50 protein-coding genes, 1 tRNA gene, 1 pseudogene and 1 riboswitch (2 of these 53 running past the window's edge) are annotated in these 57,671 nt (G+C 70.5%); of the genes and pseudogenes, 15 read left to right on the forward strand and 37 right to left on the reverse strand.

The features are described 5' to 3' along the window. Together C8D81_RS07640 and C8D81_RS07645 are read right to left on the reverse strand one after the other, a co-directional pair. Positions 1–933: the 5' portion of a branched-chain amino acid ABC transporter substrate-binding protein gene (locus C8D81_RS07640; RefSeq protein WP_208109141.1), read on the reverse strand. The gene continues 285 nt to the left of window position 1, outside the view; the window shows 933 of its 1,218 coding nt (coding positions 1–933); it begins with the start codon at positions 931–933; its stop codon lies beyond the left edge, outside the window. 232 nt (positions 934–1,165) lie between these two features. Beyond that, complete coding sequence (locus tag C8D81_RS07645; protein WP_229117837.1) at positions 1,166–1,735, reverse strand: ANTAR domain-containing response regulator; 570 nt, start codon at positions 1,733–1,735, stop codon at positions 1,166–1,168. A 182-nt stretch (positions 1,736–1,917) separates the two neighbouring features. Between C8D81_RS07645 and C8D81_RS07650 the strand changes: the two genes are divergently transcribed. Then, positions 1,918–2,002: transfer RNA gene (locus C8D81_RS07650), tRNA-Leu, on the forward strand. 57 nt (positions 2,003–2,059) lie between these two features. Here the strand turns inward: C8D81_RS07650 and pyk are convergent. From pyk to mraZ, 22 genes are all read right to left on the reverse strand, one after another. After that, on the reverse strand, positions 2,060–3,511 hold the full coding sequence (gene pyk, locus C8D81_RS07655; RefSeq protein ID WP_094433116.1) for a pyruvate kinase: 1,452 nt from the start codon (positions 3,509–3,511) through the stop codon (positions 2,060–2,062). A 57-nt stretch (positions 3,512–3,568) separates the two neighbouring features. Next, entirely contained in the window at positions 3,569–4,498 is a 930-nt protein-coding gene (locus C8D81_RS07660; RefSeq protein ID WP_094433118.1) for an RluA family pseudouridine synthase, read from the reverse strand. Next, positions 4,495–5,115: a signal peptidase II gene (gene lspA, locus C8D81_RS07665; protein ID WP_094433120.1), complete on the reverse strand. Its 621-nt coding sequence runs from the start codon at positions 5,113–5,115 to the stop codon at positions 4,495–4,497. The genes C8D81_RS07660 and lspA overlap by 4 nt, the downstream gene beginning before the upstream one ends. Continuing rightward, the gene (locus C8D81_RS21845; protein ID WP_094405390.1) at positions 5,112–5,852 is read right to left on the reverse strand and encodes a TraR/DksA family transcriptional regulator; all 741 of its coding nucleotides are present in this window, start codon (positions 5,850–5,852) and stop codon (positions 5,112–5,114) included. The genes lspA and C8D81_RS21845 overlap by 4 nt, the downstream gene beginning before the upstream one ends. Positions 5,853–5,960: 108 nt before the next feature. Next, positions 5,961–7,034 (reverse strand): DivIVA domain-containing protein, encoded by a 1,074-nt coding sequence (locus C8D81_RS07675; RefSeq protein ID WP_133625804.1) that lies wholly within the window; start codon positions 7,032–7,034, stop codon positions 5,961–5,963. A gap of 213 nt (positions 7,035–7,247) precedes the next feature. Continuing rightward, complete coding sequence (locus C8D81_RS07680; RefSeq protein WP_094361035.1) at positions 7,248–7,541, reverse strand: YggT family protein; 294 nt, start codon at positions 7,539–7,541, stop codon at positions 7,248–7,250. A 30-nt stretch (positions 7,542–7,571) separates the two neighbouring features. Then, positions 7,572–8,093 (reverse strand): cell division protein SepF, encoded by a 522-nt coding sequence (locus C8D81_RS07685; RefSeq protein WP_094361037.1) that lies wholly within the window; start codon positions 8,091–8,093, stop codon positions 7,572–7,574. A 259-nt stretch (positions 8,094–8,352) separates the two neighbouring features. Further along, positions 8,353–9,123, reverse strand: a complete 771-nt coding sequence (locus C8D81_RS07690) for a polyphenol oxidase family protein (protein WP_094405391.1) — start codon at positions 9,121–9,123, stop codon at positions 8,353–8,355. A 4-nt stretch (positions 9,124–9,127) separates the two neighbouring features. Beyond that, positions 9,128–10,486, reverse strand: coding sequence for a cell division protein FtsZ (ftsZ, locus tag C8D81_RS07695; RefSeq protein ID WP_094425950.1), 1,359 nt, complete (start codon positions 10,484–10,486; stop codon positions 9,128–9,130). Positions 10,487–10,658: 172 nt separating this feature from the next. Continuing rightward, complete coding sequence (locus C8D81_RS07700) at positions 10,659–11,975, reverse strand: cation:proton antiporter (protein ID WP_094433124.1); 1,317 nt, start codon at positions 11,973–11,975, stop codon at positions 10,659–10,661. Positions 11,976–12,039: 64 nt separating this feature from the next. After that, positions 12,040–12,759: a cell division protein FtsQ/DivIB gene (locus tag C8D81_RS07705; protein WP_094433126.1), complete on the reverse strand. Its 720-nt coding sequence runs from the start codon at positions 12,757–12,759 to the stop codon at positions 12,040–12,042. Next, complete coding sequence (murC, locus tag C8D81_RS07710) at positions 12,743–14,164, reverse strand: UDP-N-acetylmuramate--L-alanine ligase (RefSeq protein WP_094405393.1); 1,422 nt, start codon at positions 14,162–14,164, stop codon at positions 12,743–12,745. Before murC ends, C8D81_RS07705 begins: the two co-directional genes overlap by 17 nt. Positions 14,165–14,176: 12 nt before the next feature. After that, complete coding sequence (gene murG / locus C8D81_RS07715; RefSeq protein ID WP_094361049.1) at positions 14,177–15,277, reverse strand: undecaprenyldiphospho-muramoylpentapeptide beta-N-acetylglucosaminyltransferase; 1,101 nt, start codon at positions 15,275–15,277, stop codon at positions 14,177–14,179. Between the two features lie 45 nt (positions 15,278–15,322). After that, entirely contained in the window at positions 15,323–16,654 is a 1,332-nt protein-coding gene (gene ftsW, locus C8D81_RS07720; protein ID WP_229117810.1) for a putative lipid II flippase FtsW, read from the reverse strand. An 11-nt stretch (positions 16,655–16,665) separates the two neighbouring features. After that, positions 16,666–18,189, reverse strand: a complete 1,524-nt coding sequence (gene murD / locus C8D81_RS07725) for a UDP-N-acetylmuramoyl-L-alanine--D-glutamate ligase (protein WP_094405394.1) — start codon at positions 18,187–18,189, stop codon at positions 16,666–16,668. Then, positions 18,171–19,241 carry a phospho-N-acetylmuramoyl-pentapeptide-transferase gene (gene mraY, locus C8D81_RS07730; RefSeq protein ID WP_094361053.1) on the reverse strand — a complete coding sequence of 357 codons (1,071 nt, stop codon included), beginning with the start codon at positions 19,239–19,241 and terminating at the stop codon, positions 18,171–18,173. The genes murD and mraY overlap by 19 nt, the downstream gene beginning before the upstream one ends. Further along, positions 19,238–20,737: a UDP-N-acetylmuramoyl-tripeptide--D-alanyl-D-alanine ligase gene (locus C8D81_RS07735; RefSeq protein ID WP_133625805.1), complete on the reverse strand. Its 1,500-nt coding sequence runs from the start codon at positions 20,735–20,737 to the stop codon at positions 19,238–19,240. The genes mraY and C8D81_RS07735 overlap by 4 nt, the downstream gene beginning before the upstream one ends. Then, a complete protein-coding gene (locus C8D81_RS07740) occupies positions 20,737–22,407 on the reverse strand; it encodes a UDP-N-acetylmuramoyl-L-alanyl-D-glutamate--2,6-diaminopimelate ligase (protein ID WP_133625806.1) in 1,671 nt (556 codons plus the stop codon). Before C8D81_RS07740 ends, C8D81_RS07735 begins: the two co-directional genes overlap by 1 nt. Before the next feature lie 45 nt (positions 22,408–22,452). Next, on the reverse strand, positions 22,453–24,441 hold the full coding sequence (locus tag C8D81_RS07745; protein ID WP_133625807.1) for a peptidoglycan D,D-transpeptidase FtsI family protein: 1,989 nt from the start codon (positions 24,439–24,441) through the stop codon (positions 22,453–22,455). Then, entirely contained in the window at positions 24,442–25,107 is a 666-nt protein-coding gene (locus C8D81_RS07750) for a hypothetical protein (protein ID WP_133625808.1), read from the reverse strand. Next, the gene (gene rsmH / locus C8D81_RS07755) at positions 25,104–26,069 is read right to left on the reverse strand and encodes a 16S rRNA (cytosine(1402)-N(4))-methyltransferase RsmH (protein WP_094425939.1); all 966 of its coding nucleotides are present in this window, start codon (positions 26,067–26,069) and stop codon (positions 25,104–25,106) included. Before rsmH ends, C8D81_RS07750 begins: the two co-directional genes overlap by 4 nt. Positions 26,070–26,278: 209 nt before the next feature. Beyond that, entirely contained in the window at positions 26,279–26,713 is a 435-nt protein-coding gene (gene mraZ, locus C8D81_RS07760) for a division/cell wall cluster transcriptional repressor MraZ (RefSeq protein ID WP_094361063.1), read from the reverse strand. 362 nt (positions 26,714–27,075) lie between these two features. Here mraZ and C8D81_RS07765 point away from each other — a divergent pair, with 362 nt between their 5' ends. From C8D81_RS07765 to C8D81_RS07780, 4 genes are all read left to right on the forward strand, one after another. Continuing rightward, on the forward strand, positions 27,076–27,441 hold the full coding sequence (locus C8D81_RS07765) for a VOC family protein (RefSeq protein WP_094425987.1): 366 nt from the start codon (positions 27,076–27,078) through the stop codon (positions 27,439–27,441). A 206-nt stretch (positions 27,442–27,647) separates the two neighbouring features. After that, positions 27,648–28,646: an AAA family ATPase gene (locus C8D81_RS07770; protein ID WP_094361209.1), complete on the forward strand. Its 999-nt coding sequence runs from the start codon at positions 27,648–27,650 to the stop codon at positions 28,644–28,646. Between the two features lie 19 nt (positions 28,647–28,665). Beyond that, positions 28,666–29,934 carry a DUF58 domain-containing protein gene (locus tag C8D81_RS07775; RefSeq protein WP_166646709.1) on the forward strand — a complete coding sequence of 423 codons (1,269 nt, stop codon included), beginning with the start codon at positions 28,666–28,668 and terminating at the stop codon, positions 29,932–29,934. Beyond that, positions 29,934–32,192: a transglutaminase family protein gene (locus C8D81_RS07780; protein ID WP_094425936.1), complete on the forward strand. Its 2,259-nt coding sequence runs from the start codon at positions 29,934–29,936 to the stop codon at positions 32,190–32,192. Before C8D81_RS07775 ends, C8D81_RS07780 begins: the two co-directional genes overlap by 1 nt. Before the next feature lie 147 nt (positions 32,193–32,339). On the opposite strand, the gene C8D81_RS07785 is transcribed toward C8D81_RS07780, so the two are convergent. From C8D81_RS07785 to C8D81_RS07795, 3 genes are all read right to left on the reverse strand, one after another. Beyond that, positions 32,340–32,723 carry a DUF3040 domain-containing protein gene (locus C8D81_RS07785; RefSeq protein WP_094361069.1) on the reverse strand — a complete coding sequence of 128 codons (384 nt, stop codon included), beginning with the start codon at positions 32,721–32,723 and terminating at the stop codon, positions 32,340–32,342. A 107-nt stretch (positions 32,724–32,830) separates the two neighbouring features. Next, positions 32,831–34,033 carry a DNA polymerase IV gene (gene dinB, locus C8D81_RS07790; RefSeq protein ID WP_094433141.1) on the reverse strand — a complete coding sequence of 401 codons (1,203 nt, stop codon included), beginning with the start codon at positions 34,031–34,033 and terminating at the stop codon, positions 32,831–32,833. 19 nt (positions 34,034–34,052) lie between these two features. Next, a complete protein-coding gene (locus C8D81_RS07795) occupies positions 34,053–34,790 on the reverse strand; it encodes a methyltransferase domain-containing protein (RefSeq protein ID WP_094361073.1) in 738 nt (245 codons plus the stop codon). A 115-nt stretch (positions 34,791–34,905) separates the two neighbouring features. Here C8D81_RS07795 and C8D81_RS20870 point away from each other — a divergent pair, with 115 nt between their 5' ends. Beyond that, positions 34,906–35,556 (forward strand): hypothetical protein, encoded by a 651-nt coding sequence (locus C8D81_RS20870; protein WP_166646710.1) that lies wholly within the window; start codon positions 34,906–34,908, stop codon positions 35,554–35,556. Between the two features lie 19 nt (positions 35,557–35,575). Here C8D81_RS20870 and C8D81_RS07810 read toward each other — a convergent pair whose 3' ends face one another. Genes C8D81_RS07810 through C8D81_RS07820 form a run of 3 tightly spaced genes read right to left on the reverse strand, consistent with a single transcriptional unit; the run spans position 35,576 to position 40,023 of the window. Then, positions 35,576–39,277: a DNA polymerase III subunit alpha gene (locus C8D81_RS07810; protein ID WP_094430142.1), complete on the reverse strand. Its 3,702-nt coding sequence runs from the start codon at positions 39,275–39,277 to the stop codon at positions 35,576–35,578. Continuing rightward, positions 39,270–39,671, reverse strand: a complete 402-nt coding sequence (locus C8D81_RS07815; protein WP_094430140.1) for an SAV_6107 family HEPN domain-containing protein — start codon at positions 39,669–39,671, stop codon at positions 39,270–39,272. The genes C8D81_RS07810 and C8D81_RS07815 overlap by 8 nt, the downstream gene beginning before the upstream one ends. A 10-nt stretch (positions 39,672–39,681) precedes the next feature. Then, positions 39,682–40,023: a DUF6504 family protein gene (locus C8D81_RS07820; RefSeq protein ID WP_094430138.1), complete on the reverse strand. Its 342-nt coding sequence runs from the start codon at positions 40,021–40,023 to the stop codon at positions 39,682–39,684. A 293-nt stretch (positions 40,024–40,316) separates the two neighbouring features. Here C8D81_RS07820 and C8D81_RS07825 point away from each other — a divergent pair, with 293 nt between their 5' ends. Together C8D81_RS07825 and C8D81_RS07830 are read left to right on the forward strand one after the other, a co-directional pair. Next, positions 40,317–42,104 carry an outer membrane protein assembly factor BamB family protein gene (locus C8D81_RS07825; protein WP_094430136.1) on the forward strand — a complete coding sequence of 596 codons (1,788 nt, stop codon included), beginning with the start codon at positions 40,317–40,319 and terminating at the stop codon, positions 42,102–42,104. Further along, positions 42,101–43,876, forward strand: a complete 1,776-nt coding sequence (locus C8D81_RS07830) for a hypothetical protein (protein ID WP_094430133.1) — start codon at positions 42,101–42,103, stop codon at positions 43,874–43,876. Before C8D81_RS07825 ends, C8D81_RS07830 begins: the two co-directional genes overlap by 4 nt. A 7-nt stretch (positions 43,877–43,883) precedes the next feature. Here the strand turns inward: C8D81_RS07830 and aceB are convergent, their stop codons facing one another. Continuing rightward, positions 43,884–45,494: a malate synthase A gene (aceB, locus tag C8D81_RS07835; protein WP_133625811.1), complete on the reverse strand. Its 1,611-nt coding sequence runs from the start codon at positions 45,492–45,494 to the stop codon at positions 43,884–43,886. 146 nt (positions 45,495–45,640) lie between these two features. After that, positions 45,641–46,930, reverse strand: a complete 1,290-nt coding sequence (aceA, locus tag C8D81_RS07840; protein ID WP_094361093.1) for an isocitrate lyase — start codon at positions 46,928–46,930, stop codon at positions 45,641–45,643. Between the two features lie 135 nt (positions 46,931–47,065). Here aceA and C8D81_RS07845 point away from each other — a divergent pair, with 135 nt between their 5' ends. After that, positions 47,066–48,526 (forward strand): helix-turn-helix domain-containing protein, encoded by a 1,461-nt coding sequence (locus tag C8D81_RS07845; protein WP_208109142.1) that lies wholly within the window; start codon positions 47,066–47,068, stop codon positions 48,524–48,526. A gap of 197 nt (positions 48,527–48,723) precedes the next feature. Here C8D81_RS07845 and ribH read toward each other — a convergent pair whose 3' ends face one another. The 5 genes and pseudogenes from ribH to C8D81_RS07865 form a co-directional block, all read right to left on the reverse strand. Then, the gene (gene ribH, locus C8D81_RS07850) at positions 48,724–49,200 is read right to left on the reverse strand and encodes a 6,7-dimethyl-8-ribityllumazine synthase (protein ID WP_094430126.1); all 477 of its coding nucleotides are present in this window, start codon (positions 49,198–49,200) and stop codon (positions 48,724–48,726) included. After that, positions 49,197–50,423, reverse strand: a complete 1,227-nt coding sequence (gene ribB / locus C8D81_RS20875; protein ID WP_229119495.1) for a 3,4-dihydroxy-2-butanone-4-phosphate synthase — start codon at positions 50,421–50,423, stop codon at positions 49,197–49,199. Before ribB ends, ribH begins: the two co-directional genes overlap by 4 nt. Before the next feature lie 51 nt (positions 50,424–50,474). Then, a pseudogene (ribD, locus tag C8D81_RS21535) lies at positions 50,475–51,458 on the reverse strand (bifunctional diaminohydroxyphosphoribosylaminopyrimidine deaminase/5-amino-6-(5-phosphoribosylamino)uracil reductase RibD); the annotation flags it as partial. A gap of 78 nt (positions 51,459–51,536) precedes the next feature. Then, a riboswitch (FMN riboswitch) is annotated at positions 51,537–51,667 on the reverse strand. A 43-nt stretch (positions 51,668–51,710) separates the two neighbouring features. Beyond that, a complete protein-coding gene (locus C8D81_RS07860) occupies positions 51,711–52,307 on the reverse strand; it encodes a riboflavin synthase (RefSeq protein WP_094430123.1) in 597 nt (198 codons plus the stop codon). Between the two features lie 24 nt (positions 52,308–52,331). Further along, positions 52,332–53,333: an alpha/beta fold hydrolase gene (locus C8D81_RS07865; RefSeq protein ID WP_166646711.1), complete on the reverse strand. Its 1,002-nt coding sequence runs from the start codon at positions 53,331–53,333 to the stop codon at positions 52,332–52,334. 79 nt (positions 53,334–53,412) lie between these two features. Here C8D81_RS07865 and C8D81_RS07870 point away from each other — a divergent pair, with 79 nt between their 5' ends. The 6 genes from C8D81_RS07870 to C8D81_RS07895 all read left to right on the forward strand — a co-directional run. Continuing rightward, the gene (locus C8D81_RS07870; RefSeq protein WP_094430121.1) at positions 53,413–53,973 is read left to right on the forward strand and encodes a TetR/AcrR family transcriptional regulator; all 561 of its coding nucleotides are present in this window, start codon (positions 53,413–53,415) and stop codon (positions 53,971–53,973) included. 94 nt (positions 53,974–54,067) lie between these two features. Then, the gene (locus tag C8D81_RS07875; RefSeq protein WP_133625812.1) at positions 54,068–54,718 is read left to right on the forward strand and encodes a hypothetical protein; all 651 of its coding nucleotides are present in this window, start codon (positions 54,068–54,070) and stop codon (positions 54,716–54,718) included. Between the two features lie 67 nt (positions 54,719–54,785). Then, entirely contained in the window at positions 54,786–55,724 is a 939-nt protein-coding gene (locus C8D81_RS07880; protein WP_094405410.1) for a hypothetical protein, read from the forward strand. Positions 55,725–55,888: 164 nt separating this feature from the next. Next, positions 55,889–56,296, forward strand: a complete 408-nt coding sequence (locus tag C8D81_RS07885) for a hypothetical protein (RefSeq protein WP_133625813.1) — start codon at positions 55,889–55,891, stop codon at positions 56,294–56,296. Between the two features lie 17 nt (positions 56,297–56,313). Next, a complete protein-coding gene (locus tag C8D81_RS07890; RefSeq protein ID WP_094403448.1) occupies positions 56,314–56,715 on the forward strand; it encodes a hypothetical protein in 402 nt (133 codons plus the stop codon). A 73-nt stretch (positions 56,716–56,788) separates the two neighbouring features. Then, a protein-coding gene (locus C8D81_RS07895) for a HelD family protein (RefSeq protein ID WP_133625814.1) crosses the window boundary here: on the forward strand, positions 56,789–57,671 show its beginning. Its footprint extends 1,352 nt past the window's final position; only the first 883 of its 2,235 coding nucleotides appear in the window; it begins with the start codon at positions 56,789–56,791; the stop codon falls past the right edge of the window.

The raw sequence follows: 57,671 nt of genomic DNA on the forward strand, positions 1-57,671 counted from the left end.
GTCGACGAACTTCTTCGCCGACTCCAGCTTCTCGGTCGGCGCACCGACCGAGGTGGCCAGGTCACCGTTGGAGTTCGGGCCGGCGAGCTGGATGTACTTCGGGTCGTAGATGCCGTCGCCACCCATCAGCGGCACGTTCAGCCCGGCGCCCTTCATCTGCTGCGACAGGGGCCCGGCCTGCGGGTACTCGCCGCCGTAGTAGACGGCCTTCGGGTTGGAGGCCTTCACCTTGGAGATGACCGCGGAGAAGTCCTTGTCGTCGGGGTTGATCGTCTCGGCGGTGGTGACCTTGCCGCCCCCGGCGGTGAACGCCTCGCTGAAGGCGGAGACCAGGCCCTGGCCGTACGCCTTCTTGTCGTGGATGGTGGCGACTTCCTTGATGCCGGAATCCAGCAGGTACTTGGCCGCGAACGGGCCCTGGATGGCGTCGGTGGTGCAGGTGCGGAAGTAGTTGTCGTAGGTCCGCTTCGGGTTGGCCAGGTCGGCGCCCTTGGTGAGCGTCGGGTTGGTGTTCGCCGGCGAGATCAGGGTGACGTTGGCCGACTGGAAGATCGGCTGCACCGCCTGACCGACCGAGGAGTTCAGCGGGCCGACCGCGCCGACGACCTCGTCGTCGCTGGTCAGCTTGGTGGCGGCGTTCTTGCCGGTGTCCGGCTTGCCCTCGTCGTCCTCGGCGACCAGCTCGAGCTTCCAGCCCGGGATGGTGTTGTTGGCGTTGGCCTCCTTGATCGCGAGGTCCACCGAGTTCCTGATGCCGATGCCCAGCGGGGACAGGTCACCCGAGAGCGGAGCCACCACACCGATCTTGGCGGTCTTGGTGCCACCGCCACCCGACCCGCCGCCGCTGCCGCTCTCGGCGCGGCTGCCGCACGCGGTGACGGCCAGCGAGGCCGCGAGCAGGGATGCCCCTGCGATCATCATCCGACGGTTCACGTCTGTCCTCCTGGATCTCGCACCCCGCGACCGTGCGGGGGCATCTCTGTCGAGCCGTGAGAAACAGTAGGTCCCATTTGCGGCCGTCATGCGAGTGACAGCACCTTGTTGATACGAGTTCGTTACCAACAGGTACTGATTGTCACAAACGGTGACCCAAACCGATGCGGAATCGTGTCCGTGGCGGGCTTGGCTGACGGCCGGAGGCCTAGTAGTCCCCGGCCGTCGACGATCAGCGCTTCTTGTTCTTCTTGGCCAGGTCGATGACGCCCTCGGCGACCTCGCGCATCGACTTGCGCATGTCCATCGCGCTCTTCTGGATCCAGCGGAAGGCCTCGGGTTCGCTCATCTTGAACTGCTGCTGCAGCAGGCCCTTGGCCTGGTCGACCGCCTTGCGGGACTCGAGCCGCTCCTCCAGATCGGTGACCTCGTCCTCGACCGCCCGGATCTCGGCGTACCGGGCCATCGCGATCTCGATCGCGGGCACCACGTCGGAGGCGTCGAACGGCTTCACCACATAGGCCATCGCGCCGGCCTCGCGGGCCCGCTCGACGAGTTCGCGCTGGCTGAACGCGGTCAGCATCACCACCGGGGCGATCCGCTCCTCGGCGATCGTCGAGGCCGCGGTGATGCCGTCCTGCTTGGGCATCTTGACGTCCATCACGACCAGGTCGGGATCGAGCTCGCGGGCCATCTCGACCGCGGCCTCACCGTCGGCGGCCTCGCCGACGACCTCGTAACCCTGCTCGGTGAGCAGTTCGACGAGGTCGAGCCGGATCAGGGCCTCGTCCTCGGCGACCAGGACCCGGGGCTTCGCCTTCCCGGTGGGCGTGTCACCGGCCTTGGCGTCGGTGGCCTGGCTGGGGGTGTCTGGGGTGCTGGTCTTTTCGGTCACCAGACGATTCTCCCTCGCGGGTTCAAGGTTGCGCAAAATATCCGCGTGTGCGCGCCCCGAGTCGAGCCGCTAGAGTGGATCAGCACCTTGCCGGGGTGGCGGAACGGTATACGCGGACGGCTCAAACCCGTCTGGCCTTGATCGGCCTTAGGGGTTCGAATCCCCTCCTCGGTACGACGAAAGGAACAGGCGTACGCCCAGCTGGGCGTACGCCTGTTGTCGTCCGGTCGCTCAGATCTCCCCGTCCCAGTCGGACCGGGTCGTCTCCGACAGCGGCGGCTGGATCCGGTGCACCCGCAGCGCATTGGTCTTGCCCGGGATGCCGACCGGGGAGCCGGCCACGATCACCACCCGGTCACCGACCGAGATCCGTGCCGACTCGATCAGCGCCTTGTCCACCAGTTGGACCATTTCATCGGTCGTGTCGACCTCGGGGATGTGGAAGGACTGCACGCCCCAGACCAGGGTCAGCACCTGCCGGGTCTTGTCCTCGGGGGTGAACACCAGGATCGGGATCGAGGCGCGCAGCCGGGCCAGCCGACGGGCGGTGTCACCGGACTTGGTGAAGGCGACCAGATATTTCACACCCAGCCGCTCCCCCACCTCGACCGCCGCCTTGGCGATCACACCGCCGGTGGTGTGCGGATCCCAGTCGATGCTGGCGATCCGGTCGGTGCCGGCGGCCTCGGTCTTGGTCACGATCCGTGCCATGGTCTGGACCGCGACGACCGGATAGGTGCCCACCGAGGTCTCCCCCGACAGCATCACCGCATCGGCACCGTCGAGCACCGCATTCGCGACATCGGAGGCCTCGGCGCGGGTCGGCCGCGGCGCGCTGATCATCGACTCCAGCATCTGGGTGGCGACGATCACCGGCTTGGCCATCCGACGGCAGGTGGTGATGATCGTCTTCTGCGCCAGCGGCACATCCTCCAGCGGCAGCTCGACGCCCAGGTCACCGCGGGCCACCATGATCGCGTCGAAGGCATCGACGATCTCGTCGATGGCGGCCACCGCCTGCGGCTTCTCCACCTTGGCGATCACCGGTACCCGGCGGCCCTCCTCGCGCATCACCTGATGCACGATTTTCACGTCCTCGGCCGACCGGACGAACGACAGCGCCACCATGTCGAACTCGTTGCGCAGCGCCCAGCGCAGGTCCTCGATGTCCTTCTCGGTCATCGCCGGCACGTTCACCGCGACCCCGGGCAGGTTGATGCCCTTGTTGTTGCTGACCGGGCCGCCGACGGTGACCCGGGTGATCACATCGGTAGCGGTCACGCTCTCCGCGCGCAGCTGGATCCGGCCGTCGTCGATCAGGATCACATCGCCGGGGCTGACGTCACCGGGCAACCCCTTGAAGGTGGTCGAGCAGCGCGTCGCGTCACCGGGGATGTCGTCGGTGGTGATGGTGAACCGGTCGCCGTAGGTGAGGGTGACCTGGCCCTCGGCGAACCGGCCCAGCCGGATCTTCGGCCCCTGCAGGTCGGCCAGGATGCCGACCGGCCGGCCGACGTGACTGGCCGCCCGGCGCAGGTCGGCCAGATTCCGGGCATGCTCGGAATGGTCGCCGTGGCTCATGTTGAAACGGGCCACGTTCATGCCCGCCTCGACGAGTTCTGTCAGTCGCTCCACGCCCGAAGTGGCCGGGCCGAGCGTGCACACAATTTTCGCTCTCCGCACACCTTCGACCCTATCAACGCGGTGACCTGTCGGTCAGCCCGCCGACAGGCCCTTGGATCAACTCGCGCGCAGCTGTTCCAACGCGTGGGAAAGATCGTCGGGATAGTCCGACTCGAAGCTCACGTACTCCCCGGTGCCGGGATGGATGAAGCCGAGGCGTACCGCATGCAACCACTGCCGTTCCAGCCCGAGCCGGGCCGCCAGCTTCGGGTCACCGCCATAGGTCGGGTCGCCGACGCAGGGATGCTTGATGGCGGCCATGTGCACCCGGATCTGATGGGTACGCCCGGTCTCCAGATGGATCTCCAGCAGGGTCGCCGCGACCATCGCCTCGAGCGTCTCGTAGTGGGTCACCGAGTGTCGGCCGGTGGCGGTGATCGCCATCTTCCAGTCCGCCCCGGGATGCCGCCCGATCGGTGCCTCGATGGTGCCGTCGAAGGGGTCCGGGTGCCCCTGCACGACCGCGTGATAGGTCTTGTCGACGGTGCGGTCCCGGAAGGCCTGTTTGAGCACCGTGTACGCCTGCTCGCTCTTGGCCAGCACCATCAGCCCGGAGGTGCCGACGTCCAGCCGCTGCACCACGCCCTGGCGTTCCGGCGCGCCGGAGGTGGAGATCCGGAACCCGGCCCCGGCCAGGTGCTCGGTGACCGACGGGCCGTCCCAGCCCAGCGAGGGATGCGCGGCGACGCCGACAGGTTTGTCGACCACGACGATGTCGCGGTCGTCGTGCACGATCCGGACGCCCTCGACGACCTCGGGGGTGACCGGTACGCCGGCGGTCACCTCCGGCAGCAGCACCTCCAGCATCGCCCCGGAGCGCACCCGGTCGGACTTGCCGACCGGCGTACCGTCCAGGCTGACCTGGCCCTCGCCGGCCAGCTCGGCGACCCGGCTGCGGGACAGGCCGAGCATCCGGGCCGCGGCCGCGTCGACCCGCTCACCGTCCAGCCCGTCGGGGACCAGCAGGATCCGGGACTGCCCGCTCATCGGACCGGGTCACCCGGCTCGGGATCGGCGCCGGCGGCGCTGGTCTCGGTCTTGTCGGTCTTGTCGGTCTTGCCGCTCTTGTCTTCGCGGCCCGGTTCCGGCGTACCGTCCATGGCGATCCCGCGGACCACCCAGATCAGCATGATCAGGATCGCCCCGGAGACCACGCAGACGTCGGCCAGGTTGAAGATCGGCCAGCGCGGCAGCATCAGCATGTCGACCACGTGACCGCGGCCGAAACCGGGTGGGCGGAAGAGTCGGTCGATCAGGTTGCCGGTGATCCCGGCCACCACCAGACCCAGCCCGATCGCCCAGCCCCGGTGGCGCACCTTCGGCACCACGAACCAGAGCAGACCGACCAGCACCAGGAAGGCGAGCACGGTGAAGACCGGGGTGAAGCCGGCACCGATGGAGAACGCCGCCCCGGGGTTGCGGATCAGATAGAGCTGCAGCACCCACCCCAGCAGCGGTTTCGGATCGGCCGGGGCGAGGTACTGGATCGCCAGGATCTTGGTCACCACATCGGCGGCGATCCCGATCAGGGCCGCGGTGGTGAAGGTGGCCACCGCGGCGCGGCGGCTGATCACCCGGGCGCGCGGGGCGCTGGATCCGCTCATCGCCTCTCGTGCCGCTGCTTGCAGACCACACACATGGTGGCGCGCGGGTAGACCTGCAACCGGCCCTTGCCGATCGGTTCCCCGCAGCTCTCGCACCAGCCGTAGAGCCCCTGGTCGATCAACCGCAGGGCGTGCTCGGTCTGGGTGAGCATCTCCCGGGCGGCCGCGGCCAGCGACATCTCCTGGTCCCGCTCGAAGTTGGCCGAGCCGACATCGGCGGCGTCCCGGCCGGCGCCGTCGGCACCGTCGGCGAGCAGCTCCTGCAGCTCGGCCTCGGCGAGCTCGATCGAGCGGCGGTGCTTGACCACCTCGGCCTCGAGATCGTTGCGGACCTCATCCAGCTCGGCCCGGGTCCACTTGTCCTCACCCTGGCGTACCGGGAACTCCGACGGCTTGCTGGCCGGCTTGCGGTTCGGGTCGAGCCCGCGGGGTGCGGTGTCGGCGGCGGCCTGCTTCGCCGGTGCCTGCTTGGCCGGGGCCTTCTTGGTCGCCGGCTTCTCGTCCGAGGTCGGCTGCTTGGCCGGCGCCTTCTTGGTCGCGGTCTGCTTGGCCGGGGTCGCCTGTTTCGTCGCGCTGGCCTGCTTCGCCGGGGCCGCCTTGCTCGCGGGGGCCTTCTTGGCGGTGGTCTTCTTGGCCGCGGACGACTTCTTGGCCGGGCTCGTCGCCTTCGCCGGGGCCTTCTTGGCCGCCGGCTTCTTGGCCGCGGAGGCCTTCTCGGCCTTCTTGGCAGTGGGCATCAACGGGCTCCTTCTCGGGGCTTCAGGCGCTCAGTGTCCGCTGAAGCGTACACGAAGGGGCCCCGCTCGGCGGGACCCCTTCGAATGATGTGCCTGCGGCAGTTGGAATCAGTTGTTGCGCTGCTGGTTGTTGTCACCCAGCAGGGCGTCCAACCGCGGGGTGCTGCTGCTGGACTGCTGACCCTGACCCTGCTGGCCCTGACCCTGCTGGGACTGGCCCTGCTGCTGGGTCTGGCCCTGCGAACCGGTCTGCCCCTGCTGCCCGGTCTGACCGCGCTGCGGCTGGGACTGCTGAGCGGCCTGGCCCTGCTGCCCCTGGCCGGAGCGGTCGTCCTCGGTGTGCCCGCGGCGGGCGGCCTGCTGCGGCGCGTCGGCCTTGTCCAGCCCGGCCGGACGGTCGGCCGGCTCGATGGTGCCGGACTCGATGGTCTGGATCTGCTGGCGCAGCTGCTGGGTGAAGGACTGCCGGTAGCGCTGCTCGAAGTCGCGCAGCTGGCTGACGGCCTGCTGGAGCTGGTTGCGCTCGGTCTCCAGACCGGCGAACAGTTCGGTACGCCGGGCGCCGACCTGACGATCGAGATCGGCGGCCTTGGCCTGCGACTCGTTGGTCATCTTCTCGGCGTTCACCCGGGCCTCGGACTCGACCCGATCGGCGCGGGTCCGCGCGTCGGTGGTCAGCTGGCGCGCCTTCTGGTTGGCGTCGTCGAGCTTCTGCTTCGCCTCCCGCTCGGCCTCGTTGACCAGGTTCTCGGCCTGCTCGGTGGCCATCTGCACCAGCCGGACGACGGCCGGGCTGGCCTCGGCGCTGGTGGTGACGACCATCTTGCCGCCGGTGGCCTGGGCCTGCTGGCCGGAAAGCTGCTGGCCGGTGCCCTGCTGCCCGGTGGTCTGCTGGCCGACGGCCTGCTGGGGCTGGGTCTGCTGCTGGAGCTGCTGGGTCTGCTGCTGCGCCTGCTGCTGGCGGCGGAGTTCCTCGTTGCTCGGCTCGCGGCGGTCCTCGCTGCGCTGCTGCGCCTGCTTGAGCGCCTCGACCTGCTGCTTGAGGGACTGGTTCTCCTCGGCGAGCTGGGCGAACGAGGCCTCGACGCGGTCGACGAAGAGATCGACCTCCGACACCTCGTATCCGGTCCGCCGGGCCATGTGGAACTTTGTCTTGCGGACTTCGTCCAGGGTCAGGGTCATCGTTCACCTCAACAAGATTCGGGAGCAGGGACATGCCGTTGCGCGGGCAGGCACCAGCGGCACACTGGCACCTCGGCCACCGAGCGTAGCACCACGGCCGGGAGACTCCGCCCCCCGGAAGCCCCCCGCACCGCATCTGAGTCCAGTTCTGATCGATCGGCCTGCTTCCGCGGATCGGGCAGTTCTCGAGCTGGAGCCCCCGGCGTACCGGCTCTAGGCGAAGAAGATGCGCGCGTTCACACTGCGCAGCACGATGATCAGCAGCCAGAGGACCATGAACCCCAGGTCCAGCATCACATTGCCCATCCGGACCGGCGGGATCACCCGGCGCAGGGCGCGCAGCGGCGGATCGGTGACGGTGTAGATCGCTTCGGCGACCACCAGCAGCGGGCCCTTGGGGCGCCAGTCCGGCGCGAACAGCGGGACCCAGCTGAGCACCATGCGGGCGAACAGCACGATGATGTAGGCCCACAGGATGAAATCGATGATCTGGCCGATCAGGACCATGAACCGCTCCTGGCTGGGTCGGGCCGGGGGTCAGCTCTGGTTGAAGAACCCGCCGGCGATGCGTTCCTTGTCCTCCGCGGTCACGTTCACGTTCTGCGGGGACAGCAGGAACACCTTGCTGGTGACACGCTCAATGGTGCCACGCAGACCAAAGATCAGCCCGGCCGCGAAGTCGACCAGTCGCTTGGCGTCGGCGTCCTCCATCTCGGAGAGGTTCATGATCACCGGGACACCGTCGCGGAAGTGCTCCCCTATGGTGCGCGCCTCGTTGTAGGTGCGCGGGTGCACGGTGATGATCCGCGAGATGTCCGCCGTCCGCGGGCGCGCCGCCGGGGCGGCGCTGCGCTGCTGCGGCTCGACCACCCGGGTCTGCGCGCTGCGGCGATGCTGCAGGTCGTGCACGCTCGCCGAGTCCTCCACCTCGTCGTCGACATCGGTATCGACGTTCTCGGTGAGCTCGACGTCGGAGTCGTAGTCATACGAGCGGTCGTACCGCTCGGACGTGGTGAGGCCGAGCCACTCGGCTGCGCCCCGCAGTCTACTTCCGGCCATCGATTCCGCCTCCCGCGATCTCGGGGAATTTCCCCGCTCGGACCTACGGAGTCGAGCCTACCCGCGCCGACTTCTCGTGTACGCCCGACACGCGCGTCTTTGTCGGCTCGCGCGCAGCGCACCATCACCCACCCCGTGCCTGAGCCACGTTCCGTGCTCGGGGCATGGGAGTTCGGTTGGGGCATGGCACACCATGCTCGGACCGAAGGACGATGCCCCGACCGGATCAGAATGGTAGGGGTTCTACTCGACGAGGGTATTACCCGAGCCAGATGAGGCCGGCGAGTCGGCCGGCGGCGGCGCCGTCGCGGCGGTGGGAGTGCAGGGAGTCGGTGGTCCGCGTGCAGGGGTCGAGTCGTTGGACGGTGCAGCCCAGGTCGACGAGTTGCTTCTCGGCCGCGCCGCCGAGGTCAAGCCCGGGGGTACCCCAGTCGGTCCGGCAGGCCGCGCCGGGCAGCACCTCGGCCACGCTCGCCTGCAGCTCGACCGGTACCTCGTAGCAGCCGCCGCAGATGTGCGGGCCGATCCAGGCGGTCAACTCCCCCGCCCCCCGCTCGCGCAGCGCGGCGACGGTGGCCGGGAGCACCCCGTCGGCCAGCCCCACCCGGCCGGCATGCGCGGCCCCGACCAGGCCCGCGACGGGATCGGCGAAGAGCACCGGTACGCAGTCGGCGACCCGGATGCAGAGCGCGACCCGGCGCTCGCTGGTCAGCTGGGCGTCGGCGGTCGGCAGCGACGGGCCCCCGGCGGAACTGCCCAGCGGGCTCGCCGGCCCCCAGTCGGCGAGCCGATCGGCGCCCACCTCGTCCACCGCGGTGCCGTGCACCTGGCTGCTGGTGACCACCGCACGCACGCCGAGCGCCCGGCGTACCCGCTCGAAGTTCTCGGTCACGTGATCGACCGCGTCGACATCGGTACGCCCGAGATTCAGCGATCCCATCGGGCCCGGGGTGACCCCGCCGAACCGGTCGGTGAATGCGACACCGACCCCGCCGGTGGCGGGGTCGGCGTGCTGCAGGTGGCTGAACACCCGGTCACTTCAGGAAGTCGGGGACATCCAGGTCGTCGCCGTCGTCCGGCTGGCCGGAGAGCGGTCCGGGCGCGGTGGTGCGCTGGCTGCCGCCGGTGCCCTGACCGGCGCCCGGCTGCGCGCCGTAACCGCCCTGGCCCTGCTGCTGGCCATAGCCACCCTGGGCCGGCTGACCCTGCTGCGGGGACTGACCCTGCTGGGACTGACCCTGCTGGGACTGGCCCTGCTGCGGCTGCGGCGCCGCCGGGGACTGGCCCTGCAGGCCCTGCCCGGCACGGTGGGTCTGGCCCTGGCTGCGGTCGCCCACCCCGAACGGCGAGTGCGAGGCCTGGGGGGCCGGCTGCCGTTCCTGCTGCTGCTCGCGGCCAGCCTGGCCCTGTCGGGAGGAGACCCCGGGCTGGCGGCGCGGCGGCTCGCCACCGGCGAACCCGGCGGCGATCACGGTGACCCGCACCTCGTCGCCGAGGGCGTCGTCGATCACGGTGCCGAAGATGATGTTGGCGTCGTCGTGGGCGGCGGTCTGGATCAGGTTGGCCGCACTGGACACCTCGAACAGGCCCATGTCCGAACCACCGGCGATCGCCAGCAGCACACCCTGGGCGCCGTCGATGGAGGCCTCCAGCAGCGGGCTGGACACCGCCATCTCGGCGGCCGCCCGGGCCCGGTCCTCACCGCGGGCGGAGCCGATACCCATCAGCGCCGACCCGGCGTTCGACATCACCGACTTCACATCGGCGAAGTCGAGGTTGATCAGGCCCGGGGTGGTGATCAGGTCGGTGATGCCGGAGACACCCTGCATCAGCACCTGGTCGGCCTGCTTGAAGGCGTCCAGGATGGCGACCTGGTGGTCGGTCATCTGCAGCAGCTTGTCGTTGGGGATCACGATCAGGGTGTCGACCTCCTCGCGGAGGGCGTTGATCCCGGTATCGGCCTGCACCGAGCGGCGCTTGCCCTCGAAGCCGAACGGCCGGGTGACCACACCGATGGTCAGCGCCCCCAGCGAGCGGGCGATCCGGGCGACGACCGGGGCGCCACCGGTACCGGTGCCACCACCCTCACCGGCGGTGACGAAGACCATGTCGGCGCCCTTGAGCACCTCCTCGATCTCCTCGGAGTGGTCCTCGGCAGCCTGCCGGCCCTTGTCCGGATCGGCGCCGGCGCCCAGCCCGCGGGTCAGGTCACGGCCGATGTCGAGCTTGACGTCGGCATCGCTCATCAGGAGGGCCTGGGCGTCGGTGTTCACCGCGATGAACTCGACCCCGCGCAGGCCGGTCTCGATCATCCGGTTGACGGCGTTGACGCCACCGCCTCCGACACCGACGACCTTGATGACCGCGAGGTAGTTCTGGGATGGATTGACCACGGAGGTTCCGCCTCTTTCTCCTGGGTTCGGACAGGTTGTGCCGAGTCCGTCGACCCGTCGATGATCCAGCGATCACTTCGGGGGATGCCACGGCTCCGACTCCGGCTCCGAGACAGGCTATGTGTCCGCTCAGAGCGGAGGCAACAAATGGGCCGGATGGGGCGTGTTGGTCTCAACTTCTACTTGAGCCTGAGGTGTCGAGCTCGGGTACGCGGGCCTCCCGGAACCGCTCCAGCCGCTTCATCACCGGTGTCGCGAAGATGCCGTGCACGACCACCGAGGTGATGATCGCGAACGCCATCGTCGACCACAGCGCACCCAGCTGCGGGAACAGGGCCTGCCCCTCGGCGTACGCCAGGTAGTAGACCGAGCCCACCCCGCGGACGCCGAAGATCGCGATCGCCCACCGTTCGGGCCCATGGATCGGTTCCCGTCCGGCGAACAGCCGCAGCGCGAGCCAGCCGGCCAGCGGGCGGATCACGAAGACCAGGGCGAGCGCCACCAGCATCCCCTGCCAGCTGAGGTTCGCCAGCAACCCGTTGGTGAGTGCGATACCGAGCAGCAGCAGCACCATCAGGGTGAAGATCTGCTCCAACCGCTCGATCATCGAGTGCATCTGCTCGTGGTAGTGGTGGCTGCGTTCCATCGAGCGCAGCGTCATCGCGGCCGCGAAGACGGCCAGGAAGCCGTAGCCCTGGGCGAGTTCGGCGGCGCCGTAGGAGGCCAGCATCAGCGCCAGTGCCAGCAGCGGTTCACCGCGCTGGGCGACCGCAAGCGACTCCCGCCGGGAGCGGAAGGCGATCTTGCCGAGCAGCCAGCCGGCCGCGACACCGATCAGTACGCCGATGACGATCTTGGCGATCACATAGAAGCCGACCCATTTCCAGGCCCACTCGGTGACCGGTCCGGACCCGGCCATCAGGATCGCGGCGTAGACGAACGGGAACGCCAGGCCGTCATTCAGCCCGGCCTCGGAGGTGAGGGCGAACCGGACGTGGTCGGATTCCTCGATCTCCTCGTTGTTCTCCCCCACCGAGGGCCCGCCGACCTGCACGTCGGAGGCGAGCACCGGGTCGGTGGGCGCCAGCGCGGCCCCGAGCAGCAGCGCCGCCGCGGGCGCCAGGCCCATCACCCACCAGCCGAGCAGCGCCACCCCGGCGATGCTCAGCGGCATCGCGATCAGCAGCAACCGCCAGGCCAGCGACCAGCCGCGCCAGGTGCTCGGCCGCAGCAGACTCAGCGGGCGGTCCAGCGCCAACCCGACGCCCATCAGCGCGACGATCACGGTGAGTTCGGTGAGGTGCTCGGTGAAGCCCTGCTGGGAGATCGGGTCGATCCCGTACTTGTCGAACGGCAGCAGGCCGATCACCGCACCGACGACCACCAGGATCAGTGGCGCCGACAGCGCGTACCGGGACAGGGCGAGTGGCAGCACCACCGCCAGCAGCAGGGCGACACCGAGGACCAGATAGACGAAATCAGCCGACACGTCGACTTATTTACCGGATCGCGGGGGGTCAACCGAAATGTGTCCAAGCACACCCCGGTACGCCTCAGCGGGTCGCCGGGTGACCGGGGGCGCTCACATCGATCCACTTCGCCTTCGTCGCCCGGACCAGGGCACCGGCGACCTGGCCCTTCAGCTCGGCGTCCGCGCCGCTGCCGTAGAAGATCTCCCGGCCACCGCGCAGCCCGACCTTGATCGAGTCCGGGCCGGGCACCTCGACCCGTTCCACCTGGCCGGCGAGATCCTCCGGCATCGCACCGGTCACCTGCGCCACCTGCCGCAGCGCCTCCGGCTGGACCAGCTCGGTCCGCACCTCGATCAGCTTCTCCGGGCGTTCGGTCAGGCTGACGAACGCGATCCCCTCCTCATCCACCAGCAGCCAGCGGCCGCCGCGGTTGATGACGAATGCCGGTTGCCGCTCGGTGACCTCGATCTTCAGGCTCGTCGGCCAGGAGCGGACCACCCGCACCTGCTGCACCTGCGGGAGGGTCGCCACCCGGTCGGCGATCGGCTGCTCGGCGACCCGGGCCAGCGGCCGGCCCATCGGCGCGGCGGCGGTCGCGGTCACCTCCTCGGCGGTGAGCAGCGAGGTGCCGCTCACCACGACCTGCTTCAACGCCAGCACCGGGGACAGCAGCACCAGCCAACCGGCGACCAGCAGCAGGAGCACCACCAGCGCCGCGATCCCCGAGACCAGCAGTCGGCGGCGCCGATCCTTCAGGCGCCGCCCCCGGCGCATCCGGTTCAGGTCACCGACGCTGCTCAACTGCGGTCACCACCTCCGGGGCGATACGGGTGACATCACCGGCACCCAGGATCAGCACCACATCGCCGGGGCGGGCCAGCTCGGCCACCGCTCCCGGCACCGCCGCCCGGTCGGTGACCAGGCGTACCGAACCACCGGCGGCGCGGGCGTGCTCGACGAGCAGCTCACTGGTCACCCCGGGAAAGTCCTCGGCCCGCTCGCGGGCCGGATAGATCTCCATCAGCACCGTCTCGTCGGCGAGCGCGAGCGCCCGGCCGAACTCCGCGGCGAAATCCCGGGTCCGGGAGAACAGGTGCGGCTGGAAGCAGGCGATCAGCCGGCCCCCGGTCCCCGCGAGGCCGGCGCGCGCCGCGGACAGGGTGGCGACCAGCTCGGTCGGATGGTGGGCGTAGTCGTCGAAGACCCGGACGCCGCCGGCCTCGCCGACCGGCGAGAACCGCCGATGGGTGCCGCGGAAGTCGCCGAGCACCGCGCAGGCACGGGCCAGATCGAAGCGCTCCCCCAGGGTGGCCCGGACCGACCAGAGTGCGGCCGCGGCATTGTGCACGTTGTGCGCCCCGGGGACCTGCAGCCGCAGCGTGGCACGGTCCTGGCCCAGCGAGATCTCGGCGGTGCTGCCGAAACCGGCGGCCGACACCGACCCGATCCGCAACCCGGCCCCCGGCGCGGCACCGAAGCCGTCGGCCCGGGCACCGAAGATCGCGATCGTACCGGGATCGTCGGCGTTCAACCCGGCCACCCGGGCCCGGCCGACGAACTCGCCGAAACCGTCGGCGTACGCCTGCGGGGTGCCCCAGTTGTCGAGATGGTCGGCCTCGATGTTGGTCACCACCGCGACCTCGGCCGGGTACTGCAGGAAGGATCCGTCGGACTCGTCGGCCTCGACCACGAACGGTGCCCCGGGCGCGCCGAGGGCGGAGGCCGGGCCGTCGGCGAGCGGGGCGCCGACCACGTATCCGGGCTGCTCGCCCAGCCCGTTGAGCAGATGCGCCACCATCGCCGAGGTGGTGGTCTTGCCGTGCGTGCCGCCGACCGCGATCCCCGGCCGGCCGAGCATCAACGCAGCGAGCGCCGCGGAGCGGTGCCAGATCCGCAGCCCGCGCTCCCGGGCGGCCGCCAGTTCCGGATTGTCCGCCGCGATCGCCGAGGAGACCACGACGGTCCCGGCATCACCCAGCTGGTCGGCGGCGTGCCCGACATGCACCCGGACCCCGCGTTCGGCGAGCATCTCCAGCGCCGGCGAGGCGGCCTGGTCCGAGCCGGAGACCGGTACGCCGAGCTCGGCGTACAGGGCCGCGATCCCGGACATCCCCGCACCGCCGATGGCGATGAAGTGCACCGGCCCGAGCCGGTCGGGGGCGACCAGTTCGACCGGTGGCACCAGGGCGCCGAAGACACTGCTCATCCGCGGACCGCCTCAGCCGCGCAGCGACGACACGGCCAGCACCCGGCTGGCGAGCACCTCGGCGGCATTGGCCGGCATCAGGTCGCGCCCGGCCCGGCTCATCCGCGCCAGCGCGTCGGAATCGTTGATCAGCTCCGGCACCACCGACAACAGCCAGTCCGGGGTGAGCGCGGAGTCCTCGAGCAGCTGGGCGGCCCCGGCGGTCACCACGGCCTCGGCGTTGCGGGCCTGTTCACCGTTGCCGTGCGGCAGCGGCACCAGGATGCTCGGCAGCCCGACGACCGCGGTCTCGACGACGGTGCCGGCGCCGGCGCGGCCCAGCATCAGGTCGGCGGCGGCGTAGGCCTGCTCCATGTGCTCGACGTAGGCGACGGGCCGGTACACCGCGCCGGTCTCCTCATCGGTGTGCGACATCATCTCGTCGGTGAAGTTCTTGCGGCCCAGCACGTGCAGCACCTGGATCCCGCGGGCGAGCAGCTTCGGGTACGCCTTCAGCACGGCCTCGTTGAGCGACTTGGCGCCCTGGGATCCACCGCTGACCAGGAACACCGGCTTGCCGGGGTCCAGGTCGAAGTGCTTGGCGGCGGCGTCGTGCTCGCCCGAACGGTCCAGCGAGGTGATCTCGGTGCGCAGCGGCAGCCCGATGAAGGTGCCATCGGCCAGACCGGTCTCCGGGTAGGCGGTGTAGACCTCGCCGGTCAGCTTGGCGGCGATCTTGTTGGCCAGCCCCGGTACCGAGTTCTGCTCGTGCACCACGATCGGCAGCTTGAGCTGCTTGGCGGCCAGGTACGCCGGCATCGCGACATAACCGCCGAAGCCGACCAGCACCTCGGCCCGCCGCCGCACCAGCACCTCCTTGGCCGCCGAGATCGCCTTGGCCAGCCGCGGCGCGACCAGCAGCAGATCGGCCGAGGGCTTGCGCGGCAGCGGCACCGGCGGGATCAGATCCAGCTCCAGCCCGGCGGCCGGCACCACCCGCGACTCCAGGCCCTTGGGCGTACCGATCGCGGACAGCCCGGCATCGGGCGCCGCGGAACGCAGCGCCTCCGCGGTGGCGATCAGCGGGCTGGTGTGGCCGGCGGTACCGCCACCGGCGAGAACGACGTTGACCATCAGGTCCTACTCTCTGCTCGGTCCTGCTCGACTTCTCGGACTGCTTCAGCCGCGGCGGCTGCCGACCACCGTTGTCATCTTCGGCTGAGGTCGCCGCCGGCGGGCCGCCAGCAGCTGTCGCGCCTCGGGCTCGTTGCGGGCACAGTTGATCAGCACCCCCAGCGCCAGCAGGTTGGCCAGCAGCGCAGACCCACCATACGAGAGCATCGGCAGCGGCACACCCAGCACCGGCAGCAGCCGCAGCACCACGCACAGGTTGACCAGGCCCTGGAACAGGAACCAGATCGTCACCCCCGAGGCCGCGATCCGATAGAAGAGGTGGTCGCTGCGCAACGCGATCCGGATCCCGGCATAGCCGAGGATCAGGAACAGCGCGAGCACGGTCAGCGCACCGAACAGCCCCAGCTCCTCGCCGATCACCGCGAAGATGTAGTCGGTGTGCGCCTCGGGCAGCGATCCCCACTTCTGCCGGGAGGCGCCCAGCCCGACCCCCCACCAGCCGCCGGTGGCGAGCGCGTACTGCCCGACCGTGGCCTGCATGTTCACCCCGTCGATGCCGTCGGTGGGGTTGAGGAAGCCGAGGAAGCGGCGCATCCGGCTCGGTTGGGTGATGGTCAGCGCGGCGACCGCGGTCACGACCAGGGCGAACATCAGCCCGAGCAGCCGCATCGGCGTACCGATGATCCACAGGATGCCGCCGATGATGCCCATCATGATCACCGCAGTGCCCATGTCGCCCTGGAAGACGACCAGCAGCACCAGCAGCATCGACGCCGGCAGGAACGGCACCAGCAGGTGCCGGGGCTGGTCCAGCAGCTTCTTCTTGCGGGCCAGCACATCCGCGCCCCACATGATCATCGCCAGCTTCGCGAACTCCGAGGGCTGCAGCTGCAGATAGCTGGAGCCGAGCCGGACCCAGTTCGCGTTGCCGTTCACGGTGACACCGAGGGGGGTGTAGGTGAGGATCAGCAGCACGAAGGCGACCCCCAGCCCGATCCAGGCGAGCAGCCGCAGGGTCCGCAGCCGGGCCCGGGCCAGCACGAAGGCGGCGATCACCCCGGCCACCAGGAAGACCGACTGGCGCTTCACGAAGTAGTAGGAGTCGCCGTTCAGGTTCATGTAGGCGTAGACGCTGGAGGCCGACAGCACCATCATCACCCCGAGCCCGATCAGCAGCCCGGCGGAGACCAGCACCAGATAGAAGCTGGCCAACGGGGTGTTCAACAGACCCTTCACCAGCGAGGAGAACGAGGTGGAGGCGGACCGGGCGCCGCGCGCGGTCGCACCGGCACGGTCCGCACCGCCGCGTTTCGAGGCGTGCTGCTTCGACGCGGTGCTGGGCCAGCGTTCGGATCCCGGGGAAGGAAGGACCGCCACCTGCTGCCTCCTCAGTGCTGGTCGGGCTCGTCGTCTTCGGTGCTGCGGTCGGGGTCGTCGCCGAGGTGGGCCCGGACCGCGTCGGCGAAGGCATCACCACGGGCCCCGTAGGAGCGGAACATGTCCAGGCTGGCGCACCCCGGTGCGAGCAGCACCGTGTCCCCCGGTCCGGCCAGCTCCGCCGCCGCAGCGACCGCCTCCGTCATCGCCCCAGTCTCGGGGTTGTCGATGACGATCACGGGGACATCGGGGGCGTGTCTGGAAAGTGCGTCGCGGACCAGTTCCCGGTCCACCCCGAGCAGCACCGCACCGCGCAACCGATCGGCCACCCGCGGCAGCAGTTCGTCGAAGGAGGTGCCCTTGGCCTGCCCGCCGGCGATCCAGACGATCGGGTCGAAGGCGAGCATCGAGGTGGCGGCGGCGGCCGGGTTGGTGGCCTTGGAGTCGTCGACCCAGGTGACCCCGTCGCCGGTGGCGACGGTCTGGATCCGGTGCCCGCCGAGTTCCAGGGCGCGCAGCCCGTCACGGACGGCGGTGGCCGGTACGCCGAAGCTGCGGGCCAGGGCGGCGGCGGCGAGCGCGTTGGCGATGTTGTGCGGCGCGTTCGGCTGCACCTCGCCGACCTCGGCCAGCTCGAGTGCGGAGGTCTTGCGCTGTTCGATGAAGGCCCGGTCCACCAGCAGGTCGTCGACGACGCCGAGCATCGACATCCCCGGGGTGCCCAGGGTGAAGCCGATCGCGCGGGCACCCTCGGTGACGTCGGCCTCCTCGACCATCCGTTCGGTGACCGGATCGTCGACGTTGTAGACGCAGGAGTGGGTGACCCGCTGGTAGATGGAGGCCTTGTCCGCGGCGTACTCCTCGAGGGAGGCATGCCATTCGAGGTGGTCGGGCGCCAGGTTCAGCACCGCCGCCGAGTGCAGTTGCAGGCTGTGGCTGTAGTGCAGCTGGAAGCTGGAGAGCTCCACCACGAAGACGTCGTAGCGGACGTCGGTGTCGAGCAGCGCCTCCATCACCGGCCGGCCGACGTTGCCGACCAGCGCGACCCGGTTCCCGGCGGCGGTCAGCATCGCCGCGCACATCTCGACGGTGGTGGTCTTGCCGTTGGTGCCGGTGACCGCCAGCCAGGGGGTCCGCTCCGGCGCCGGCAGCGGTGCGGCGGAGACCTGCCAGGCGAGTTCGATCTCCGACCAGATCGGTACGCCGGCGGCCTCGGCGGCGGCGAGCAGCGGGGTGCTCGGGCGCAGCCCCGGGGAGGCGACGACCAGCTCGATGCCCTCGGGCAGTTCGGCGGTCGAACCCGCACCGAGGCGCACCTCGGCGCCCAGGGTGCGCAGGATCTGGGCCTTCTCGCGGTTCGCCTCGGTGTCGGAGTCGTCGACGACCAGCACCCGCGCGTCGCACTCCAGCAGCCCGTCGGCCGCGGCCATCCCGGAGCGGCCGAGGCCGGCCACCAGCACCGAGCGGCCGCGGACGGCCTCGGCGTACAACCTCGGGCGCGGTGCGCCGATGTCGCTCACAGTCCGGCCACCCATTCGGTGTAGAAGATGCCCAGGCCGAGGGTGACGCAGATGCCGCAGACGATCCAGAACCGGACCACGATCGTCGACTCACCCCAGCCCATCAGCTCGAAGTGGTGCTGCAGTGGCGCCATCTTGAACAGCCGTTTTCCCTTGGTGGCCTTGAAATATCCGACCTGCAGGATCACCGAGCAGGTGATGATCACGAACAGGCCGCCGAGGATGGCCAGCAGCAGCTCGGTGCGGGTCAGGATCGCCAGCCCGGCCAGCGCGCCACCGAGCGAGAGCGAACCGGAGTCGCCCATGAAGATCTTGGCCGGTTTGGTGTTCCACCACAGGAAGCCGAAACAGGCACCGGCCAGAGCGGCGGCGACCACCGCCAGGTCGTGCGGGTCGCGGACCTCGTAGCAGCGCGGGTTCACCGTCGACAGCGAACCGCAGGACTGGTTGTACTGCCACAGGTTGATCAGCGTGTACGCCCCGAAGACCATCGTCGAGGCGCCGGTGGCGAGCCCGTCCAGGCCATCGGTCAGGTTCACCGCGTTGGAGGCGCCGGCGATCAGCAGCAGGATCCAGACGATCGCCAGCGGCAGCACCAGGGTGAGCGGCTGGATGTCGCGCAGGAAGGAGACCGCCGGACTGGCCGGGGTGACCCCGCGCTCGTTGGGGAACTGGAACGCGAGCAGCGCGAAGGTGCCGGCGACCAGGATCTGCCCGATCAGTTTGGCCTTGGCGTTCAGACCGAGGGAGCGCTGCTTGGAGATCTTGGTCCAGTCGTCGAGGAAGCCGACGACGCCGGTCCCGACGAAGAGATAGAGCAGCAGCACCGCCGACATCGTCGGGGGCCGCCAGGTGATCAGGTGGGCGAGCAGGTACGCCGCCACCACGGCGATGATGATGACGATGCCGCCCATGGTGGGCGTACCGCGCTTGGTGTGGTGACCGGTCGGGCCGTCGTCGCGGATGAACTGTCCGTAGCCGTGCTTGACCAGGATGCCGATCGCGACCCGGGTGCCGAGCAGCGTGAAGACCATGGCGGCGGTCGCCGCCAGCAGGATCGTCTTCACTCGGTCGCTCCCCTCGTGCCCGACTCATCGGTCGGATCGGCCGCGAGCAGCGCCTCGGCGACGCGCTCCAGCGCCATCAGCCGGGAGGCCTTGACCAGCACCAGGTCCCCGGGCTCGGGACGAACCCGCGCGATGGCCTCCCCAGTCTCTCCCGCAACCACGGGATCGGGACAACCCGCCACGCGGGCAGCATCCACCATCGCCTCGGCGTCGGCACCGAGCGCGACCAGATGATCGATGCCGAGCTGACCGACCGCTCGGCCGACGGCCTCGTGCTCGGCACGGGCGGTGTCACCGAGTTCGAGCATCTCGCCGAGCACCGCCCAACCGCGCGCCTGCTCGAACCCGGGCCGGTGCCGGCGCCGGCGGACCATCGCGGCCAGCGACTCCAGGGCGGCCATCATCGAATCGGGGTTGGCGTTGTAGGCGTCGTTGAGCACCACCACCCCGTCACCGCGCTCGCTGACCTCCATCCGCCAGCGGGATCGGCTGGTCGCGGCCGACAGGCCGGTCGCCACCTGGGCCGGATCGAGTCCGGCGACGATGGCGGCGGCGGCCGCGGCCACCGCATTGGCGACCTGGTGCCGCCCGACCAGGCGCAGCGCCACTGCATGCCGCTGCGCCTCGGCACCGACAGCTCGCTTGCGCTCGACAACCAGGGTGAACGAATAGCGATCCAGGTCGTCGGCATCCGGTTCGTCGGCCCAGACCAGCAGATCGGCGGGCTGGTCGGGTTGACCGGCGGCGGAGAACAGCGCCACCCGGGCGCTGGTCCGCTCGGCCATCGCGGAGACCCTCGAATCGGTGCCGTTCAGCACCGCCCAGCCGTCGCTCGGCAGTGCCTCGACCAGTTCCCCCTTGGCGACCGCGATCGCGTCCCGGCTGCCGAACTCGCCGACATGGGCCTGACCGACGTTGAGCACCACCCCGATGGTCGGCGGGGTGAGCTCGCAGAGGTAGCTGATGTGGCCGCGGCCGCGGGCACCCATCTCGCTGATCAGGAAGCGGGTCGAGGCGCCGGCGCGGGTGGCGGTCAGCGGTACGCCGATCTCGTTGTTGTAGGAGCCCTCGGGGGCCACCGTCTCGCCCGCGTCGGCGAGCAGCTGGGCCAGCAGGTCCTTGGTGGAGGTCTTGCCGGAGGAACCGGTGATGCCGATCACCGTGAGCTCGGGCAGCGCGTCGATGACCGAGCGGCCGAGCCGGCCGAGGGCGGCGACCGGGTCGTCGACCACGACGCAGGCCGCGGTGATCCGGTCGTCCAGGCCGTCGGGGATCCGCTGCACCAGGTACGCCGCGGCGCCGGCCTCGGCGGCCGCGCCCAGGTAGTCGTGGCCGTCGACGTGCTCACCGGCGAGTGCCACGAACAGCGCACCGGGGGTGACCCGGCGGGAGTCGATGACCACATCGGGCCCGACCTGCCGGTCGTCGGCGGGGTCACCGGCGGCCAGTCGGCCACCGGTGACCTCGGCGAGCCGGGTCAGGGTCAGCGGTTCCATCAGCGTCGTTCCTCCCCGGATGTCATCTGCTCCTGTTGCCCAGTGGCACCGGCCGCCAGCCCTGCCCAGGCCTCGGCCAGCACCGTGGCATCGTCGAAGGGCACCGTGGTGCCGTTGCTCTCCTGGCCCTGTTCGTGGCCCTTGCCGAGCACCGCGACGATGTCGTCGGGGCCGGCCAGCCGCAGGGCCGCGGTGATCGCCTGCCGCCGGTCGCCACCGTCGACGACCTCGGCCCGCTCCCCCGTCGCCCCCGGCTCCGCCGCGGTCTCCCCGGCGCCCGCGATCACCTCGGCACGGATCGCAGCCGGGTCCTCGGTCCGCGGGTTGTCGTCGGTGACCACCAGCACGTCGGCGGTCGCCGCGGCGATCGCACCCATCGGCCGGCGCTTGCTGGGATCGCGGTCCCCACCGGCGCCGAGCACCGCGATCACCCGGGCACCGGCCCGGCGCTCGGTGGCGAACGCGGAGAGCACCGCGTCGACGGCCTGCGGGGTGTGCGCGAAGTCGACGAAGGCCCGCGGGGCGCCCGCCCCGAGGCGTACCGGCTGCATCCGGCCGGGGACCGCCAGCTCGGCGAAGGCCTCGGCGGCGGTGGCCGCGTCCAGCCTGGCGTCGGACGAATCAAGATTGGCCAGGTCGATCATCGCCAGCGCCAGCACCGCGTTGCGGACGTTGAAGTCGCCCGGCAGCGCACACTCGAAGCGCCACTCGGCGGTCGGCGTACGGACCTCGATCCAGCTGCCGTCGACGTTGGTGACCCGATAGTCGACCGGCGGCCGGCCGCCCGGAACCGGGTGGTTGTCCCAGCTGACGGTGCGGAACGGCACGTCACCGCGCTCGGCCAGCCGGCGGGCCAGGCGTACGCCCCATTCGTCGTCGACGACGATCGCGGCCCGGGCGCAGTGCTCGGGGGTGAACAGCTGGGCCTTGGCCTCGAAGTAGTTGGCCATCGTGTGGTGGAACTCCAGATGGTCCCGACCCAGGTTGGTGAAGCCGGCCACGTCGAAGCGCACCCCGTCGGTGCGGTGCAGGGCCAGCGCGTGCGAGGACACCTCCATCGCGACCGCGTCGGCGCCGCGCTCGACCATCAGGCCGAGCAGGCCCTGCAGGTCGACCGATTCGGGGGTGGTGACGGTGGTCCGGGGCCCGACCAGCGGCTGGTCGTCGAGCCGGAAACCGATGGTGCCGATGGTGCCGACGCTCAGCCCGAGCCGGTGCAGTGCGGCGGCCAGGAAGTGGGTGGTGGTGGTCTTGCCGTTGGTACCGGTCACCGCGAACCCGCGCAGCGCCTCGGCGGGGCGGCCGTAGACCTCGGCGGCCAGCGCCGCCATCGCCTGCCGGGGGTCGTCGACGACCAGCACCGGTACGCCCGGGGGCACCGCGGCCCGTTCGGCGCCGGTGGGATCGGTGAGCACCGCGACCGCGCCGGCCGCCACCGCACCGGCGGCGAAATCGGCGCCATGCACCCGGGCCCCGGGCAGGGCCACATAGAGGTCGCCGGGGGCGACGATCCGCGAATCCAGGGTCACCCCGCTGACCTGCACCTGCTCGAGATCGGGCGCACCCGCGTCGGCGGGGACACCGGACTGGCCCGGCAGCAGCCGGGCCAGTGGGACAGGGTGCGGAGCGGGACGGAGCAGGCCTCGCGCACCACGGCTCTGATCGCTCATCGGGGAGAACCTACCCAAAAGCGCCGGTGAATCGCACAAATCGGCTCAGTCCCAGGTGAGTTGCGACTCGGTCGGCCGCTTGCCGGTGGAGGGCAGCACCCCGTACCGCGGCAGCGCCGTGCGCATCACGTCGTAGGCCACCGGGCCGGCGACGGCGCCGCCGGTGTAGCCCTTGGTCGGGTCGTTGACGACCACATAGGTGAGGATCTGCGGATCCTCGGCCGGGGCCATGCTGGCGAAGGAGGAGATGAACCCCTCGTATTTGCCCTTCTCCGCGTCGTAGACCTCCGAGGTACCGGTCTTGCCGCCGATCCGGTACTCATCCATCGCCATCGAGCCGGCGAAACCACCGGGGCCGACGACCGACTCCATCATCGAGGCGATGTTCTTCGAGGTCTGCTCCGAGACCACCCGGCGCGGTTGCTCCCGGGGCGGGGTCGGGACCTGGTTGCCGTTGGCGTCGGTGGCGCCCTTGATGATCGTCGGCGGGTTGTAGACGCCGTTGTTCAGCACCCCGGCGATCGCGGCGGCGTTCTGGATCGCGGTCACCGACAGGCCCTGGCCGAAGGCGATCTGGTCGCGGGTGTAGCCGGGCATGTCGGCCGGCGGGACGTAACCGGCGGCCTCACCGGGCAGCTCGATCCCGGTCGGCTTGCCGAGGCCCAGGCGCAGCAGCGCGTCCCGGTAGGCGGCGGTGTCCATCTTGCGGGTCATCATGATGGTGCCGATGTTGGAGGAGTAGGTGAACGCGCCGCGGGCGGTGACCTGGGCGTACCCGTGCTGCCAGACGTCCTTGACCACCCCGTCGCCGGACTTGATGCTCGGCGGCACCACCAACCGGGTGTCGGGTTCGACCAGCCCGGCATCCATCAGCGCCGACATGGTGAGGATCTTCTGCACCGAACCGGGTTCGTACGCCTGGGTGACGGCCCGGTTGAACAGGTCCTCGCTGCGTGCCCCGGCGGCGTTGTTGGCGTCGAAAGTGGGCACATTGGCCATCGCCAGCACCTCACCGGTCTTGATGTTCATGGTGATCGCGGTGCCCGACTTGGCCTTGGACTCCTCCACCGTCTGCGCCAGCTTGCGCTCGGCGATCAGCTGCAGCTCGCTGTCCAGGGTGAGCTGGTAGTTGGTGCCGTCGGTGGGCGGGGTGACCACATTGGTGCCCAGCGGGATCCGGTAGCCGCTCGGTGAGGACTCGTACATCTCCTTGCCGGGGGTGCCGGACAGCTCGGCGTTCATCGAGTACTCCAGGCCGCCCTGGCCCTTGGAGTCGCCGCCGACGAAGCCGACGACGGCGGCCGCGGTGCTCTTCTCCGGGTAGCTGCGGATCGGGTCGGACTCGCGGAAGATGCCGTAGATGCTGGCCGAGCTGAGTTCCAGCGCCAGCCGCTGGTACGCCGCAGCGGGCACCTTGCGGGCGACCACCGAATACTTGGTGTCCGGCTTGGTGAGCGCCTTGAGGTAGTCGTCGCGCTTGCCGCCGACGTATTTGACCAGCAGATCGGCGACCTGGTTGACCCGGTTGGTCTTCGGGTCGGTGGTGTTGATCAGGGTCGGGTCGGCGGTGATCATCACCGCGGCGGCGGTGTCGGCGAGCACGGCGCCGTTGCGGTCGGTGATGGTGCCGCGGACCGCGGGCATCGCCACCGTCCGGGTCATCTGCGCCGCGGCGGTGGCGGCGTAGGCATTCGAGTCGAAACCCTGCAGCTGCAGCAACCGGCCGCCGCAGATCGAGACGACGATCGCCAGCACCAGCAGGGCGACCCGCAGCCGCTTGTCGGCGGCACCCAGCGGCATCCGCAGCGGCGGGCGATGGCCGCGGGGGCGGCGGGTCGCGGGGCGACGGGTCGCCGGGCGGCGCTGACCGGAGCGGGCGGTCGCGGACTGCCGGGTGGCGGGACGCCGGCCACTGTTCGATCGGGCACTGCTCGATCGGTTACTGCTCGATCGGTTACTGCTCGATCGGGCACTGGTGGACCGCACCCCACCGGAGCGGGTGCTGGTCGGGCGGCGGCGGTTCTGGTCGGCCATCTAGCGGCTCCCCTGGGTCGGCGCGGTCGTCGGCTGCTGGTTCGGCTGGTTCTGAGCCTGGTTCTGGTTCTGCTGGGCCTGGGCGGCCTGCTGCTGGCGGGCCAGCTCGGCCTCCCGGTCGGCCTGCTGCTTGGCCTGGGCCTTCTGGATCCGGGTGCGGTTGCTCTCCAGCACCTTGCGCTCGTCGGCGGCGCGCTGCTGGGCGTCCTGGCGGGCCTTGTCGGCGCGGATCTGGGCCTGCTCCTCGGTGCTGCGGGTCACCGCACTGGGCAGGTACGCCGGGTCGGCGGCCTTCGGATCGCCGACGATCCGGCCGTCGGGCAGCACCAGGAAACCGACGAAGTAGTTGGGCCGCAGGCCCAGGTCGGAGGCCTTGCGGGTCAGCTCGGTGGTCGATCCCGCCTCCACCACGCGCTGGCTGAGCTCACCCTCGGCGTACGCCATCTCCGCGGCCTGTCGCTTCAACTGGCTGGCCTGGAAGGCCTGGTTCTGCAGGCTGGTGTTCAACAGCAGCAGGCCGACCATGCCGACGCCGAGGATCGCGGCCAGCACCACCACGAACGGGACGGTCGCCAGCTGCCGGCCGGTCGAGGGCACCGCACGGAGCCGCGGCCGGGACGGGGTGGACCCGGATTCGCGGGGCGACAGGGTGGTCTGGGCGCTCATCGGGCCTCCTCGATCCGGACGGCGGCGCGCAACCGGGCGGAGGCGGCGCGGGGGTTCTCGGCGATCTCGGTGGCCGAGGGTTTCTCGGCACCGCGGGTGAGCAGCTGCAGTTCCGGGCCCATCCCGGGCGGCACCACCGGCAGCCCGCGGGGGGCGCGGGATTCCGAGGCGGTGCGCAGCGCCTGCTTGACCGCGCGGTCCTCCAGCGAGTGGTACGCCAGCACCGCGATCCGGCCGCCCAGGGCGAGCGCGGCGATGGCCGCCGGCAGCATCCCCTCGAGCGCGGTGAGCTCGCGGTTCACCTCGATCCGCAGGGCCTGGAAGGTGCGCTTGGCGGGATGTCCGCCGCCGGCGTGCCGGGCGGCGGCCGGGATCGCGCCGGCGATCGTCTCGACCAGCCGGGCCGAGGTGTCGAAGGGTTCCCGGTCGCGCTCGCTGACGATGGCGCGGACGATCCGGTCGGCGAACCGTTCCTCGCCGTAGCCGCGCAGGATCCGGACCAGGTCACCGGGGGCGTAGGTGTTCAGCACCACGGCGGCGGTGAGCGGCTGCTGGGCGTCCATCCGCATGTCCAGCGGGGCGTCGGTGGCATAGGCGAAACCGCGTTCGGTGCGGTCGATCTGCAGCGAGGACAGCCCCAGGTCGGCGAGCACCGCCTGGACCTGCGGCGTACCCAGATCGGTGAGCACCTCGGGCAGTTCGTCGTAGACGGCCTCGACGAAGCGGACCCGGTCACCGAACGGGGCGAGCCGCTCGGCGGCGTACGCCAGGGCCTGCGGGTCGCGGTCGAGACCGATCGCACGGGCCTCGGGGCAACGGGTGAGCAGCGCCTCGGTGTGCCCGCCGAGGCCGAGGGTGCAGTCGACGAAGACCGAACCGGGCGCGGCGAGCGCGGGTGTCAGCAGATCGGTGATGCGATCACGCAGGACGGGGACGTGGCGTGCGGCCTGGACCACCTGCATCGTCCTCCCCTCACCTGCGCCTGCGGCGCGGGCTCCGCTCGACCCGGGATTCGTACCGACCGCCCGGGCGGGTGCCCGAACGGCGAACGTGTCGCCAGGTTTCGTCCCGAAAAGCGGTGGGAAAGCTGCCTGGCACCGGGGAAGGTGTGCCAGCCAGCCCGCCTCTCGGGCCGAAGCCTCACGACACGTGCGGCCCCCTCGTCCACCCCTCACTGGGTGAGGCCGGGGAAGACCTCGTCGTTCATCTCGGCAAAGACCGATTCCTGCTCGGTGGAGTAGGTCTCCCATGCCGTCGCGTCCCAGACCTCGACCCGGTCGATGGCGCCGACCACGACGATCTCCTTGTCCAGCCCCGCATATCTGCGCAGCTGGGGCGGGATCGTGACCCGGCCCTGCTTGTCCGGCACCTCGTTGCTGGCCCCGGCCGCCAGCATGCGCTGGAAGTCGCGGACCTGCTTCACGGTCGAGGGACCGGACGCCATCTGGCGGGCGATGCCTGCGAAGACCGCCTCGGGATAGATGGTCAGACAGCGGTCCTGACCACGGCTGATCACCAATCCCTCGGCCAGCTCCTCACGGAACTTCGCCGGCAGAAAGAAGCGGCCCTTTTCGTCGAGCTTCGGTTGGTGCGTCCCCAGAAACATGACTGAGGTCCACCTCCCCTGGCTCCCGAATCGTGCCGATTCGCTCCACTGCGCTCCACAGTACTCCACTTTCCCCCACTGGAGGCAAGTTTTCCCCCACTTTTCTCCCCGGTACGCCCCAGGCCAGGCCGCGGGCCCGCGCGAGTGCGCCCTGACAAGGGGTTTCACCCCGAGCGAGCGGGTCGACCCCGGCGGCGTCCGACGACACAGACCCGGTCCCCGGTAGCAGACGGCTGTGACAGAAGTGGCCTGTGCGACCTGTGAGGCGCCCGAACGGACCCTCTGGGGCGTACCGGTGGAGGGAAGTGGAGTGGATCGCGAATCCGCGGGACAGCCGGCCCGCGACCGAGCAGACTGACGGCATGACCGCACTGAAGATGATCACCCTGGATTGCGCCGAGGTGCCGCCGCTGACGAAGTTCTGGTCCGCCCTGCTCGGCTGGCAGGTGCTCGCCGAGGGCGAGGGGTACGCGATGCTCGGCGACGACTCCGGCCCGGCACTCGGCCTGGGCGCCGTACCCGGTTACCAACCCCCTGGCTGGCCGAACGAGAACGGCAGCAAACAGTTCCATCTCGACCTCGCCAGCGAGGACATCGCCGCCGACGAGCAGCGTGCACTCGCCTTGGGCGCCACCCTGGCCGATCCGCAACCCGGTGACACCTGGCGGGTGCTGCTCGATCCGGCCGGCCACCCCTTCTGCCTGACCGACGCCGCCAACTGGGGCTGACCGCGGCGTACCTCCGTTGCCGAATCGTGATCTATTGCTCGACCGCGTAAGGTGGTCCCCCGGGTGACTGTGGCCGCGTGCGCCGCGCGCTGCCTTCGGGCGGTCTCGCGGAGCTTCCGAATGCCACCGCACCCGGACACAGCAGGTGCGAAGAGCAGACGGAGGAACAGTTGAGCTCCTACTACGACGAGGATCGCGACGGCCCGATGACGGGCTCCAACCCGGTCGTCGGACGCCGTGGTGCGGGCCCCAGCCGCAACTACGGGGTCGATGACGTCCTGACCGTGGTGGGCCGGGTGCGCGAGGCCATCGAGTCGGTGATCGAGGGCAAGCGCGAGCCGATCGACACCGCCCTGGTGGTGCTGCTGGCCGAGGGTCACCTGCTGCTCGAGGACGTGCCCGGGGTCGGCAAGACCATGCTGGCCAAGGCGATCGGCCGCTCCATCGAGGGTTCGGTGCGCCGCATCCAGTTCACCCCCGACCTGCTGCCCTCCGACATCACCGGTGTCTCGGTGTTCAACCAGGAGCGGCGCGAGTTCGAGTTCAAGCCCGGCGGCATCTTCGCCAACATCGTCGTGGGCGACGAGATCAACCGCGCCTCGCCGAAGACCCAGTCGGCGCTGCTGGAGTCGATGGAGGAGCGCCAGGTGTCGGTCGACGGCACCACCTACGAACTGGAGCTGCCGTTCATGGTGGTGGCCACCCAGAACCCGATCGAGATGGAGGGCACCTATCCCCTCCCCGAGGCCCAGCGCGACCGCTTCATGGCCCGGATCCAGATGGGCTACCCGACCACGAAGTCCGAGCTCGACATGCTCGAGCACCACGGCACCCGCGACCCGCTCGATGCCCTGGAGCCGGTCACCGACGCCGCCACCGTGCTCGGCCTGATCGACGCGGTCAAGGACGTCTACGTGGCCCCCGCGGTCAAGGAATACCTGGTCGCCGTCGTCACCGCGACCCGGAACACCCCGGACCTGCGGCTCGGCGCCTCCCCGCGTGCCTCGCTGCAACTGCTCCGCGCCGTCCGGGCGTACGCCGCGATGGCCGGGCGGGACTACGTCTCCCCCGACGACGTGGCCGCGCTCGCCAACTCGGTGCTCTCACACCGGGTGCTGCCCTCCACCGATGCCCAGCTCGCCCGCCGGTCGGTCGGCGACATCATCGACGGCGTGCTGCGCTCGGTCCCGGTCCCCGACAAGTGAGCCGCGGAGCCGACCTACCTTGAAACGCAATCCCTGGAGCCTGCTCACCGCGCGCGGCAAGATGTTTCTGATCGCCGGGCTCGCGGTGGCGATCCTCGCCATCCTGTTCGGCCAGAACGACGTGCTCTGGCTGGCGCTGCTGCTGGTGCTGCTGCCCGCCATCTCGCTGCTGTTCATCGCCCGGACCCGGCTCCGGCTGTCGCTGGAGCGTGGCTTCGACCACGGTGAGATGCCGATCGGTGACACCCTGGAGGCCACCCTGCGGCTGGAGAAGCAGGGCAACCTGCCCGCCGGGTTGCTGCTGTTCGAGGAGAATGTGCCGCCGGCGCTGGGTCGCCGGCCGCGCTTCGGGGTGAACAACGTCTCCGGCAGCTGGCAGCGCGATGTCAGCTATCCGCTGGTCGGCAACCAGCGCGGTCGCTACACCGTCGGCCCGCTGCTGGTGCGCTCCCGGGATGCGTTCAACCTGGTCAAGTTCGATCGTCAGTTCACCGCGACCTCCGAGGTGCTGGTCACCCCGCGGATCCATCCGCTGGCCCCGATGGACAACGTCACCGGCGGCGGGTCCTCCGGTGAGGTGCACCCGCAGCGCCTCGGTGTGATCGGCTCCGACGACGTGCTGATCCGCGAATACCGGCAGGGCGACGACGTGCGCCGGGTGCACTGGCGCTCCACCGCCCGGCGCGGTGAGCTGATGGTGCGCCGCGAGGAGCAGGCCTGGGATCCGAGCGTGACGCTGATCCTCGATTCCCGCGCCCGGGCCCATGGTGGGCCGGGTCGCGAGTCGTCCTTCGAATACGCCGTCTCCTGCGCCGCCTCGATCGCGATGCACTTCGTCGAGCACGGTTTCGCGGTGCACCTCTACGACGCCCAGGGCGACATGCTGCCCCGGGACACCGACCGCACCTTCAACACCACCTCCCAGCACGTGCTGCACTGCTTCACCGATGTGCAGCCGGCTCCGCTGCGGGACCTCTCCGAGGGTCTGCAGTCCTCGCTGCTCGGTCAGCAGGGCCAGCTGATCGTGGCCGTCACCGGCCGGCTCACCCCCTCCGATGCGGAGGCGCTGCTGCGTACCCGCCGGAACCGGGCGCACGGTCTGGCCGTTGTGCTGGACGTGGATTCGTTCGTCTCCCGCAATGAGCGCGCCGACGAGGAGGCCCGTGCCGCGCACGAGCAGGCGGTGCAGATGCTGCGCAATCAGATGTGGCGGGTCGCCGAGGTGAAGCGCACCACCCCGATCACCGATGCCTGGAAGGATCTGGAGCAGTTGGGGGAATACGTCTGATGACGGCACCGACAGCGCCCGCGCGTTCCGCCAGCACGTCCGGCACCCGGACCCCGCGGCTGCAGGTCTCGGACCGCTACGCGGTGGCGATCATGATCGCCTCGATCCTGGCGGCCACCACGTTGATCCCGTTGACCACCGACACCAGTTTCGTGCTGCTGTCGGCGATCGGCGTCATCGCGCTCGGCCTGGTCGGCGCCGTGCTGCGCCGACTGCGGCAGCCCGAAGGACTGGTGCTCGGCATCCAGTCGGTGGTGCTGCTGGGCTATCTCTTCGCGGTCTCGCTCGCGCTCGGCGACGGCGGCAATGTCTTCGGCAACTTCGTCGGCCTGTACGCCCAGGCGACCGAGCACATGCGCACCCAGCCGGCCCCGATGGCGCCGAATCCCGGGGTGACCCTGCTCTTCGTCACCGCCGTCGGGGTGATCGCGCTGCTCACCGATGTGCTGGTGCAGGGCATCGACCGGCCGATGTGGGCGATCGCCCCGCTGGCCGCGCTGTTCCTGGTACCGGCGCTGGCGCTGACCACCCGGGTGCCGATCTGGACCTTCCTGGCCATCGCGGTCGGTTATCTCGGCGTGCTGCTGGCCGAGGGCATCAACACCTCCGAACGCTGGCCCCGAGGGGTACGCCGCAGCGAGCACGACCGCGGGTCGGGCCCGCTCGCCTGGCAGCTGGCCGCCCTGGTCGCGATCCCGGCGATCGTGCTCTCGCTGGCCCTGGGCAGCCTGGCCCCGACCGTGCCGTTCAACGGCTGGGGCGGCAGCCGGCCGCGCGGTGAGGGGCCGCTGCAGATGACCGACCCGACCCTGGATCTGCGCCGCAACCTGAACCAGCCGGAGGACCGGGTGGTGATGACCTATCGCACCGACCAGCCGGGCGGGGTCTATCTGCGGATGGCCTCGCTGCCGATCCTGGACAACTCGGGCTGGCACAACGCCGGCATGCAGCTGACCAACGGCCGGGACCTGCCGCCGGCGCCGGGATACCGCGCCGTGCCCGGCCAGCCGACCCGGACCACCCAGATCCAGATCGCCGACTTCCGCTCGGAATACCTGCCGCTGCCGTTCGCCCCGGACAGCTTCGAGGCACCCGGCAACTGGGCCTACGACCGGGACTCGCTGGTCGTGCTGGCCACCGGGGACAACCGGCTCGAGGCGACCCGCGGGTTGAACTACACGGTGCGCAGCACCGACATCGAGCCGGACGGCCGCGGACTGTCCAACGCCCAGGTCTCCAACCCGCCGGACAGCCCCTATACGGTCCCGGTCCCCCAGGACGTGCCCGATGACATCCTGAACCTGGCGCTGCGGATCACCAACGAGGCGCCCACCCCGGCGCTCAAGGCCGCGGCGATCCAGAAGTTCCTGCGCACCGACGGTGGGTTCACCTATTCGACCGAACCGCAACCGGGTGCGGGCTACCAGGCCCTGCAGAACTTCCTGTTCGTCGACAAGAAGGGCTACTGCGAGCAGTTCGCCGCCTCGATGGGGCTGATGGCCCGCGTGGTCGGCATCCCGTCCCGGATCGGGGTGGGCTTCCTGCCCGGCGAGCGACAGGGCGATGAGTGGCAGGTGTCGATCCGCGACGCGCACGCCTGGCCCGAGCTGTGGTTCGAGGGCTATGGCTGGGTCCGCTTCGAGCCGACCCCGAGCGTCGCGCAGCCGCCGTCGTGGACGGTGCAGTCGACCAACACCAGCAACGAGCAGCAGCCGGGCGCCTCGGCCACCCCGGCCCCGGCCGAGACCCAGGCGCCGGCGCCGGAGCCGACCCCGACCCCCGAGCCCACCCCCGAGGTGGCGGCCCCGGTCGAGGAGAACCAGTTCCCGTGGCGGCGCGTGCTCGGCACCGCCGGTGTGGTGGCGCTGCTCGGCGCCCTGGCCTGTACGCCGATGCTGTTGCGCAACCGGCGCCGCAGCATCCGGCTCTCCGACACCGGCGACCAGTCACAGCAGGTGGAGAACGCCTGGTCCGAGGTCCGGGACTCGGTGGTGGACAGTGGTGCGGACTGGCCGCGCGGTACACCGCGGGTGATCGGTACGCAGTTGGCGCACGATCTGGATCCGACCTCGGCCAAGGCGGTCACCGCACTGGCGCTGACCGTGGAGCGGGAGCGCTACTCCCGGCAGCACGATCTGAATGTCGATCTGCCGGCGGTCACCCATCAGGTGCGCCAGGGGTTGCACAACCGGACCGAGGGCATGGCCAAGTTCCTGGCCGATTGGTGGCCACGGTCGTTGTTCACCCGCCGCCGCTGAGTCGGTACCGAGTTTGTCAGCGACTATGGCCCGTCCGCGTATCGCGGACGGGCCATAGTCGCTGACAAACTCTTCTGCGGGGTCCCACCGGGCACGCAAAAGGCACCCGGGGGATCCCGGGTGCCCTCGTGCTGGGTGGGGGTTCGCTCAGAGGCCGTCGTCCTGGCGGCGGCGCCAGCGCTCCTCCATCTTGTCCATGAAGCTGGAGTCCACCGACTGCGCCTTGGTCGGCGTGCCACCGCCCTTCTTGGCGGTGCTCTGCTCCTGGCGGCGGTAGGCGCTGATGGCGATGATCGTCGAGGCCAGCATCACCACGAAGCCGAGCACCGAGACGAGCCAGTGCAGTCGCATGCCGGCGACCAGCATCCCGCAGCCGATCAGGAACGCGACCCCCGACAGAGCTGCTCGCTTTCGTCGCAGCGTACGAGGCGTTCGCGTGCCGCGCATCGCATGCGCGAGCTTCGGATCCTCGGCCGCCAGGGCAGCCTCCATCTGCTCGAGGAGCTTCTGTTCCTCATCCGACAGAGCCACCGTGTCACCTCCATGTGGGGAACGGTTCCGCGCCACTGTGGAGCGGGTCAAGGCAAAGTCTAGTTCGCGTACAGGGCCAAGGAAACCCACACCTTCAGGGGCATCCCTTACCCGCGCCCGATGTGGCTGGTGTGACTCGTGTGGCGCGTCAGGGCCGCTCGACGGACGGCATCCGGACCGTACCGGGCGACCGCGGCATCCATCGCCCGCTCGGCCTCCCGCCACCCGCGCTCGGGTTCGGCGAGTTCGGGCTGGATGTAGGCCTCCGCGGCCGGTACCAGCCCCTCGACCCGGACACCGACCTTGCGGATCCGGGGACGGGTGAGACCGAGGGACTCCCACAGTGCCGCGGCCCGGGCGTACACCTCACCGGTGCCGTCGGTCGGGGTGCGCAGGGTGCCCGAGCGGGTAAGCTGGCTGTAGTCGGCGAACCGCACCGTGATCACCACCGTCCGCCCGAGCATCCCGGCGGCGCGCATCCGGGCGGTGGTGCGGTCGGCCATCCGCAGCAGCTCCCGGCGGACCAGGGCGTCGTCGTCGGTGTCGCGGCCGAAGGTCTGCTCCGAACCGATGCTGCGCTCGACCGGCCGGGCCAGCACCGACCGGGTGTCCCGGCCCCAGGCCAGCTCGGCCAGCATGCCGCCCAGGTGTGCACCGAGTCCCCGCTGCAGGGTGGCCCGCGGGGTGTGGGCCAGGTCGGCGACGGTCCGCAGGCCGAGCCGGTGCAGCTTTTCCGCGGTGGCCTCCCCCACGCCCCAGATAGCGGTCACCGGCAGCGGGTGCAGGAACTCCACCACCCGATCGGGAACCACCTCGCGCAGCCCGTCGGGTTTGGCCGAGGTGGAGGCGAGCTTGGCGACGAACTTCGAGGGCCCGATCCCGACCGAGCAGGTGATGCCCTGTTCGTCGAAGACCTGGGCGCGGATCAGCTCGCCGATCCGCGCCGGACTCCCGAGCCGGCGTACCGCCCCCGCGATGTCGAGGAAGGCCTCGTCGATCGACATCGGTTCCACCGTCGGGGTGATCGCCTCGAGGATCGCGAAGACCCCGCGCGAGGTCGCGGTGTACGCCTCGAAGTCCGGTGGCAGCACCACCGCCCGCGGGCAGAGCCGGCGCGCCCTGGTCATCGGCATGCCGCCCTCGACGCCGAAGGCGCGGGCCTGGTAACTCGCCGAGAGCACCACCCCGCGGGTCGCGCCGCCGACGAGCACCGGTTGCCCGATCAGCTCCGGCCGGTGCCGCAGCTCCACCGCGACATAGAAGGCGTCCATGTCCACATGCAGCACGGTGGACCGCCGCGGTCCACTCATCGGGGACACCCCTGGGGTGCTACTCCTTGCGGGAAAGCACGTGGAACCGGGTCGCCGTCTCGATGAACTCGGGTCGTTCGGAGGCCGCCGCCTCCAGCTCGAGCAGTTCGTCGGAGCGGCCCTCGGCGACGGTGGTCGGCACCTGGTCGGAGAGTACGCCGATGCCGTGCTCGGCGATCGGCTCCCAGCCGGCCTCGGTGAGCAGCTCCCGCAGCGTCCCCCGATCCAGCAGGCCCTCGTCGCCCAGCAACCGGGACGCCTCGGCGAAGTTGCCGGCCTCGGCCTGCTTGAGCATCCGCGGCAACCGCTGGGTGATCAGCACGCTCAACAGCCCCCCGGAGGCGACCGCGGCGGCGATGCTGCGCAGCGCCTCGGCGGTGTCCTCGGTGCGCTCCAGCACCAGATGGCAGAGCACCACATCCGCCGAACCGTCGGGCACCACCTCGGCCAGGGTGGTGGTGTCGCCCTGCACCGCCCGCAACCGGTCCCCGAGCCCGGCCTCGGTGGTCCGGCGGGCGGTCGCCGCCAACGCGTCCGGGGAGGGGTCGACGACCAGCACCCGGTGCCCGGCCTCCGCCAACGCGGCGGCCAGCCCGCCGGTGCCGCCGCCCAGGTCGACGACCTCCAGCCCCGTGCCGGCCCCGTGGCGATCGAGCTGCTCGGTCAGCAACTGAACCAGCCACCGCTGGGAGATCGACCGTCGCCGCTGGCCGGTGGGGCGCCCCGCACCCCGGCCCGTCTGCTGGTTCTCGCTCATCCTGCCTCCTCGAGGTGGAGGATATCGGCCGGTGCCCGGTGAAGTTGCCGGACCCGGCGTCGCGGCTTAGGTTGAGCGACGAACACCCCTCGACCAGCCGACCCGCAGGAATCCGATGCCCCAGCTCCGCACCGCCCTCCCGGCCGCCGCCTGCGGGTTGCTGCTGCTCGCCGGGTGCAGCGGCAGCCCGAGTGCTGCGCCCACCGCACCGAGCGTCCCCAGCGCGCCGGTCGCCACCACGACCGCCTCGCCCACCCCGACCGTCTCGCCCACCGCGACGCCGACCCACGCGAGCAGCGCCGGCAGCTCGGCCACCCCGGCGCTGAACGACCCCGCCCCGGTCCGGCTCGACGGGCTCGCCGTCGGCCCGGGTGACCGGTTCACCGTCCGGGGCCGCCTGCTCGACCAGGCCGGCCAGCCGATCGTCGGCGCGGTCGGTGAGTTCTATCTGGAGGGCACCGGGCGGAATCTGGTGCAGGGGTACGCGACCGGTGTCGACGGCAGCTTCTCCGCCAGCTTCGGGCCGGCCGAGGCGCCGCCGGAGGCGACCCTGATGATGTACTACCGCGGCGACGACCAGCACGCCGCCACCTCCTTCCTGATCCGTAAGGGAATCCCGCGTCCCACGCCGGCCGCCCCACCGAGCCCGGCCGCGACAACAGCACCCGCACCGGCGCCGGCACCGAGCAGCGCCCCGGCCGCCCCGGCCGGCCCCGCGCCCAGCCCGACGCCCGCCTCGGCGAGCCCCACCGCGACCCCGGGCTGACACCACCCGGACCACCCGCTCATCGGCCCGAACTCCCCGGGCTGGAGTGCCACAGCTTCCGCGGCGCCCCGGCCGCCGGGGACCCCGCCGGCCCGCTGCCACCGGCCGGTTTGATGTCGGCGTACGCCGATTGCCGGAATCCGCTGGGGTGCACCAGCATCCGCCGGGCTCCACCGCCGAAGTCCTCGGGCACCTCCGCCAGCAGATCCCGGACCGCGGTCAGCGCCCGCTCCCGGTCACCGGTCAGCTCCAGCACCGACTGCCAGCGTTCGAAGAGTTCACCCAGATCCCAGCAGCCGTCCGCCAGCACCGAGACCCCACGCGGTCCGGTACGCCGCAGCTCCCCGCGCACCACCAGCAGCCAGGAGCCGAAGATGGTGCGCGCATAGGGCCCCTGGGCGTCCTCGAAGAAGGTGGCATCGACCGGGCCGGTGGTGTCATCCAGGGTGAGGAACACCACCCGACGCCCGGAGCGGATCGGCGGGGTCTGGGTCGCCACCTTCACCCCGGCGACCAGCACCGCCTGCCGCCGACGCACCGACAACAGGTCGCGGGAGCGGGTGACCTGCAGGGCCGCCAGCAGTGGCGCATAGAAGTCGACCACGTGCCGGCTCACATCCAACCCCAGCACCGCCAGCTCGGCCTGCACCCGTTCGCTGTCGGTCAGCTCGGGCAGACCGCTGGGGACGGGGTCGGCGTCCTCGGTGAAATCCAACGGCAGTTGGATCTCCGGCGGCCGGACCTCGGCCGGCCGCCGGCTCTGCGCCAACGCCCGGTCCCGCGGATCGGAGGCCGCCCCATCGGCCGGACCCACCCGTCGCGCCGCCCCGCCGGCCAGCCCGCGGGCCCGGCGGGCCTGCTTGATGCCGGCCCGGCTGTCGCGCTGCAGATCGGCGACGGTGAGCAGCAGATCCCGCCGGGTGAGCCGGCCCCGCCGCACCGAGGTCGCCGTGCCCAGGCGATGCACCGCATCGAAGCCGCCGGCCAGCACCAACCGCTCCACCACCGGCGCCGACACCTGGGCCCGGTTCCAGAAGTCGGTCAGCGACCGATAGGGGCGGCCCGCGACGATCCGCGCCACCTCGGTGGCGTTGATCCCCTTCACCTCGGCCAGCGACAGCCGGATCCCCCATCGTGGCGGGGAATCCGGTGCGGCACCGGTGTCCGCCACCTCCGGGAGGCGTTCCACCAGGTAACCGTCGGCGGAGGCGTTCACATCGAGACCGAGCAGCGCCACCCCGCAGCGGCGGGCCTCCTCCAGGATCAGCCGTTTCGGATACATCCCGGGGTCATGGGTGAGCACCCCGGCCAGGAAGTGGGCCGGCCAGTGCGTCTTCAACCAGGCCGACTGGAAGGTCGGCAGCGCGAACGCGGCGGCGTGCGCCTTGCAGAAACCGAACGAGGCAAAGGATTCCAGCACCTGCCACACTCGCTGCACCACCACCGGGGAATAACCGCGGCCGATCGCGGTCGGGATGAACCAGGCCTTCGCGTCGGCCTGTCCGGTGACGCTGCCGAGCGCCCGGCGCACCTCGTCGGCGATCGCCAGGCTGCACCCGCTGAGCGTGGCGATGATCTGGATCACCTGCTCGTGGAAGACCACCACCCCGCAGGTCTCGCGCAGGAACGGTTCCAGATCCGGATGCAGATGGCTCGGCCGCGCATAACCCTGCCGGGCCTCCAGGAAGGGACGCACCATGTCGCTCTTCACCGGTCCGGGCCGGAACAGCGAGATGTCGATGATGATGTCGGTGAAGTCACTGGGGCCGAACTTGCCGATCAGTTCGCGCTGCCCGGGTGACTCGATCTGGAAGCAGCCCAGGGTGCGGGCCTCGCCGATCAACCGATAGGTGTCGGGGTCGCTGAATCCGTCGTCAGCAAGGGATTCCAGATCGATCCGCTCCCCTGTCGTGCGTTCCACCTCGGCGACCGCGTGGGACATCGATGACTGCATCCGGATGCCGAGCACATCCAGTTTGAGCATCCCGATCTCCTCGACGTCGTCCTTGTCGAACTGGCTCATCGGATAGCCGGCGAAGCTGGCCTCGACCGGGGTGCGATCCAGCAGGGTGGCGTCGGAGAGGAGTACGCCGCAGGGGTGCAGTGCGACGTGCCGCGGCAGCCCGTCCAGTGACTCGACCAGCTCGAACAGCAGATCCAACCGCCGCTCCGCCAACCCGGCCGCCCGAAGCTCCGGCAGATCACGCAGCGCCGCCCGGGCGTCCCGGGCCCGGATGTGCGGAAACGCCTTGGCGATCGCGTCGATCTCCCCGGGCGGCAGGCTGAGCGCGGCACCCACGTCGCGGACCGCATGCCGCACCCGGTAGGTCTCCAACATCGCCACACAGGCCACCCGCTCACCGCCGTAGGCAGCAAGGATCTGCTGATAGATCTCCTCCCGCCGGTGGGATTCCACGTCCAGATCGATGTCCGGCAGGCTCTTTCGCAACGGGGACAGGAACCGCTCCATGATCAGGCCGTGCCGGATCGGGTCGACCCCGGAGATGCCGAGCAGATGGTTGACCAGCGACCCCGCACCGGAACCGCGCGCAGCCACCCGGCAACCGCGTCCGCGGACCAGCCGGACCACATCGTCGACGGTGAGGAAATAGGACGCGAAGCCGTGCTGGGCGATCACCGCGAGCTCCTCGTCCAGCCGACGCCGGATCGCCTCGTTGGCCGTGCCATAGCGTGCGGAGATCCCTGCCTCGCAACGATTCGCGAGCAGCTGCTGGGCGTCGCCGACGCGGGTGCCGCCACCGATCACCGACAGCTCGGGCAGATGGATCTCCCCCAGGCCCAGATCGCGGCGCGGATCCAGCCGGCAGCGCATCGCCAGCATCCTGGTCTCGGCGATCAGCCGCGAACCGCCGTCGGCACCGCGGCCGGCACGGCGGGCCAGCAGTTCGGCGAGCACCGCCATCTCCTTGCCCGATTTCAACCAGGCCTCGGCATTGCGCCGATCCACGTTGCGGGCATCCAGCGGCACCAACCGGCGGGCACAGTCGAGCACGTCGATGGTGGGTGCCTGGTCCCGGTGCGCCATCCGGACCGCATTGGTCAGCACCGCCGGCACCCGGCAGTGGTCCGTCAACGCCAGCAACCGGGCCGCCTGGACGCTGGAGCCGATCCCCCGCCCGGGCAGCTGATGATCGCTCACCCCGACCACCAACGCCTGCGGTGGCAGCACCTGCGCCCAGTCCCGCAGCAACCGCTCCGCCACCTCCGGCCGCTCGACCACGGCCCGACCGACATCGGAGTCCGCACCGAGCAGCACGACCAGCTCACCGCCGGCGGCGTACTCCATGATCGTCGCGCGGTCGGCGACCGGCCTCCCCCGCTGCCCGGACAGGTGCGCCGCCGAGGTCAACCGGCACAGCGCCGCCCACCCCGCCCGTGAGCTGGCGAGCACGCAGAGTCGTTGGGGGGCGACCCCCAGACCCCCGCGCTCGCTGCGCTCGCAGGTTCCTGCCGGGAGATTCCCCGCCTCCGTGACGTTTCCGGGGTGCACGGCCAGATCGATACCGAGCACCGGGGCGATGCCGGCGTCCCGGCAGGCGCCGGCGAAGCGGATCGCGCCATAGAGCCCGTCGCGGTCGGTCAGCCCGAGGGTGTCCATCTCGTGCTCGGCGGCCCGCGCCACCAGTTCGGCCGGTTGGGAGGCCCCGTGGCGCAGCGAGTAGGCCGATGCCACGCGCAGATGCACGAAGGGATCAGGCATGGACGCTGCTGTCGGGGGTGACCCCCGATCGGCGGTCACCGACGAGTCGGCCCGTCACCTGATCGTGGAAGGCGGCCGCCTCCCGGACCAGATCATCGGCCTCGCGGGCGCTCACCAGGTTGCTCGCCCCGGCACGCAGCACCTCACATTTTCCTTGCAGGGCAAGGAAGAATCCGGCCCACTCGGCCAGCTCCGGGGCCACCTCGGCCAGCAACCCCCAGGCATTGCGCCGCGCCGGCTGCCGACCCGGCCGGCAGCGCATCGCCAGCACCACCGCGGCCACCTGCCCGGCGGCCCGATGGGCGGTCAGATAGCGGTCGGCGGCCGGGGTCGTCAGCTCCGCCTGGACCAGCGTGGCCCGGGCCCGGGCGAGCTCACTGCTCGCGTCGGTCATCGTCCCTCCCTCAATCGATCACGGCGTCCAGCCACCACCCGGTGGCCGTGGCATGCTGCAGCTCGAACACCCCGCTGCGTCGGGAACCGGTGTGCACCGAACCCCGCTCGGCCAGCACCCGCCAGCCGATCCGCTCGGCGATCAGGTCGGTCGATGCGTCCTCGGCGACCCGGACGCCGCCGTCGCGCACCGCCCGGGCGGCGGGTGACTCCCACCACGGGGAGGTCAGCACCCAGCGAGCCTGGATCTCGGTGACCTGCCACACCAGGCCCCGCCAGCAGAACTCGACCGGGGCCTCGATGCCGTCGACGACACCGTCCCGCACCGCGATGGCTTCTCGATGGATCCGCATGGCCGCTCCCCGGTTCGTCGCACCTGTTGGCGTGTGTCTCGACCCGGGCGGCCCCATGGAAATGAGGAAGCCCCGGCGCGAGCGGGGGTCGAGTTCCACCCGCGCCGGGACCAGCCCTGCGTCCGAACGGGTGCTCAAGAGGCCCTTCCCCAAGTGCGTCCTCGAACACGTGTTCGAACAGGACCAACTATAACCACCGGCACCGACAATCCGTCAAGCCGTTCGAATCCCGAATCCGACGCGAGCACCAGCGCGGCTCCGCGACCCGGTCCCTGCCCTACCATCAGGCCACGATGTCGACACGGTACGAGCCGCCGCGGCACCGGGCCCGCGAGGTCTCGGTGCTGATCCTGCTGCTCGCGCTGCTGACCACCGCCGGCGTACTCGCGACCGACCCGTTCCGAAACCCGGTCGCGCTCACCGGGGCCGCAGGGCGCTGGGTCCCCGCGGACGCCGACCGGGCGTACGCCACCATCGAAGGAACGGGCCGCACCGGCGCCGGAGCCAGCGACCCCGCCATGGTGGAACATGCCCGGCTCTCGCCCCAGCAGGCGGTGGAGGCCATCTCCAGCACCGCCTACGAGACGATCCTGCGACGGGACCGGTGGCCGACCCAGTGGTGGCGGGAAACGCTGTTCGCCAGCGGCTGGAACGACCCGTGGCGGAATCGGTTGCGTGGCTTGGACAACGCCGGTGCGATCACCAGGACCGCGCAGACCTGGGGTGATCGCGGCCTGGTGTTCGGACCCGGGTTGCTCGAACTTCCGGCCGATGTCGCCCCCGGCGTCCGCTGGAACTCCACCGGTGAGGTCGCCGGCAACGAGGAGTTCGGCATCGGCCGCTACCGCAACGACTCGTCCGCCAGCGCGGTCGGTGACTGCCTGCTGGTGGTCTCCGATACCGCGCTCACCGCCGAGGACGGTACGCCGCGGCGCTGGCGGGAGGAGAACACCTGGTGCCCGGGGCGCGGGGTGGTCGCCGAACGCGGCAGCACCGATCTCGGCCCGGCGCCGCTGCAGTGGTCCACCCGCCCGGGCGAGGTGGAACCGCTCAAACCCGACCGGCTGATCCCGCCACAGGTTCCGCTGGATCGACTGGCCGACTGGACCCGACGGCCGATGACCGGATTCCGTGGGGACGCCAGCTTCGGCTTCGAACGTGGCCGCGACCAGACGATGTCCGGTGCGGGAGCGGTCAGCGCGGGCGGGGTGGCGATGCTGCGCGCCTCGGTCACCCCCGACGTGATCGCCCTGGAGGCCACCGAGCAGAACGACCAGCTACCGGTGACCCGGTTGCATCCCGGCGGCGCGATCCTCAACCTCACCGCAGTGGGCGACATGATCGCGGTGAGCACCACCGACCGGCGGGTCCAACTCTACCACCCCGGTGGCTACCAGGCCTGGACCGCGACCCTGCCCGATGTCAGCACCACCGGCCCGGTCCGGGTCGGCACCGACCGGATCGTCGTCGCCACCCTCGGCGGCAGCGTGCACGGCCTGGACCTGGCCACCGGACGGGAACTGTGGCGGCAGCAACTCGATGCGGGCGTGACCATGAAACCGGCCAGCGACGGCACCTCGGTCGCGGTGGCCGACGAACAACAGAACATCACCGTCTTCGACGCCGCGACCGGTGCCCAGCTCTGGCAACACGACAGCCCCATCCCGATCCGCGGGGTGGCGGTCAGCCGTGGCCAGCTGTTCACCAATGCCGCCGGCTGGCTGCGGATGACCAGGATCGCCGACGAGCAGTTCGTCTGGGAGTCGGCGGTGCCGACCACGGTCACGCTGGCGGTGACCAGCACCCGGGTCGTCGTCGCCGGACAACGCGAGACGCTGCTGTTGGATCCGGCCGACGGCCGACGGGTCGCGGCGCTCGGCGGCGCCGATGACCTGCTCACCGTCGATGACACCGCCTTTCTGGTCACCGGGGACGAGCTGTCCGCCGTGGGGCCGGACGGACAGCGGCAGGGCAGTTGGCCGCTGACGCCGGCCGGCAACCGCATCCTGCAACCGAGCGATTCGGGGATCTGGGTGCTCGGTCGCGACCCGGAGTGGACGATGGACCGGGTGGGCCCATGAGCACCGGACCGCTGCGCCGGCTCGTCGAGCTCGTCGGCTATGTGGTGCGCCGGGTACTCCTCGACCCGGTCCGCGACGGCGTGCTGCGCGGGCACCGTTGGCCGGCCGGGCTGACTGCGATCGTCTGGGCCGGATATCTGCTGTACGCACTGGCCACGGTGACGGTGCTGCTGGCCCCCTGGCTGCGGACCCGGCTGCCGTTGCGGGTCGGTGGGGTGAACACCATTCCCGCACCGATGCTGGCACTGGTCCAGGTGGTTCTCGGTTTCGCGCTCACCGCACTCTTCTGCGCAGCACTCCACCTGCGGCGCTGGCTCCGGCCGTTCGGTTGGCTGGTCGTCACCGCCGTCCTGCTGATCCCGCTCAACCTGCACCGCGTGCCCTCCTCCCCCGAGTTGCAGGGCCCGACCCTGTGGACGACCCTGGCGGCACCGGTGGCACTCGGGGCGTTGATGGTCCTGCGCTGGCGGACCCGGTTCGCCTGGTGGGAGTTCGTCGTCACCCTGGTGGTCATCGGCACGGCCCTGTACGCCGGGGCGACCGTCCACGGCGTCCCCTTCGAGAACCCGACCTACGACCGCACCCTGGGCAACCTGGTGTTGATGGCCGCCCTGCTGTCGCTGCTGGCCACCCCGGCGATGCTGATGGCGGGCGCCGCCTTCGGCGAGTTGACCGTGGCCACCGCCGCGTGGACCGGCACGGCGCTGCGCCGGCTGATCGACACCCCACCCGATCGGCCGGCACCGGGGCGATCCGACGGCGCGGTACGGGTCGGCCTGGGCCTGCTGCTGATCGGGCTTGCCGGGCTGCGCGGTCTGAAACTGGCGACCGAGGTCACCGCCGGCGGGCTGGCCAATCGACTGGTCGGACTGCTGGGCGGTGCGTGGGTCGTGCTGCTGGTCGCGGTGGCGATGGCGCTGGCCATCTGGTGGGCCGACCGGGTCTCCGGCGACTTCGACCTGCGCCCCGATCCCGACGACGTCCCCGAGGCGTGGCGAGCGACTCTGCCCTGGCTGGCGATGATCCTGGGCGTACCACTGGTGGCGGATCAGGTCATCGGTCAGCTCTTCGCGGCCTTCGGAATCCCCGCCGTGCAGGGATTCCTCGACAGGTTCAACCTGTCCTCGTGGCTCGGTGCGGTCACCGCCGCGGCCGCCGCCGTGCTCGCGGTGCGCACCGCACGCCGCGGGCTCCGGGTCGCCGCCGCAGCGGCCGCGGCCTTCACCGCGGTGATGACCGCGTCGACGATCAACACCCTGTTCGGCATCCCGGCCGATGCCGACGCCGGCACCGTGCTGGCGGTGCCGGCGGTGCTGGTGATCGCCCTGGCCCTGCTGCTCCGCGGCCGACTGACCGTCGGCCGACTGGTCACCCTGATCACGGTGCTCCTGCTGGCAGTGGCCTGGCCCTACCGCAGCTGGATCGCCGAACCGGTGTCCGCCCTCGCCTTCGGTGGCATCAGCGTCGCCCTGATGCTCGGGCTGGTCTGGCGCCTGCTCACCGATGGCGGTTACGCACGGCACGGATCTCCCGGATTCCCTGTACCGGCTCGGGTTCTGCTGGTGCTCGGCAACGCCTTCCTCGGCCTGCTCCTGGTGCTGATGCTGGCCGGGTTCGGCGGGAACTTCCCCTATCGCCCGGACAACGTCGAGGTCCTGGGCGATCAGAACCTGGCGCACACCATGCTGATCATGGCCCTCTGCCTGGGGTGCGCGGCCGCGCTGGCGGGACGCGACCGAGCGATGTCGGCCGGTGACACGGTGCTGCGCTGACCGCCGTTCAGGCCGCCGGTGCCAACCGGGCCGGCTTCCCCGCGAGCAGGTGCGGGTATGCCGCCAGGGTCAGGAACTCCGGGTACCGCTCGGCCAGCACCACCTCGGCGAACAGCTCCCGGGCCTCGTCGAGCCGGTCCTCGGCCTCCCGCGGGATCAGCGCGTACTCCTGCGCGATCAGCTCGGTCAGCCATTCGGCGCTGATCGGTTGCCCCTCAGCGGTGCGCGCACCCAGGTGCCGCCACTGCCACAGCTGGGAGCGGCAGATCTCGGCGGTCGCGGCATCCTCCATCATCGAACCGATCGCCACCGCACCGCGGCCGCGCAGCCAGGCGTCCAGGTAGCGCAGGCCGACCCGGATGTTGGTCCGCACCCCGCGTTCGCTGATGTCGGCGTCCGGGACGCGCACGTCGATCAGCGCGGCGGTGTCGGCCGGCCGGTCGCGGCGCCGGCGGGCCTGCTGGTGCTCGCCCGAACCGAGGGTCTCGTCGAAGACCGCCGCGCAGACCGGCACCAGGTCGGGGTGGGCGACCCAGGAGCCGTCGAATCCGTCCTTGGCCTCCCGGGTGTGGTCGATCCTGACCCGGTCCAGCGCGCGCCGGTCGGCGGCCGGGTTCTGCCGGTTCGGGACGAAGGCGGCCGGCCCGCCGATGGCGTACGCCCCCCGGCGATGGCAGACCCGCACCAGTTCGCTGGTGTACTCGCGCAGGAACGGTGCGGCCATGGTGATCTGATCGCGATCGGGCAGCAGGTACGCCTGGCCGCGACTGCGGAACTGCTTCACCAGCGAGAACAGGTAGTCCCAGCGGCCGGCGCTCAGTCCCGCCGCATGTTCCCGCAGCTCGTAGAGGATCTCCTCCATCTCGAAGGCCGCGGTGATCGTCTCGATCAGCACGGTGGCCCGGATGGTGCCGCGCGGGATGCCCAGCAGGTCCTGGGCGGTGTTGAAGACCGCGTTCCACAGCCGCGCCTCCTGGTGCGACTCCAGCTTCGCCAGATAGAAGTAGGGGCCGCGACCGTGGGCGATCAATTCCCTTGCATTGTGGAAGAAATAGAGGCCGAAGTCGACCAGGGCGGCGGGCACCGGTTCACCGTCGACGAGCAGGTGCGACTCGGTCAGGTGCCAGCCGCGGGGCCGCAGCACGATCGTCGGGGTCACCTCGGCGGTGACCCGGTAGTGCCGCTCGGTGGTGTCATGCTCCAGTTCGCCGCGCACCGCATCGCGCAGCGTCACCTGACCCGAGATCACGTTCCGCCAGGTCGGGCTGGTGGCGTCCTCCAGGTCGGCGAGCCAGACGCGGGCACCGGAGTTCAGCGCGTTGATCGCCTGCTTGGGTTCGGTGGGACCGACGATCTCGACCCGACGGTCGGCCAGCCCGGGCGCCGGCGGTGCGACCCGCCAGTGCGGATCGGCGCGCAGGTGCGCGGTCTCCGCCGGCCGGATCGGATCATGACCGGCCTGGATCGCCGCGGATCGCACGCTGCGCTCGGCCAGCAGCTCGTTGCGCCGCCCCCCGGCGAGCCGGTGCAGGACGGCCACGAACTCCAGCGCCTCGGGGGTGAGCACCTCATCGGCCCGGTCGACGACTTCGGTGGCGACGATCTCGATCTGCTGCATGATCTCGGAATCCTTTGCTGGACGGACTTTCTGGGGAAGGGACTTGAGAGAGGAAGGTTGCGTGCGGGTGACCGGGAGGTTTGGACAAGACCTCGGCAGGTGGTCACCCGCACGCTGGTTCGGGGGCGGGGATCAGGCGCCTTCGATCAGAACTGGGCGGACTCGGTCGAACCGGCCATCGCACCGGTCGAGCTCGACGGGTTCACCGCCTGGGCGATCTGGTCGAAGTAGCCGGTGCCGACCTCGCGCTGGTGCTTGGTGGCGGTGTAGCCGCGCTCCTCGGCCGCGAACTCGCGCTCCTGCAGCTCCACGTAGGCCTTCATCTGCTCGCGGGCGTAGCCGTGCGCCAGATCGAACATGGAGTAGTTCAGCGCGTGGAAGCCGGCCAGGGTGATGAACTGGAACTTGTAGCCCATCGCGGCCAGTTCCTTCTGGAACTTGGCGATGGTCGCATCGTCCAGGTGCTTCTTCCAGTTGAACGACGGCGAGCAGTTGTAGGCCAGCATCTGGTCGGGGTGGGTCTGGTGGATCGCGTCGGCGAACTTCTTCGCCAGCTCGAGATCCGGCGTACCGGTCTCCATCCAGAGCAGGTCGGCATAGTCGGCGTACGCCCGGCCGCGGGCGATGCACGGCTCGATGCCGTTGCGCACCTTGTAGAAGCCCTCGCCGGTGCGCTCACCGGTGATGAACTCCTGGTCCCGCTCGTCGACGTCGGAGGTGATCAGGGTGGCCGCCTCGGCGTCGGTGCGGGCCACGATCACGCTCGGGGTGCCGGCCACATCGGCCGCCAGCCGGGCGGCGTTCAGGGTGCGCTCGTGCTGCTTGGTGGGGATCAGCACCTTGCCACCCAGGTGGCCACACTTCTTCTCGCTGGCGAGCTGATCCTCCCAGTGCACACCCGCGGCACCGGCGGCGATCATCGCCTTCATCAGTTCGTATGCGTTCAGCGGTCCACCGAAGCCGGCCTCGGCGTCGGCGACGATCGGCACCAGCCAGTCCTCGACGGTCTGGATGCCCTCGGCGCACTCGATCTGGTCGGCGCGCAGCAGTGCGTTGTTGATCCGGCGGACCACCTGCGGCACCGAGTTCGCCGGGTAGAGCGACTGGTCGGGGTAGGTGTGACCGGAGAGGTTGGCGTCGGCCGCGACCTGCCAACCGGAGAGGTAGATGGCCTGCAGGCCGGCCTTCACCTGCTGCACCGCCTGGTTGCCGGTCAGCGCACCGAGGGCGTTGATGAAGTCCTCGCTGTGCAGCTTGTCCCAGAGCCGCTCGGCACCGCGCTTGGCGAGGGTGTGCTCCTCCTGCACCCGACCGCGCAGCCGCACCACGTCAGCGGCGGTGTAGTCGCGGCGGACCCCGGTCCAGCGGGGGTTGTCCTTCCAGTCCTGCTCCATCGACTCGGCGCTCATCGGGATGTGGGTGCTGCTCTCGCTCATCACGGCTCCTTCGCTCGGTTCACGGTCTGTGGCTTCGGCTCGTATCGGCCGGCAGAAACAACGATGCGCCAAGAAACAACACCTGCCCAGCAGGTTTATGGTGAAAGAAATGCAAAAATTAGCTAGAGTGAAAGAGTGACGGAATCGGATTGGCAGCGCCGCCCCAAGGACCCCGAGCCGGAGTCTGTTTTCGACCCGTTTTCGTTGGGCCGCCGGATCCGCGCCCTGCGCAAGGAGCGGGAGCTGACCCTCTCCCGGGTCTCCGAGCTCACCGGGATCGCCAGTTCCCAGCTCTCCCTGCTGGAGAACGGCAAGCGCGAGGCCAAGGTCTCCATCCTGCAGAAGCTCGCCAAGGCGTACGACGTCACCATCGACGACTTCCTCTCCGAGGTGCCCAACCGGCGCACCATGCTGGAGATCGAGCTGGAGCGGGCGATGCGTTCCCCGCTCGCGCAGCAGAAGGGCCTGCCCAGCGTGCGGATCTCCCCGCGGATGCCGATGGAGGTGCTGGAGGCGCTGGTCGGGCTCCATCGCGAGCTGGCCCGCACCGCCGAGGAACAGGTCGCCACCCCCGAGGAGGCCCGTCGCGCGAACACCGAACTGCGTGCGGAGATGAAGGCACACAACAACTACTTCGGTGAGTTGGAGGAGCAGGCGGCCGGGTTGCTGAAGAAGGCCGGTTACCGCCGCGGCCCGCTGTCCCAGCACGAGATCGGTGCGATCACCGCCCACCTCGGCTTCACCCTGCAGCACGTCGGCGACCTGCCGCACTCCACCCGCTCGGTGACCGACCTGAAGCAGATGCGGATCTATCTGCCCCGCTCCGCCGGCGGCGACCACGATCCGCGATCGGTGCTGCTGCAGGCCCTGGGTCACTACGTGCTCGGCCATCAGACCCCGAACAACTACGGCGACTTCCTGCGCCAGCGGATCGAGACGAACTATTTCGCCGCGGCCCTGCTGATGCCGGAGTCGACGACGGTGGAGTTCCTTTCCCAGGCCAAGAAGGAGAAGCAGCTCGCGGTGGAGGACCTGCGGGACGCGTTCGCGGTCTCCTACGAGGCCGCCAGTCACCGGATCACCAACCTGATCACCCACCATCTCGACATCCCGGTGCACTTCCAGAAGGTGCACGAGTCCGGGATCATCTACAAGGCCTACGAGAACGACGGGGTGAACTTCCCGGCCGACCACACCGGCGCGATCGAGGGTCAGCCGGTCTGCCGCTACTGGACCAGCCGGCAGGTCTTCGACGCCTCCGACAAGTTCAACGCCTTCGACCAGTACACCGACACCTCGGCGGGCACGTTCTGGTGCACCGCGCGGGTCGAGGGGGCGTATTCGACCTGCATCGGGGTGCCCTACGTGCAGGCCAAATGGTTCCGTGGCCGGGACACCCGGGAACGCTCGAAATCCCGCTGCCCCGACGAGACCTGCTGCCGCCGGCCACCCGCGGAACTGTCCAGCGCCTGGGCCGGGCACGCCTGGCCGTCGGCACGCGCCCACTCACATCTGATGGCCGCCCTCCCCCCGGGCGCCTTCCCCGGCGTCGACGAGACCGAGGTGTACGCCTTCCTCGAGGCGCACGGGAGTTGAGTGCTCGGTGGTTGGGGCAGCAGGTTCTCACGTTCATCGAGTAGCTCGCGCAGCGAGCGTGTCGAGATGAACCCAGTTCGACCGCGCACTCGGTGGTCGGGGCATGGGAGTTCGGTTGGGGCATGACACACCATGCTCGGACCGAAGGACGATGCCCCGACCGGGGCGCGGGGGCCTGATCTGCTCGAGGTGCCACGTCACCTGCCTGCTCCCGCAAGTGTCACCGCGGTGAGGATCGCGGCCTGGGCGGCCTCGAAACCCTTGTCCTCGAGCGAATCCGGCAGACCGGCCCGGGCCAGCGCCTGCTCCTCGGTGTCACAGGTGAGCACGCCGAAACCGATCGGCGTACCGGTATCCACGCTGACCCGGGTGATCCCCAGGGTGGCCGCCTGGCAGACGTGGTCGAAGTGCGGGGTGCCACCGCGGATCACCACCCCGAGGGCGACCAGGAAGTCGTGGCCGGGTGCGAGCCGGGCGCAGGCGACCGGCAGCTCGAAACTGCCCGGCACCCGGATCACCTCACCGCTCAACCCGGCCTGCTCGAAGCCGCGGCGCGCGCCGTCGATCAGCCCGTTCATCACGACCTCATGCCAACTGCTCGCCACGATCACCCCGCGCAGTCCGCCCGCGGCCACCGGCGAGAGTTCCAGGGTGGGTGCGCCGTGTCCGCTCATGCTCGCTCCTTGAGTTCGTCGGCCGGGTGCAGCAGGGTGCGGTGCCCCAACCGTGCGGCCTTGGTCCGCAGATAGGCCAGGTTGTCGGGGTGCTGGCCGGCCCGCAGTGGTCTGGTCTCGGCGACCTCGATGCCGGCCTCGGTGAGACCGGCGGCCTTGGCGGGATTGTTGCTGAGCAATGAGATCCGGTCGATGCCGAGATCGCCCAGGATCGCTGCCGCAGCGCCGTACTCACGCGCATCGACCGGCAGCCCGAGCCGGGTCTGGGCCTGCACGGTGTCGGCACCCGCGTCCTGTTCGGCGTACGCCCGCAGCTTGTCCAGCAGACCGACCCCGCGGCCCTCGTGGCCACCCAGATAGATCACCAGCCCACCGGCCGCCGCCACCTCCGCGAGGGCAGCGTCGAGTTGTGGCCCGCAGTCACAGCGCTGCGATCCGAACACGTCCCCGGTGAGACACTCCGAATGCACCCGGACCAGCGGCTGCGGACCGAACCGGTCGGTGTGCAGCACCAGATGCTCGGCACCGGTCAGCAGGTCCCGATAGCCACGGGCCGCGAATTCTCCTTGTGCGGTGGGGATCCGTGTCTCGGCGACCAGCTCGACCCGATCGTGGCAGCGGCGCCAGGCCGCCAGGTCGGCGATGGTGAGCACCCCCAGGCCCGACCGCTCGGCCAGCGCCCGGATGGCGTCGGTGCGCATCATCGTGCCGTCGTCGTTGACGAGTTCGGCGATCGCGCCGACCGGGGCGAGGCCCGCCAGCCGGCACAGATCCACCGCGGCCTCGGTGTGACCGCGACGGGTCAGCACGCCACCGTCGCGGGCCCGCAAGGGCACCACGTGGCCCGGGCGGATCAGATCCGCCGGACCCGCCTCACCGTGACCGGCGGCGGCCAGCGTGCGCAGCGTGTGCGCCCGGTCGGCGGCGCTGATCCCGGTGCCGACACCGGTGGCCGCATCCACGGTGATCGTGTACGCCGTCCGCAACGGGTCGCGGTTGTCGGGCACCATCAGCGGCAGCTCCAACCGGTCGGCGAGCTCGCCGCTGAGCGGGGCGCAGACGTATCCCGAACTGTGCCGGATCGTCCACGCCAGCCACCCGTCGCTGAGGGTGTCGGCGGCCAGCACGATGTCGCCCTCGTTCTCCCGGTCCGCGTCGTCGGTCACCAGTACCGGCCGGCCGGCGCGCAGGGCGTCGAGCGCGGCGGGAACGTCGAGGTCCACCGCGGTCCGGTGCGCTCGGGCGCGTGGGCGCGCGGTCACCCGCAGATCGACACCGACCGGGGTGACGTCGACCTGATCGAAGCGCAGGATCTCCGCCATGGTGGGGATTCCCAGCTCGTCGACCGCGGGCCGTCCCTCGCCGAGCAGGGCCGGGGCCAGATAGCCGATCAGCTCATCGACCAACCCCGCGCGCCAGAACGCGGCCGCGACCCGGGGCCCGCCCTCGAGCCAGAGGTGGCGGATGCCACGCGCGTGCAGTTCGGCGAGCGCGCGCTCCGGATCGCGGTGCCGCAGCAGCAGGGTTTCCGCGGCCTCATCGAGGACCCGCGCGGTGGCCGGGATCGGCCGCTCGCCGAGCACGACGCGCAGTGGTTGCCCATCCTGCAGGGTGCCGTCCGGATGCCGGGCGGTGAGCCACGGGTCGTCGGCCAGCACGGTCCCGGTACCGACCAGGATCGCGTCGCACTCGGACCGCTGTCGCCCGACCTCGGCGCGGGCCTCGGGCCCGGTGATCCACCGGCTGCTGCCATCGGCCGCGGCGGATCGCCCGTCGAGCGTGGCGGCGTACTTCCAGGTGACGAAGGGGCGCTGATTGCGGACCGCGAATTCCCAATGGGGGTTGAGATCCGCGGCGTCGATGTCCAACCGGGCCACCGCCACGCCGGCGTCGGTCAGGCGTTGCGCACCGCCGGCGGCGGCCGGATTCGGATCGGACCGCGCATACACCACCCGTGCGATGCCCGCCTCGATCAGTGCCCGCACACAGGGGCCGGTGCGCCCGGTATGGGCACAGGGTTCCAGGGTGACGTACGCCGTGCCACCCCGTGCGCTGGCCCCGGCCGCCCGCAGTGCGGCGATCTCGGCGTGTTCGGTGCCGGCGCCACGGTGCCAGCCCTCGCCCACCACCGATCCCGCCGGGTCACAGATCACCGCACCCACCCGCGGATTCGGGTCCGGCAGCGGGCCGTGCAGGGCGAGCGCGGCGGCGCGCCGGAGCAGGCGCAGGTCGAGCCACATCTCGGTCTGGGATGTCATGGATCCTCCCGGTCGTCGAACATGACTCCGGGGGTCGGGTGCAGGAAAGCACCAGCAGCGGTCGGCACTGGCCGACCGTCACGCGCTGCCTCCCATCCGGACTTTCACCGTCGGTCCTGGAATTCCACCAGGTCAACCGGCCACTGGCTGTGGCCGGGTCGTGGACTGTCACCACCGGTTCGGAATTGCACCGACCCCGGAGCGCGTGCGACCACTATGGCAGAGGATTCCCAACCAGGGAATGGGCTGGTGTCACAAGTCACGCGCCGCGATCTGTTTCTCGAGGTACTTGGCGAGCACGTCGACCTCGAGATTCACCGTCTCCCCGGGTTGTTTGCCGCCGAGGGTGGTGAGCGCCAGCGTGGTCGGGATCAGCGAGACCTCGAAGGTGTCGTCGGTGACCGCCGAGACGGTCAACGAGATCCCGTCGACGGTGATCGATCCCTTGTGCACAACGTATCGTGCCAGCTCGGCGGGCAGCTCGATGCCAACCACCTCCCAGTCCTGACCGGGCGTACGCGACACGATCCGCGCGGTGCCGTCCACATGGCCCTGGACGATGTGGCCGCCGAATCGGCCGTTGGCGGCCATCGCACGCTCCAGATTCACCCGGCTGCCGGGCACCAGGTCACCGAGGCTGCTGTGGTTGAGCGTCTCGGCCATCACATCGACCGCGAACGTCTCCGCGTCGCGGTCGGTGACGGTGAGACAGACCCCGTTCACCGCGATCGAGGCACCGTGGCTCGCATCGCTCACCACCAGTGGCCCGCGGATCCGCAGCACGGCCGATTCGCCCCGATCGTCGAGTTCGACGATCTCACCCAGTTCTTCGACAATTCCGGTGAACACCCGCTCAGCGTAACGGCCCCTCGATCACCGGTCCTGGGTCCGCCACCAGGCGAGCAGGTCCGCGTCGAGGGCGGCGGATTCCTGCATCGGCAGGGAATGGGTGGCATTCGGGAAGATCCGGATCGTACCCTGCGGCAGCAGCTGCCGGGCGCGTTGCACGGCGGCATCGCCACCCACCAACGATTTCCGACCGGCGACCGCGAGATAGATCGGCATCCGCAACCCCCGGATCTGTTCGTCGGTGAGCGGGCTCGGCATCGGCATCGCCTGCCGATAGTGCTGGGTGCCGGCGGCGATCATCTCCCCCACCGGACCGGCGGTCTTCAGCTCGGTCGGATCGACGCCACCGATCTCGGCCAACCCACGGTCGCGCCACGACTGCGGCAGGAACGGGACGTTGACCGGGATGCTCCAGAAGATCACCGAGGCCGGCAGCTGGCCATAGGTGAGCACCGGTTCGAGCTGGGTCAGACTGGCCACCCGCTCCGGGCGGTGGAGGGCCAGGGCGGTGGCGGTGGCCGCGCCGAAGGAGTGGCCGACCACGTGCACCCGTGGCACCTCGAGCGCATCCAGCACCTCGGTGAGCCACCGTGCGTGATCGGCGGTGCTGGTCAGCGGAATGCGCTGCACCGACTGACCGGCGTCGCCGACGGCGTCGACCGCGATCACCGGGCGTTCGGCCATCACGTCGCGCAGATTGGCATCCCAGGCGGGCGTACCCGATCCCCAACCCGGGGTGAGCAGCACCGGCACCAGCCCGGTCAGCTCCGGACGGGTCCACTGGGTCACCCGGACCGAGCCGAAGGTGGTGGGGATGTCCCGGATCGTCGTGGGGGTTGGCATCGCGGCGAGTGCTGCGGCGTACGCCGAGTCGTAGGCACGCGCCCCCTCGATGCCGTCGAACCGGCCGACCTGCGGTTGCGGGTTCGCCAGGCCAATCACCTTGTCGGTGAGCAGCAGCGCGCACGCGACGATCAACAGCGCCCACGGCCAGCGGCGCCTGCGCGCACCTTCGGTCTTCTTCACGACATTCCTCATCCCTGCAGTTGACAATACAGTCGTATCGTAACACAGAGCGATACGGTCGTACTGTTACGATGCCGGCATGCCACGCCAGGTCGACCACGACGCCCGCCGCACCGAGATCGTGCAGGGGGTGTGGCTGGTGATCGCCCGGGACGGGCTCGCCGCGGTGTCGATGCGCACCGTGGCCGCCGCGGCCGGGGTCTCGGTCGGCCGGATCCAGCACTACTTCGCCAGCAAGGAGGAGCTGCTGCGGGTGAGCGCCCGGGCGATGATCGAGGCCGGCGCCGACCGATACCGCGAGGACACCGAGCAGGCCTCCCCCGCCGGCCGGTTGCGGGAGGCACTCGGCCACCCGATCCGGCGCGCCGCCGAACCCGGGCCGGGGGTCTCGATCTGGTACGCCTACCTGACCGCGGCCGCCACCGATGCCGAGATCGCGGCCATCCTCGCCGAAGGCAAGCGGGGGCAGGAGACGCTGGTGGCCGGCCTGCTGGGCGAGCTGGGTACGCCGAAACGCTCGGCCCTGCGGGACGCACGCGCACTGATCGCGCTGGCGGACGGATTGACCGAGCGCGTGCTGATCGGGGACCTGACCACCCGCGAGGCGCTGGCAGTGCTGACCTCCCGCCTGCCCGGTTGAACCGCGGTACGGACAACACCTCCCCCGATCGGACAACACCGGTCCGCCCCGATCACCGGTTTCTGCAGTCAGGATGGGAAAAGGAGGTATTCCCATGTCCGACACCCTGTCCTTCCAGCGCCATCAGTCCGAGCTGATCGGCCCACCCGAACCACCGCCGGCGCGCAACGGCCAGTCCTACACCGACGACGACCACGAGACGATGGTCACGATGGCCCGGGAGGGCGCCCCGGTGGAGGCGATCGCGCGAAAGCTGCAACGTCAGCCCGCTGCACTGCTGGTGCGGATGCGCAAACTCTTGCCACCCGCCCAGCGACACTGCCCGACCGACCGGGTGCTGCCGGCACTGCAGGCCGCCGCCGACCGGCCCGACTACGACTGGCGGGTCGTGGTGCTGGAATCGCCTCCCCCGCCGCCGGTGCAGAAGGTGATCCGGGCCGGCATCGAGGGCCTCGACACCGACCAGCTGCTGCTGATCACCCACGCCGTCGGCGTGCTCCGCGAGCCCGGGACCGAGGAGTTGGTGCAGGAGCTGGCAACCGCGGTGTGCGAGCGCGGGTTGACCCGTTCCCTGATGGAGCAGCATCTGTCCCTGCTCCGCCGCACCGACCGGGGCTCCCTGGCCAACGACCGGGACGTGGCCGACGCCTGGGTCGCGGACCTGACCGGTGACCGGATCCAGCATCCCGATCGCTGGTCCTGGCAGTACGCCGACTGGGCCGAGCCGGACGATCCGTACCGGTGAGTCACACCTGAGCCACCCCACAGCTCGACCAGTGTCGACGCACCACACGGTGACTAGAATTCGCACCGTGGCTGACATCACCGTGCTGGGCGACACACTCGCGGGAATGGCTGCCTGCGTACGGTTGGCGAAGGTCGGGCACCGGGTCACCCTGGTCCGCTCGGACCCGACCCCGCGGCACGACCTGCCCGAGGTGTTCACCTTCCCCGCCCCCTGGCGTGACCTGTTCAAGAAGTCCGGACGCATCCTCGCCGCCGAACTCGCCCAGGCAAGCCTGGAACTCACCCCGGTCGACACCCGCCCGGTGGCCGGGTTGGACCTGCCGGCCGAGCGCGGCGCGCAGTGGCGGCTGCTGGTCGACGAGTTCGGCCCGCCGGTGGCCGCGCGGTGGCGGGACCTGCTCGATGCCCTGGACGAGGTCTGGCAGGTACGCCGACCGCTCGGCCTGGAGCGGGAGTTCGACAAGGTCGCGTTCCGCTCCGCCCGCCGCGAACTGTGGGTGGGGCGGACGGTCGCGGACCTGGCCACCGACTTCGACCATCCGGTGCTGTCGGAGGTGATCCGCGACGCCGCCGAGGGCGAGCCGCGACACTCCCCCGCCAGTGACGCCGTCTGGTTGAGCGTCGAACGGACCTTCGGACTCTGGCAGGTCACCCACGCCGACGGTACGCCGGCCGGTTCGGTGGCGCTGATCGACGCGCTCACCCGCCGCCTGGACGCCCGCGGCGTACAGCTGGTCGAGTCGCCACCCGACGGCGCCGACGCGACGATCACCGCAACCGGCACGATCCCCGGCGGCCTGCGCGGGCCGAAGCCGTGGTGGCGGCGTACCGGCTCCCGCACCGGACGCCACCGCTACACCTGCGGCGCGCACACCGCCGCCGGCAGCACGGTCGCCGGGCAACTGCTCTCCGCCGCACTCGCGACCTATGCCGTGCACGCCGACCTGACCGGCGAGGACATCCACCCCACCAACAAGGACCTCACCGTGCACCGCCGCCGCTGACCTGCGCGCGCCCTACGCGCCTGTCTGGAGGTGGTCACCATGGCAGGCAGCACGAGAGCGCTGGCGAAAGGGTCGATGGGCGGCAACCAGAGATACGCCCAGACATTCAACAACGCCGCTGGTGGATGACCTCGCTACCGTGAGCGCCAGCGAGAGGAGCCGGCATGACCCCCGAGAAGCGTGACGAACTCATCACAGCCATCCTGCAGGCCGCCGTGAACTGGCTGCCCGAGGACTTCGACGAACTCTGGCTGGTGATCGAATCCGAGGATCACGTGGCCAATACCGTGCTCTTCTTCACCAGCGCCGATGGTCCCGCTCGGGCGCTGTCCCCGGATTTCCCCGGCGAACTCGATGAGGCCGTGGACGACCTGATCGACGCCGCGGGCGACGACGGTGAGCCCTTCCACCGCGCGGTGCTCAGCTATCGCTCCAGGGGCGGCGCCAGCGCCGACTTCGATTACGAGCCGTTGCCGGGTGGAGTCGTTGAGGGCAGCAATGCCCGCATGGAGGAGTTCGGCCAGACGCATCTCGGTCGCTCCTGGGCAGACACGCCCGAGTACACGGGCTGAGGCGCCGCGAATCCGCCATGACCCCCGAACAACTTGACCAGTTCGTCACCGCAATCCTGCAGGAGTGTGTCAACGTCCTTCCGGACCAGTTCGATGAGATGTGGCTGGTGGTTGAGGACGAGGACGGCGTCTCCACCAGTGCGCTGTTCTTCACCGATACCGCCGGACCGCACCGGATGCTGCGATTGGGCGACGACGCCGATGATGCGATCGATGACCTGATCGACGCCGCGATCGAGGCGGGCCAACCGATCCACCGAGCGGTCCTGAACTACCGGTCCAGTGGTGGCGCCAGCGCCGACTTCGATTACGACCCGCTGCCCGGTGGAGTGGTCGACGGCTCGGATGCTCGCTTCGACGCATTCGCCCGCGAGCACCTCGGACGCCCCTACGACGAAGTCCCGGACCACACCGCCTGAGCCCTGGCTGCCGACTTGCCCCGACCGCGCGTAGAATGCTGAGTCTGTTTCCGACAGGTGAGGATTTACGGGATTGACTGCGCATTCGCGGCCCGAGGGTTCGGGGCCCTCCGATAACCATCCGCAGAGCACGACGGTCGAGCGTGAGCTCGCCATCGAGCAGGCGCACGTGGATGCGGTCTACGACCGACTGGCCGAGGCGACCCGGTCCGCCCAACAGGTGGCCACCGAGGGCCGCTCCCTCTATCAGGGCGACCGGATGAGCTGGGCCCGCGAGGAGGACGGCACCGGCCTCTTCGAGCGCGATGTCTTCGCCTACCAGGCCGCCAAGCGGCTCGCAGTGCTGGACGCCGAGCACGAGGGCCTGGTCTTCGGCCGGTTGGACCGCACCGACGGCGAGACCCGCTACATCGGTCGGATCGGCGTCCGCGACGACGACTACGAACCGCTGGTGATCGACTGGCGGGCCCGCGCCGCCGAACCCTTCTACCGCGCCACCCCGGCCGAGCCGATGGAGGTGGTACGCCGCCGCGTGCTGCGCTGCCGCGGTGATCGGGTGATCGGCATCGAGGACGACCTGTTGGACGGCGAGCATGCCGACACCGAGCTCGTCGTGGTCGGCGAGGGCGCCCTGCTGGCCGCGCTCAGCCGCGCCCGCGGCCCGCAGATGCGCGACATCGTCGCCACCATCCAGGCCGAGCAGGACGAGGCGATCCGCGCCCCCTACCAGGGCGTCACGATCATCACCGGTGGCCCCGGCACCGGCAAGACCGTGGTCGCGCTGCACCGGGCGGCGTACCTGCTCTATTCCCACCGCAAGCGCTTCGAGAACGGCGGCGTGCTGGTGGTCGGCCCGTCCCGGGTCTTCATGAACTACATCGAACGCGTGCTGCCCAGCCTGGGCGAGGATTCGGTGACCCTGCGCGCGGTCGGTTCGGTCGCCTCCGACGTGCTCG

This window comes from Enemella evansiae (genome assembly GCF_004362375.1).
GTDB classification, from domain to species: Bacteria; Actinomycetota; Actinomycetes; order Propionibacteriales; family Propionibacteriaceae; genus Enemella; species Enemella evansiae.

Excerpts from the sequence above, each read along its gene's own strand:
- C8D81_RS07660 (WP_094433118.1), bottom strand. The coding sequence starts at position 4,498 with ATGAGCGGGCAGTCCCGGATCCTGCTGGTCCCCGACGGGCTGGACGGT.
- lspA (WP_094433120.1), bottom strand. The coding sequence starts at position 5,115 with ATGAGCGGATCCAGCGCCCCGCGCGCCCGGGTGATCAGCCGCCGCGCC.
- C8D81_RS21845 (WP_094405390.1), bottom strand. The coding sequence starts at position 5,852 with ATGCCCACTGCCAAGAAGGCCGAGAAGGCCTCCGCGGCCAAGAAGCCG.
- C8D81_RS07675 (WP_133625804.1), bottom strand. The coding sequence starts at position 7,034 with ATGACCCTGACCCTGGACGAAGTCCGCAAGACAAAGTTCCACATGGCC.
- C8D81_RS07680 (WP_094361035.1), bottom strand. The coding sequence starts at position 7,541 with ATGGTCCTGATCGGCCAGATCATCGATTTCATCCTGTGGGCCTACATC.
- C8D81_RS07685 (WP_094361037.1), bottom strand. The coding sequence starts at position 8,093 with ATGGCCGGAAGTAGACTGCGGGGCGCAGCCGAGTGGCTCGGCCTCACC.
- murC (WP_094405393.1), bottom strand. The coding sequence starts at position 14,164 with ATGAGCAGTGTCTTCGGCGCCCTGGTGCCACCGGTCGAACTGGTCGCC.
- murG (WP_094361049.1), bottom strand. The coding sequence starts at position 15,277 with ATGGTCAACGTCGTTCTCGCCGGTGGCGGTACCGCCGGCCACACCAGC.
- murD (WP_094405394.1), bottom strand. The coding sequence starts at position 18,189 with ATGGGTGGCCGGACTGTGAGCGACATCGGCGCACCGCGCCCGAGGTTG.
- C8D81_RS07735 (WP_133625805.1), bottom strand. The coding sequence starts at position 20,737 with ATGGAACCGCTGACCCTGACCCGGCTCGCCGAGGTCACCGGTGGCCGA.
- C8D81_RS07740 (WP_133625806.1), bottom strand. The coding sequence starts at position 22,407 with ATGAGCGATCAGAGCCGTGGTGCGCGAGGCCTGCTCCGTCCCGCTCCG.
- C8D81_RS07745 (WP_133625807.1), bottom strand. The coding sequence starts at position 24,441 with ATGGCCGACCAGAACCGCCGCCGCCCGACCAGCACCCGCTCCGGTGGG.
- C8D81_RS07750 (WP_133625808.1), bottom strand. The coding sequence starts at position 25,107 with ATGAGCGCCCAGACCACCCTGTCGCCCCGCGAATCCGGGTCCACCCCG.
- rsmH (WP_094425939.1), bottom strand. The coding sequence starts at position 26,069 with ATGCAGGTGGTCCAGGCCGCACGCCACGTCCCCGTCCTGCGTGATCGC.
- mraZ (WP_094361063.1), bottom strand. The coding sequence starts at position 26,713 with ATGTTTCTGGGGACGCACCAACCGAAGCTCGACGAAAAGGGCCGCTTC.
- C8D81_RS07765 (WP_094425987.1), top strand. The coding sequence starts at position 27,076 with ATGACCGCACTGAAGATGATCACCCTGGATTGCGCCGAGGTGCCGCCG.
- C8D81_RS07770 (WP_094361209.1), top strand. The coding sequence starts at position 27,648 with ATGACGGGCTCCAACCCGGTCGTCGGACGCCGTGGTGCGGGCCCCAGC.
- C8D81_RS07780 (WP_094425936.1), top strand. The coding sequence starts at position 29,934 with ATGACGGCACCGACAGCGCCCGCGCGTTCCGCCAGCACGTCCGGCACC.
- dinB (WP_094433141.1), bottom strand. The coding sequence starts at position 34,033 with ATGAGTGGACCGCGGCGGTCCACCGTGCTGCATGTGGACATGGACGCC.
- C8D81_RS07795 (WP_094361073.1), bottom strand. The coding sequence starts at position 34,790 with ATGAGCGAGAACCAGCAGACGGGCCGGGGTGCGGGGCGCCCCACCGGC.
- C8D81_RS20870 (WP_166646710.1), top strand. The coding sequence starts at position 34,906 with ATGCCCCAGCTCCGCACCGCCCTCCCGGCCGCCGCCTGCGGGTTGCTG.
- C8D81_RS07810 (WP_094430142.1), bottom strand. The coding sequence starts at position 39,277 with ATGCCTGATCCCTTCGTGCATCTGCGCGTGGCATCGGCCTACTCGCTG.
- C8D81_RS07815 (WP_094430140.1), bottom strand. The coding sequence starts at position 39,671 with ATGACCGACGCGAGCAGTGAGCTCGCCCGGGCCCGGGCCACGCTGGTC.
- C8D81_RS07820 (WP_094430138.1), bottom strand. The coding sequence starts at position 40,023 with ATGCGGATCCATCGAGAAGCCATCGCGGTGCGGGACGGTGTCGTCGAC.
- C8D81_RS07825 (WP_094430136.1), top strand. The coding sequence starts at position 40,317 with ATGTCGACACGGTACGAGCCGCCGCGGCACCGGGCCCGCGAGGTCTCG.
- C8D81_RS07830 (WP_094430133.1), top strand. The coding sequence starts at position 42,101 with ATGAGCACCGGACCGCTGCGCCGGCTCGTCGAGCTCGTCGGCTATGTG.
- aceB (WP_133625811.1), bottom strand. The coding sequence starts at position 45,494 with ATGCAGCAGATCGAGATCGTCGCCACCGAAGTCGTCGACCGGGCCGAT.
- aceA (WP_094361093.1), bottom strand. The coding sequence starts at position 46,930 with ATGAGCGAGAGCAGCACCCACATCCCGATGAGCGCCGAGTCGATGGAG.
- ribH (WP_094430126.1), bottom strand. The coding sequence starts at position 49,200 with ATGAGCGGACACGGCGCACCCACCCTGGAACTCTCGCCGGTGGCCGCG.
- C8D81_RS07870 (WP_094430121.1), top strand. The coding sequence starts at position 53,413 with ATGCCACGCCAGGTCGACCACGACGCCCGCCGCACCGAGATCGTGCAG.
- C8D81_RS07875 (WP_133625812.1), top strand. The coding sequence starts at position 54,068 with ATGTCCGACACCCTGTCCTTCCAGCGCCATCAGTCCGAGCTGATCGGC.
- C8D81_RS07885 (WP_133625813.1), top strand. The coding sequence starts at position 55,889 with ATGACCCCCGAGAAGCGTGACGAACTCATCACAGCCATCCTGCAGGCC.
- C8D81_RS07890 (WP_094403448.1), top strand. The coding sequence starts at position 56,314 with ATGACCCCCGAACAACTTGACCAGTTCGTCACCGCAATCCTGCAGGAG.